This window comes from Paenibacillus agaridevorans (genome assembly GCF_003112455.1).
Taxonomy (GTDB): domain Bacteria; phylum Bacillota; class Bacilli; order Paenibacillales; family Paenibacillaceae; genus Pristimantibacillus; species Pristimantibacillus agaridevorans.
In genome coordinates, this window is record NZ_BDQX01000016.1 from 1 (window position 1) to 46,493 (window position 46,493).

Annotated in this window: 34 protein-coding genes; 16 read left to right on the top strand and 18 right to left on the bottom strand. The window is 54.5% G+C overall.

Going from position 1 to position 46,493, the window contains the following annotated elements:
• Window positions 1-168 precede the first annotated feature (168 nt).
• The 6 genes from PAT3040_RS00810 (at window position 169) to PAT3040_RS00835 (ending at window position 10,072) form a co-directional block, all read left to right on the top strand.
• Window positions 169-1,806: an extracellular solute-binding protein gene (locus PAT3040_RS00810; RefSeq protein ID WP_181376368.1), complete on the top strand. Its 1,638-nt coding sequence runs from the start codon at window positions 169-171 to the stop codon at window positions 1,804-1,806.
• A 96-nt stretch (window positions 1,807-1,902) separates the two neighbouring features.
• Window positions 1,903-2,838, top strand: coding sequence for an ABC transporter permease (locus PAT3040_RS00815; RefSeq protein WP_108991138.1), 936 nt, complete (start codon window positions 1,903-1,905; stop codon window positions 2,836-2,838).
• 12 nt (window positions 2,839-2,850) lie between these two features.
• Window positions 2,851-3,747: a carbohydrate ABC transporter permease gene (locus tag PAT3040_RS00820; protein ID WP_108991139.1), complete on the top strand. Its 897-nt coding sequence runs from the start codon at window positions 2,851-2,853 to the stop codon at window positions 3,745-3,747.
• A gap of 41 nt (window positions 3,748-3,788) precedes the next feature.
• Window positions 3,789-5,714 carry a CehA/McbA family metallohydrolase gene (locus PAT3040_RS00825; protein WP_181376369.1) on the top strand — a complete coding sequence of 642 codons (1,926 nt, stop codon included), beginning with the start codon at window positions 3,789-3,791 and terminating at the stop codon, window positions 5,712-5,714.
• A 69-nt stretch (window positions 5,715-5,783) separates the two neighbouring features.
• Window positions 5,784-9,440 carry a phosphodiester glycosidase family protein gene (locus PAT3040_RS00830; protein WP_181376370.1) on the top strand — a complete coding sequence of 1,219 codons (3,657 nt, stop codon included), beginning with the start codon at window positions 5,784-5,786 and terminating at the stop codon, window positions 9,438-9,440.
• Window positions 9,441-9,535: 95 nt separating this feature from the next.
• Window positions 9,536-10,072: an MgtC/SapB family protein gene (locus tag PAT3040_RS00835; RefSeq protein ID WP_258234772.1), complete on the top strand. Its 537-nt coding sequence runs from the start codon at window positions 9,536-9,538 to the stop codon at window positions 10,070-10,072.
• Between the two features lie 404 nt (window positions 10,073-10,476).
• Here the strand turns inward: PAT3040_RS00835 and PAT3040_RS00845 are convergent, their stop codons facing one another.
• From PAT3040_RS00845 to PAT3040_RS00870, 6 genes are all read right to left on the bottom strand, one after another.
• Window positions 10,477-12,237, bottom strand: coding sequence for a glycoside hydrolase family 2 protein (locus PAT3040_RS00845; protein ID WP_108991143.1), 1,761 nt, complete (start codon window positions 12,235-12,237; stop codon window positions 10,477-10,479).
• 46 nt (window positions 12,238-12,283) lie between these two features.
• Window positions 12,284-14,815: a glycoside hydrolase family 43 protein gene (locus PAT3040_RS00850; protein ID WP_108991144.1), complete on the bottom strand. Its 2,532-nt coding sequence runs from the start codon at window positions 14,813-14,815 to the stop codon at window positions 12,284-12,286.
• A gap of 3 nt (window positions 14,816-14,818) precedes the next feature.
• Window positions 14,819-15,658, bottom strand: a complete 840-nt coding sequence (locus PAT3040_RS00855; protein ID WP_108991145.1) for a carbohydrate ABC transporter permease — start codon at window positions 15,656-15,658, stop codon at window positions 14,819-14,821.
• A gap of 13 nt (window positions 15,659-15,671) precedes the next feature.
• The gene (locus tag PAT3040_RS00860; protein ID WP_108991166.1) at window positions 15,672-16,529 is read right to left on the bottom strand and encodes a carbohydrate ABC transporter permease; all 858 of its coding nucleotides are present in this window, start codon (window positions 16,527-16,529) and stop codon (window positions 15,672-15,674) included.
• 165 nt (window positions 16,530-16,694) lie between these two features.
• Entirely contained in the window at window positions 16,695-18,107 is a 1,413-nt protein-coding gene (locus tag PAT3040_RS00865; RefSeq protein WP_108991146.1) for an ABC transporter substrate-binding protein, read from the bottom strand.
• Between the two features lie 278 nt (window positions 18,108-18,385).
• Complete coding sequence (locus tag PAT3040_RS00870) at window positions 18,386-19,309, bottom strand: ArsR/SmtB family transcription factor (RefSeq protein ID WP_108991147.1); 924 nt, start codon at window positions 19,307-19,309, stop codon at window positions 18,386-18,388.
• A 341-nt stretch (window positions 19,310-19,650) separates the two neighbouring features.
• Between PAT3040_RS00870 and PAT3040_RS00875 the strand changes: the two genes are divergently transcribed.
• Window positions 19,651-19,980 carry an antibiotic biosynthesis monooxygenase family protein gene (locus PAT3040_RS00875; protein ID WP_108991148.1) on the top strand — a complete coding sequence of 110 codons (330 nt, stop codon included), beginning with the start codon at window positions 19,651-19,653 and terminating at the stop codon, window positions 19,978-19,980.
• A gap of 202 nt (window positions 19,981-20,182) precedes the next feature.
• Here PAT3040_RS00875 and PAT3040_RS00880 read toward each other — a convergent pair whose 3' ends face one another.
• The 7 genes from PAT3040_RS00880 to PAT3040_RS00910 form a co-directional block, all read right to left on the bottom strand.
• Window positions 20,183-22,951, bottom strand: coding sequence for a carbohydrate-binding protein (locus PAT3040_RS00880; protein WP_108991149.1), 2,769 nt, complete (start codon window positions 22,949-22,951; stop codon window positions 20,183-20,185).
• A 57-nt stretch (window positions 22,952-23,008) separates the two neighbouring features.
• Window positions 23,009-25,354 (bottom strand): hypothetical protein, encoded by a 2,346-nt coding sequence (locus tag PAT3040_RS00885; protein ID WP_108991150.1) that lies wholly within the window; start codon window positions 25,352-25,354, stop codon window positions 23,009-23,011.
• A 14-nt stretch (window positions 25,355-25,368) separates the two neighbouring features.
• On the bottom strand, window positions 25,369-26,202 hold the full coding sequence (locus tag PAT3040_RS00890; RefSeq protein ID WP_108991151.1) for a carbohydrate ABC transporter permease: 834 nt from the start codon (window positions 26,200-26,202) through the stop codon (window positions 25,369-25,371).
• Window positions 26,203-26,215: 13 nt separating this feature from the next.
• Window positions 26,216-27,130, bottom strand: coding sequence for a carbohydrate ABC transporter permease (locus tag PAT3040_RS00895; RefSeq protein ID WP_108991152.1), 915 nt, complete (start codon window positions 27,128-27,130; stop codon window positions 26,216-26,218).
• 78 nt (window positions 27,131-27,208) lie between these two features.
• Complete coding sequence (locus PAT3040_RS00900; protein WP_108991153.1) at window positions 27,209-28,576, bottom strand: extracellular solute-binding protein; 1,368 nt, start codon at window positions 28,574-28,576, stop codon at window positions 27,209-27,211.
• 149 nt (window positions 28,577-28,725) lie between these two features.
• Window positions 28,726-30,585, bottom strand: coding sequence for a response regulator transcription factor (locus tag PAT3040_RS00905; RefSeq protein ID WP_108991154.1), 1,860 nt, complete (start codon window positions 30,583-30,585; stop codon window positions 28,726-28,728).
• Window positions 30,578-32,413, bottom strand: coding sequence for a sensor histidine kinase (locus PAT3040_RS00910; protein WP_108991155.1), 1,836 nt, complete (start codon window positions 32,411-32,413; stop codon window positions 30,578-30,580). Before PAT3040_RS00910 ends, PAT3040_RS00905 begins: the two co-directional genes overlap by 8 nt.
• Before the next feature lie 264 nt (window positions 32,414-32,677).
• On the opposite strand from PAT3040_RS00910, the gene PAT3040_RS00915 reads away from it, so the two are divergent.
• The 4 genes from PAT3040_RS00915 to mnmH all read left to right on the top strand — a co-directional run bounded on the left by PAT3040_RS00915 (window position 32,678) and on the right by mnmH (window position 36,002).
• Complete coding sequence (locus PAT3040_RS00915) at window positions 32,678-33,352, top strand: uracil-DNA glycosylase (RefSeq protein ID WP_087567434.1); 675 nt, start codon at window positions 32,678-32,680, stop codon at window positions 33,350-33,352.
• Between the two features lie 78 nt (window positions 33,353-33,430).
• A complete protein-coding gene (locus PAT3040_RS00920; RefSeq protein ID WP_108991156.1) occupies window positions 33,431-33,808 on the top strand; it encodes a hypothetical protein in 378 nt (125 codons plus the stop codon).
• Between the two features lie 79 nt (window positions 33,809-33,887).
• Window positions 33,888-34,934 (top strand): selenide, water dikinase SelD, encoded by a 1,047-nt coding sequence (gene selD / locus PAT3040_RS00925; RefSeq protein WP_108991157.1) that lies wholly within the window; start codon window positions 33,888-33,890, stop codon window positions 34,932-34,934.
• 33 nt (window positions 34,935-34,967) lie between these two features.
• Window positions 34,968-36,002, top strand: a complete 1,035-nt coding sequence (mnmH, locus tag PAT3040_RS00930) for a tRNA 2-selenouridine(34) synthase MnmH (RefSeq protein ID WP_108991158.1) — start codon at window positions 34,968-34,970, stop codon at window positions 36,000-36,002.
• On the opposite strand, the gene PAT3040_RS36670 is transcribed toward mnmH, so the two are convergent.
• Window positions 35,983-36,126, bottom strand: coding sequence for a hypothetical protein (locus PAT3040_RS36670; RefSeq protein WP_181376371.1), 144 nt, complete (start codon window positions 36,124-36,126; stop codon window positions 35,983-35,985). The two genes, mnmH and PAT3040_RS36670, sit on opposite strands and share 20 nt — an antisense overlap.
• 411 nt (window positions 36,127-36,537) lie before the next feature.
• Between PAT3040_RS36670 and PAT3040_RS37890 the strand changes: the two genes are divergently transcribed.
• The 5 genes from PAT3040_RS37890 to PAT3040_RS00950 all read left to right on the top strand — a co-directional run bounded on the left by PAT3040_RS37890 (window position 36,538) and on the right by PAT3040_RS00950 (window position 40,588).
• Complete coding sequence (locus tag PAT3040_RS37890; protein WP_219930219.1) at window positions 36,538-36,618, top strand: putative holin-like toxin; 81 nt, start codon at window positions 36,538-36,540, stop codon at window positions 36,616-36,618.
• A gap of 327 nt (window positions 36,619-36,945) precedes the next feature.
• Window positions 36,946-37,614 carry a PspA/IM30 family protein gene (locus PAT3040_RS00935; protein ID WP_108991159.1) on the top strand — a complete coding sequence of 223 codons (669 nt, stop codon included), beginning with the start codon at window positions 36,946-36,948 and terminating at the stop codon, window positions 37,612-37,614.
• Window positions 37,615-37,704: 90 nt separating this feature from the next.
• Window positions 37,705-38,736, top strand: a complete 1,032-nt coding sequence (locus PAT3040_RS00940; protein WP_108991167.1) for a TFIIB-type zinc ribbon-containing protein — start codon at window positions 37,705-37,707, stop codon at window positions 38,734-38,736.
• A 56-nt stretch (window positions 38,737-38,792) separates the two neighbouring features.
• Window positions 38,793-39,542 carry a TPM domain-containing protein gene (locus PAT3040_RS00945; RefSeq protein ID WP_258234773.1) on the top strand — a complete coding sequence of 250 codons (750 nt, stop codon included), beginning with the start codon at window positions 38,793-38,795 and terminating at the stop codon, window positions 39,540-39,542.
• 20 nt (window positions 39,543-39,562) lie between these two features.
• Entirely contained in the window at window positions 39,563-40,588 is a 1,026-nt protein-coding gene (locus PAT3040_RS00950; RefSeq protein WP_108991160.1) for an SPFH domain-containing protein, read from the top strand.
• Window positions 40,589-40,751: 163 nt separating this feature from the next.
• Here PAT3040_RS00950 and PAT3040_RS00955 read toward each other — a convergent pair whose 3' ends face one another.
• The 4 genes from PAT3040_RS00955 to PAT3040_RS00970 form a co-directional block, all read right to left on the bottom strand.
• On the bottom strand, window positions 40,752-41,975 hold the full coding sequence (locus tag PAT3040_RS00955; RefSeq protein ID WP_108991161.1) for an MFS transporter: 1,224 nt from the start codon (window positions 41,973-41,975) through the stop codon (window positions 40,752-40,754).
• An 81-nt stretch (window positions 41,976-42,056) separates the two neighbouring features.
• A complete protein-coding gene (locus PAT3040_RS00960) occupies window positions 42,057-44,333 on the bottom strand; it encodes an ATP-binding cassette domain-containing protein (protein ID WP_108991162.1) in 2,277 nt (758 codons plus the stop codon).
• Window positions 44,334-44,406: 73 nt separating this feature from the next.
• Entirely contained in the window at window positions 44,407-44,991 is a 585-nt protein-coding gene (locus PAT3040_RS00965) for a dihydrofolate reductase family protein (RefSeq protein WP_373863916.1), read from the bottom strand.
• A gap of 33 nt (window positions 44,992-45,024) precedes the next feature.
• Entirely contained in the window at window positions 45,025-46,227 is a 1,203-nt protein-coding gene (locus PAT3040_RS00970; protein ID WP_108991164.1) for a patatin-like phospholipase family protein, read from the bottom strand.
• Between the last annotated feature and the right edge of the window lie 266 nt (window positions 46,228-46,493).

Here is a 46,493-nt window from a genome sequence, read left to right on the forward strand (position 1 = left end):
CGGCGCGGCCTGGTCCGCGCCGCCTCACTCCCGGCGATGGTGCGATCATCTTAGTTCAGCCGACATTATGCGTCATAACGGCGAGTCATAGGCACATGTATTGTTTTCTCAATATTCGGAATTTTCTGTAAAAAACGCGGAATGAAACGAAACGGGAGGAATTTTTTCATGAGAAAAGCAATATCGGTTATTTTGACGTGCGTGATTGCGACATCTATGCTGGCCGCTTGCAGCGGCAACAACAATACAAAGCCGGAAGGAACGAACGGCCCGTCGACCCCTGCGGATACAAGCAAACCTGCCTTGCTTAACGATACGGGCTTCCCGATCGTGAACGAGCCGGTGACGATGTCCGCGATGGTCATGCTTAGTCCCGCGCAGCCGCCCGATTGGAATGAGATTCGGGTGTGGCAGGAATACGAGAAAATGACGGGCATTCGCATGGAGTGGGATGGTTACACAAGCGCAGACATGACGGAGAAACGTAATCTTGCTCTTGCGAGCAACGAGTTGCCGGATGTGTTTTTCCGTACCCGGATGCCGGACAGCGATGTAGACAAGTACGGGGCCGACGGTTCGTTAATGAAGCTGAACGATTTGATCGACCAATACGCGCCGAATTTCAAAGCGGTTATGGAGAAGTATCCGGATGTTCGCAAAGGTCTGGAGACGGCCGACGGAAGCATCTATGCCATGCCGAGCTTAACGGACTCGCCTAGTATCGAGATTACGCGGAAGCTGTTCCTCAACCAGAGCTGGCTGGAGAAGGCGGGCAAGAGCATGCCGAAGACGACGGACGAGCTGTACGAGACGCTTAAGGCGTTCCGCGACGGCGACATGAACGACAACGGACAGGCGGACGAGGTTCCGCTTACGGCGGATTCGCTGGACGAGCTGACGCAGGTGCTGCGCGGAGCTTTCGGTCTGGGCAATCGCGGCACGGGCAATGGCAACTGGGATGTCGATCCGGAGACGGGCAAGCTGAGGTTTTTCCCGATTAGCGACGCGTACAAGCAATTGCTGACCTATATGAACAAGTTGTACACCGAGAAGCTGATCGATCAGGAAATCTTTACGAATACGGGCGCGAAAGTGCTGGCCATGAACGAACAAAACCAGCTCGGCTCCTTCTCCTTCGGCAATGTCATCGGCAGAGCCAATACGAACGCCGACGATTATGCCGGATTGGACCAAGCTTTGGTCGGGCCGGCAGGCGAGCAGCTTTATACGAGCGCTCGCGGCCACTTCGGCTCCAAGGGGGCGTTTATGATCTCCAGCTCGAACAAACATCCAGAGGCGGCCATGCGTTGGATCGACTATTTCTATAGTGAGGAAGGCATCCGCATGTTGTACCTGGGCATCGAAGGCGAATCGTACGGAAAAAACGCGGAGGGGCAATACGACTTCTTGCCGGAAATCGTAAGCAATATTCCCGAAGGCTCGTCGTTTGACCAGGTGGTATCCAAATATGTGCCGTATGCGGGCGGATCGCTCCCGACGCTCATTCTGGAGGATTACTTCAAAGGCGGCGAAACGCAGCCTTCCGCGAAAGCGGCGGCAGAGAAGCTGAGTCCTTATCTGCCTGACGAGCTGTGGGCGCCATTTGGCTTCACCGCGGAGGAGGCGGACGAGAAGCAGGCGCTGGAAACGGATATTTATGCCATGGTCAGTCAGCGGACGGCGGAATTCGTGCAAGGAAAAACGTCGCTGGACGAGTTCGACAAATACGTCGAGCAGATTAAACGGATGGGTCTTGAGCGGTTGCAAGAGATTTACGGGGCGGCTTACGAGCGTTACACCAAGTAGTCATGATGCGGGCGGCAGCGAGGAATAGGGCCTGACAACCCCTCCATCCTCCGCTGCCGATAACGGCAAGGACTAGCGATAAGAAGGAGTGCTGTTATGACATCCGGTGCAAGGAGCAGAGAATCCAGATTGCTTATTCCCCGCTCGGTTCGCCGTAATTGGGATCTGTATTTGCTTATTTTTCCCGTCGTGCTGTATTTTGTTCTGCTGAAATATTTGCCGATGTACGGGATCCAGCTCGCCTTTAAGGATTTCAGCGCGGTAAAGGGCTTCTGGGACAGCAGTTGGGTTGGCTTCAAACATTTCGATCGGTTTTTTAATAACTACCAGTTCTGGACTTTGATCCGCAATACGCTGGGCATCAGCTTTTATCAAATCCTCGTTGCTTTTCCGCTCCCTATCATTTTTGCTTTGCTGATCAACGAGGTGCAAAGCCAGCGTTTCAGGAAAAGCGTGCAGTCCATCACCTTTATGCCGCATTTTCTGTCGACGGTCGTCCTTGTAGGCATCGTCATGGCGTTCTTGTCGCCATCGACGGGGCTGGTCAACAATATCATCGTCCGGCTGGGCGGCGATCCGATTTATTTTATGACGGAACCGTCGCTGTTCAAGAGCATCTATGTGTTCTCGGATGTGTGGCAAAATATGGGCTTCGCCTCGGTGTTATATGTTGCGGTTTTGGCGGGAGTGGACAAAAGCCTGTACGAAGCGGCCATGATAGACGGCGCGACCAAGCTGCAAAGACTGTTGCATATCGCCATCCCCGCGCTCATTCCGACGGCCATCATTATGTTGATTTTCCAATTCGGATCGATCATGGATATCGGGTTCGAGAAAATCTATTTAATGCAAAACGATCTAAACCGATCGGCTTCGAGCGTCATTTCCACTTATGTGTACGAGATCGGCCTGCTGGGCTCGCAATTCAGTTTCTCGACGGCAGTGGGACTGTTTAACTCGTTGATCAATTTTATTCTTATTATCGCCGTTAACCAAATCGCGAAGCGCGTAAGCGGCACGAGCCTATGGTAGAGGAGGGGGAGCATGAATCATCTCGGGCACAAGTCGGCCGGCGACCGTATCTATGACATCGTCATCTATACGATATTGACGCTAATTATGTTAGGTACGTTGTATCCCCTGATCTATATTGTCAGCGCTTCGCTGAGCAATCCCTGGGCCATCGTCAAGGGCGAGCTTTGGCTGCTGCCGAAGGACATCTCGCTGGATGCGTACCGCAAAGTTTTTCAAAATCCGGATATTTGGACGGGCTATCGCAATTCCATCCTCTATCTCGTCGTTGGCACAACGATTAATGTCGTCATGACGACGATGGGCGCCTACGCATTGTCGCGAAGGGATTTGGTAGGGCGACACGTGCTTGTTCTCCTGTTTACATTCACGCTGCTGTTCAATGGCGGCCTCATTCCGACGTTCCTGATCTATAAGAACGTGCTGGGCTTGTACAACAATCTTTGGGTCATGGTCATTCCGAGCGCGGTCAGCGTCTGGAACCTGATCGTGATGCGTACTTATTTCCAAACCTCCATCCCTTATGAATTGCAGGAAGCGGCGTTTATTGACGGCTGCAGCAATATTCGAACGTTAACCCGGATCGTGCTGCCGCTGTCGATGCCGATTATCGCCGTCATGACGATGTACTATGCCGTAGCCCACTGGAATGCGTATTTTATGGCGTTAATCTACCTGAACGACGACTGGCGGATGCCGTTGCAGATGGTGATTCGCAACCTGTTGATTCAACAGGACATGGGAGGCTTGGTTGGAGGCCAAGGCGAGAGCCTGGTGGAACAATTGCTGCTGACGGAGGGCGTCAAATATGCAGTCATTGTCGTATCGAGTTTGCCCATGCTGCTGTTGTACCCGCTGGTGCAGAAGCATTTCGTGAAGGGCGTCATGATGGGCGCGATCAAAGGATAAGGAAGACGGACACAATTACTAACCGAATGGGTGATAGAACGATGACAATAGAGCATTCGCGATCAAATGGAACGACAGAGTTCGTTCTGCTTAGCCAGGGCAAGAAGGCAATCGCCGAGTTCGAGATCGATGGCTGCAAGGCAGGAATGGCGGTAGATGGGCGCGAGGAAACCTGTTGGAAAGGTGGACCCTATTACAAATGGTGGAAGCTCGATCTGGAGAAAGTGCTGCCGTTATCGCGAATTCGAATCAGTGCTTACGCGGGGGACGAACGGTACGTTCATTATTTCGTGGAAGCCAGCCAGGACGGCTTGAACTGGACGGAGATTGCCAGCAAAAAAGACGATGCCGTTGCCACGTTGGATGGCGTATGGCATGAGACAAGCGCGGCCGCCCGATACATTCGGGTGACGGTCACCTATTGTTCGACGGACGAAGCGGCGCTGCTGCGACATGTCGAGGTGTACGGCTCCGATGATCCGTTGGAGATGGAGGCGCCGCCTCGAAAGGCTTCGTTGTTGTTTCCTGCAACGGAGTGGGACGAGGGGGAGGGCTTCGGGCTGCGGGAAGACGACGAGTTGGAGCCGGGACGCCGCGCGGTTGTGGCGGCAAGCGATCAAGCCGGCGCGTACCTCCTGTACCGGGACGTTGATTTCACCGCGCAGGGCGTCAGCCAGCTGAGAGGCGAGTTTGGCTTCGCTAACCCGGACAAGTCGCTCAAGGCGAACCTGGAGGTGAGATTGGGCGGACCGGAGGGTGTCGTAATTGGCGAGCTGGTGCTGTTTAAGCAGTGGAAACGGTGGTCGATTCTGGCCGGGGAGCTGTTCTCTTCGGACAACCAACCGCTTAATGGCGTTCACGATGTTTGCCTGATCCTGAAGTCGATCGATCCGGGTCAGACGTTGCTGATCCATTGGCTGGCGCTTGCGCAGGCGACGGCGTTTCCGGCGCCTCGTCCAAGGCCTGCCGATTTGCCTGCGCCTAATGGCGAATATCGCGTCTACTTCGGCAATTTGCACAGCCACACTGGCTTCTCGGACGGCATCGGCGTGCCGGAGTATGCGTATGATTACGCGCGTTATACGGCAGAGCTGGATTTTCTGGCGATTACGGAGCACAGCAACCTATATGATCATTATCTGGACTGGGACAAGAGCCGGAAGTGGCGGGAGATCCAGGAGATTGCCGAGGCGAAAACCGAGGAAGATGCGTTCCTCGCGCTGTACGGAGCGGAGACAACCTGGTACAACCAGTTCGGCCATATGAACACGTATAATATGGACTTCTTTATTAACGCTTACGAAACCAAGTTCAACGATATTCCGACCTACTACGAGTTGGTCAAACGTTATCCCGATTCCATCCAGCAATGGAACCATCCCTGGTCATGCGGCAACCGCCATCTGGACGGTTTCGCGCCCTATGATCCGGAGCTGGACAAGGTTATGCATATGCTGGAGATCAACACGATCGAATCCAAGGAACTGGGCGGCCTCTACTACTACGTCAAAGCTCTGGATTTGGGCTGGCACATCGCCCCGGTTGGCAGTCAGGACAACCACCATGGGCAATGGGGCACCGAAAATACGCTTCGCACAGGCGTGCTGGTCGATCGGTTGACGGAGGAGCATTTCTTCGATGCGGTGCGTCGGCAACGCGTGTACTTCACATCGGCGTTGTTCCTCCAGGTATGGTTTCGGGTAAACGGAGCCATTATGGGCTCGCGCATCTCGGAAACAGAGATGCTCTCCTTTGACATCGTGGCATCGTACCGCCGGGAGACGGGACAACGCATCGTCCGCGCGGAGATTATCGGCGAGCAGGGCATTGTGCTGCACAGCGTCGAGTGCAAGGAGCCGGAGCTCAGGCTGCAGCTTGAGCTGCCATCGGGTCAACGTTATTATTTCGTCAAGGTGTACCAGGAGGACGGCGAGTTCGCAGCGACGGCGCCGATCTGGGTGGAGTAGGACGCAAGGTTGTCGTCTGCGGGTATCTTCGATAGAAGAATGTGAATGAGTGAAGGAGAGGGATTGGGAATGAGAATGAGGCGATTGCGTCAAACGATGTTTCTGCTCTTATCGTTTATCTTGTTTATGGCATTACTGCAGCCCGTACCGCAGAGGGCACATGCGGAATCTTTGTCGCCGTCGGCGATTGCCCTGGCCAGCGCGGCGGATCTGGAACAGTTAAGGACGAACCTGGGAGGCAATTACAAGCTGTCGGCTGACATCGCGCTAAGCGGAACGTTCCAGCCAATTCCGGTTTTCAGCGGCACGCTGGACGGGAATGGCCATATCATTAGCGGCTTGACCGTGGCGGGGAGCGCGTCGCAGCCGAGGGCGGCTTTTATCGTTGACAATTACGGTTTGATCGAAAAAATCGGGTTCGCGGACGTAGAAGTGACAAGCCTCGATACCAACTCGTCCTATTGGGCGGCGGGCGTCGCGGCGCGCAATCTGGGCACGATCAGCGAAGCTTTCGTGACCGGCGAGGTGTCGGGCGGCTACCGGAGCGCTGCGATTGCGGTCTCCAATACGGGGACGATCCGTCACGTCTATGCGGACGCGGCCGTCAGCGCCAAAGTAGAGAGCGGCGGCCTCGTAGCGGTATCGGAGGCCGGTTCCCGGCTGGAAGGCTCTTATGTCGTGCCGAACGTGCAGTCAGCCGACAATAACACCGGCGGTATAACGGCTTATGCCTATACGGGAGCCGTCATTCGCGATAATGCGGTGCTGTCGGGCACGATCATCAGCGGGGGGAGCAATATCGGCCGGATCGTCGGAAGGCTCAACGGGACGCCGACGCTTGCGAACAACATAGCCTCGGTGGAAGCGCTGGTGCAGGGAGCGGCGGCTTCCGGCGGTACGGCGAACAATAAGCATGGACAAAATGCGACGGATGCCGCACTTGGCGATCCCTCGTTATACGAGAGCGCGTTAGGCTGGGATTTCGGCAAGCTGTGGAGAATGAGCGCGGTTCTGGATCGTCCCGTCTTGCTGAATGTGTCGGAGCAGCAATCGATAGAACTGTCTACCGCGGCGGATCTGGAGCAGCTCCGCACGAATCCAGGTTTGGACTACGTGTTGACGGCAGATATCGCGCTAAGCGGAACGTTCCAGCCGATTCCGTCATTCAGCGGCACGTTGGACGGGAACGGCCATGTCATCAGCGGTCTGACCGTGGCGGGCAGCGCTTCTCAGCCGAAAGCGGCGTTCATCGTCGACAACTACGGCGTCATTGAACGAATTGGATTAACGAACGTAGCATCAACGAGCCTCGACGCGAACTCCACGTATTGGGCTTCCGGCATTGCGGCTCGCAATCTGGGCACGATCCGCGAGGCATTTGTGACAGGAGCAGTGTCTGGCGGTTACCGCGGAGCGGCCATCGCGGTATCGAACTCGGGCACGATCAGACATGTCTACGCGGACGCGTCGGTCAGCGCGAGGGTGGAGAGCGGCGGCTTGGTCGCCGTGTCGGAGGCCGGATCGCGGCTGGAGAGTTCCTATGTCGTACCGGATGTGGAGTCGGCGGAGAGCAATACCGGCGGCATAACCGCTTACGCGCATACCGGAGCGATCATCCGGGACAACGCTGTGCTCGCGGGTACGATCGAGAACGGCGGCAGCAATATCGGTCGAATCGTCGGCCGCCTTAACGGCACGCCGACGCTCGCTAATAACATCGCTTCAGCGGGCGCGCTGGTGCAAGGATCGGCCGTGTCCGGCGGTACGGCAAACAATGCACAAGGCTTGAATGCGACGGATGTATCGCTGGGCGATCCGTGGATCTACGAAGAAACGCTGGGTTGGAATTTCAGTACAATATGGCGGTGGAGCGCGGCGCTGGACCGTCCCGTTTTGCGGAACGTGCCGGAGCAACAGGCGATACAGCTCGCGACTGCAGCCGATTTGGAGCAGCTTCGCACGAATCCGGGCCAAGACTATGTGCTGGCGGCGGACATTGTGCTGAGCGGAACGTTCCAACCGATTTCGTCCTTCAGCGGCACGTTGGACGGGAACGGCCACGTCATCAGCGGTTTGACCGTGACAGGCAGCGTTTCGCAGCCGAAAGCGGCATTCGTCGTCGACAATCATGGCGTTATCGAACGGATTGGGTTTGCGGATGTAGACGTCACAAGTCTGGACACCGACTCTTCGTATTGGGCGGCAGGCATCGCGGCGCGCAATCTGGGTACGATTCGCGAAGCTTTCGTGACCGGCGAGGTGTCCGGGGGTTACCGCAGCGCGGCTATCGCGGTCTCCAACACGGGGACGATCCGTCATGTCTATGCCGATGCTTCGGTCAGCGCCAGGGTAGAGAGCGGCGGTCTGGTCGCGGTATCGGAGTCCGGCTCGCGCCTGGAAGGCTCTTATGTCGTGCCGGATGTGTCGTCCGCGGAAAATAACACCGGCGGCGTCACGGCTTATGCCTATACCGGAGCCGTTATTCGAGGAAACGCGGTATTGGCCGGCACGATTAATAACACCGGCGGTAACATCGGCCGAATTGCAGGCAGAATAAATGGAACGCCGACGCTTGCGAACAATATCGCTTCGGTCAATGCGCTTGTGCAGGGAGCAGCCGCAGCCGGCGGTACGGCGAGCAACGGCCAAGGAGCGGACGCAACGGATCAATCGCTTGTCTCGCAAGCTGCCTATGAAAGTACCCTGGGTTGGAATTTCGGCCACATTTGGGTGTTGGACAAGGAAGAGGGCAGACCCCTTCTACAATCGGCGCCTCATGCCGGTCAGGCGTACCGGCCAATCGTCCTGAGCGTGCTTCGCGACGAATCGATCACGGTATCCGCCGGCGTCGTTCATCGACAGATGGACTTCATCGACCGGTACGGCCAACTGCAGAAGGCTAATATCATCGACGTCGATCTGACAAGACCGGATGTTTCCATTATTGTCGGGGTCAAGGATAACATGATCCCGCCTACGGATGCGAACGGCAACTATGTCCGAATCGAGGATAGCGAGGGCCATGATACGATCAAGGCTACGGTGGCGGCACAAGCCGCAACCACGCTGATTAGCGGCAAGAAGGTGGTCGCAGGCGTAAATGGCGAGTTCTATACGGAACAAGGTCCGGAAGGACACATGATCAAGGACGGCTCGTCCGTCATTAACGGCGTGCGGATATCGGGCGTCGATGGCAAAAACTATCCGCTCCACGGCTTCTTCGGCATCAAGGACGACGGAACGCCTGTCATTGGCACCTACGACGAGGATTGGGCGGACGTAAAAGATGAACTGTATCAAGCTTCGGGCGGCCAATACTGGATGGTGAAGGACGGGGAGGTTCAGGACTTCCGCGGACAAGTCATCGCCAGTCCGTCTCATCCGGATTACGACGAGCAAACCTACTATCGCCACAACGCCAGGCATCCCCGCACGGCGGTCGGCATCCGGAGCGACGGCAGCGTCTTCTTCGTGGTAGTGGACGGCAGAGGAGCGGACGGCTCGACCGGATTTTATATCGAAGAGCTGGGTCGCTATATGAAGGAGCTCGGCGCTTATCAAGCCTTGAACATGGACGGCGGCGGGTCTTCTACCTCGGTCACGATCAACGGCAGCGGAGGTTACGACATCAATAATACTCCGATTAACAAAGTCGACGGCATTAATACGCCCGGCGTGCCGCGTGAAGTGTTCTCCGGATTGCTCGTCGTCGTGGACGAGCCCTGAAATCCTGAATGCTAAGGTACTGTACCTTGGATCCCCGCTGCGAAGCGGGGATTGCTTCTTTTTGGGTAAGCGTAGAACAGAGAGGAGGAGAGCAGATGAACGATATTCTGGCAGGCGTTATGGATGATTTGGCCCGTCATATGGAGCATTATTATGAAGCGTATATTCGTATCGTGCTCAGCGCGCTTGTCGGCCTGGCCATTGGCTGGGACCGGGAGGCCAAGAGCAAGCCGGCCGGGTTAAAAACCTATATGTACGTATGCGTAGCCTGCACATTGATTACTCTGATTTCCATTAATAGCGTAGGCAGGCTAAGCGGTCAATATCCGAATACGATGATGGATCCGATGAGGCTGGCCGCGCAGATTGTGGCGGGGCTCGGTTTTCTCGGGGCAGGAGTTATCTTGAAGGACGGCTTGAAGGTAAAGGGACTCACGTCGGCGGCTATGATTCTGTTCGTCGGGGGAGCGGGGATTGGTTTGGGGGCAGGTTTCTACAGCTTTGTGCTGTTTGCCGTGCTGACGAGCATGACGGTTGCGCGAATTGCCAATTACGTCGAACGTCAACGGTTTCGGAAAGAACATCGAATCGATTCGGCGGCCGACTCGGCAACGATAGTCGAGCAGGGCTGACGATAAAGTGATGAAGGCTGCGCCCACGGCGAAAGGGTTAGCAGCCTCTTCCACACTCGCAGCCAGGTTCGAATCTGTATCGATTGTGACCTAGACCAGCCCCGCCATGGCTGCGTGCCCGCGACGAGTCGATTCGATAAAACCGCTCAAGTTGAAACAAACCGGCGACCGGTATCCGGGATTGGAACAAGCGACGGTGGATGTTATTCTCCGTACCGATACATTGGACCAGTCGCGGATTATCGGCTTCGACCATTTTTCCATAGCGCGTACCAGAGAGCTTGATCCCGATATTGAGTTGGGAATGATCTGCAATGGATCATACACCGCGGAAATAAACGACGAGACTGCCCTTATCGGACAGCCCCGTCGTTTATTTGTTTACCGCAATAGAATGTAATGCGTTAACCCAAGTTCACTTCCCGAATCGTCTCGATCGGGATCTTCGGCTCGCGGCGGTCGTTCATGACGCCGTTGACCTCCTGCTGGACGTCGGTGATTTGGGTGTAGCAGTAGCCGACGATATAGTCGGTTTCCCTGATGGCCTCGTGAATGCCGCGGAAGCGGGCAATGTAGCCCTCCATCGTCGACTCCTGGTTGCCGTAGCCCCAGCCGGTGCCCGTCTGAAGAGCGATGCCGCCGAATTCGCTGATGATGATCGGCTGTCCCCCGTATTTGTAGCCATCCGCATAAGCGTACCTCGAATTGTTGAAGGAAATCTCGTTGCTCGTAATGTCATCCTTGTTCGCGTACCGCTTTACGAACTCTTCCTTCGTTTCCACATAGTCATGCAGCGTTAGAATATCGGATACCGTGTGCTCCCAGCCGTCGTTGGAGATGACGGGACGATGGGGGTCGAACGCCTTCGTCAGATGGTAGATCGCTTCGGTCAGCTTCTGCTGCCGGACATCCTTGGCGATGTTCGGCACGCCCCACGATTCGTTGAACGGCACCCAGGTAATGATGGAAGGATGGTTATACTGCTGCCGGACGACTTCCATCCATTCCGTCGTAAATTTCTGGATCGTGTTGTCGTTGAACTCGAACGGCGCCGCCATCTCGGACCAGACGAGCAGTCCTTTCACATCGCACCAGTAGAGGAAACGCGCGTCCTCCACCTTCATATGCTTGCGCACGCCGTTGTAGCCCATGGCGAGCATCCGGTCTATGTCCTCGATAAGGGCTTCCTCGGAAGGAGGGGAGAGATGGCTGTCCGGCCAATAACCTTGATCCAGCACCAGGCGCTGATAGATCGGGATGTTATTCAGCAGCACCTTGCTCTTCTCGATGGAGATCTTCCGCATGCCGAAGTAGGCATAGACATGATCAAGCTTCTCGTCGCCACGATAAAGGATGAATTCCACATCGTACAGGTTGGGGTGATTCGGCGACCAAAGGCGGGACTTCCAAGGGCCGTTCGCCTCGTGCACGAGATCCACGTCGAGCTGCAGCCATGGGCGATCGATCGTCAGGCTGACCTGCTTCACTTGCCGCCCCTTCAGACTGATAACCGTCTCCAGACGGATATCGCCGGCTGAGAGGTCGCCCTTGACTTGGTAAGCGAGGCTGACCGAACGGGTATCGATGTCGGGTGTTATTTTGACGGAATCGACGTGGACGGAATTGACGCATTCCAGCCAGACGGATTGCCAGATGCCCGTCGTCTGCACGTAGAAACATTCGAAGTTGTTCTCGACCCACCGCTGCTTGCCGCGCGGCTGGGTGGCATCCAGGCTGTCCTCCGCTTTTACCGTCAAATGATTGGCCTCTCCAATGTTGATATAAGGCGTAATGTCGAACGAGAAGGCCGCATAGCCGCCTTGATGCGAGCCGACAAAGATGCCGTTGACCCACACCTTGGCGATGTAGTCCACCGCCTGGAAGTGAAGCAGTACTTGCTTGCCGGCCATGTCCGGCGAGATGTCGAGCTGCCGATGGTACCAGACATGGGGGTGATGACTCTCGTCGCCGATGCCGCTTGCTTTGGTTTCGTAGGTAAACGGAACCGTAATTTTGCGATCACCCGTGAAGTTGATGTGCCAGCCGTTTCTCTCCCCGATGTTGCCGTCATCGAAGCCGCAATCCCATTCGCCGTTCAGATTGATCCAGTTCTCCCTTACGAATCCGGGGCGCGGGTAATCTTTGATGTACATTTTGGTCGTCATGTCTGTTAGGTCTCCTATTCCCTTAAAACTCTATTTAATTAAAATGTTAGTCCAGCGGGTAGACGTTTACGTTCGAAAATACCCAGCCTGTCGAGCCCGTCCGGAGGCCGATCCGCCCTCTCAGGAAAGCGTTGGGGTCGGTCCAAGAGAGCAACGGTTCGTCGTTTTCTCCGGCGTATGCCGCGATGACATTGCCTTCAAGCTTGACGGTAATGCGTTCCGGATTGCCGGGTGTCAGTTCAAGTTGGCCAGAGTCGAGCTCTTCGTTGATTTCATAGCTGATACGTCTGAGGATGACTCTTCCGTTGCGGAAAGCCAGCTCGTAGCCCATAAAGGAATCCGCCACCTGGTCGCGGAAATCGGATTCGTTGCTCGTCCGCAGCAGCACCGCGGCTTCTCCAAGCGTATCTTCGGTTAGCGTCAGGTCGATTTCGACCTTATAATCGGTCCAGCGAGGATCGCCGGCGAACAGCTTGCTGTCGCGCGCCTCCGACATGACCCGGAACTGCCCGTCCTCCTCGATCCAGGTTCCGAACTGATCTCCTTCGTCGTAGGAGATGGCCGTCTCTGCCGACACGGCCGTCGTTTCCAGGCTTTCGATGTAGCGCAGGGTGACTTTGCCTCTGGCAGGAGAGAGGGTCAGCCACTGCGGTCCGCTCTCCAATTGGAGCGTGCCGAGCGGCACTTTGGTCCAGTCCTCGTCTTCGGCGAACCAGCGTTCCTCCACCTTAAATGCGCGGCTCCCGCCCGTCGAGGAGAGTTTGAGCTCTGCTCCGACGGAATCCCGCGATACCATGGCGGAGAACAGGTAGGAGCCGCTCTCCTTAACCGTGATAGGGAAGGAAAGTGGCGAGCCCTTCCCGAGCTTCACCGCGAGACTGCCGTCAGGCGTGGAGTAGCCGCCGAGCGCGGACTCGCTCGCATCGCCTTCCGCCGCGCCGTTCGAGCCTGTTGCATCGCCGTTTGCCGCTTTTCCGCCCGCCAGCGCAGTCGTCTTGCCGCCGCTCGAACCTGTTGCGCCGCCGTCAGCCCCTACGCCATGCGCCGCTTCCAACACGCCCGGCACATGCTTTACGACGGCCTGGTCGCTGCTGCCTCCCGCGTCGTTGGAGAACGCCGTGTAGTGCAGCTCCGGCTCCATGCCGGATGTCCAGGCGTAGCCGATCTTGCCTGGCGCGCCGCGCAGCTCCTTGTTGTCGATCAGCAGCAGGCCGTCCCAATAGACGCGGGTGCCGTCGCCGTCCGCTTCGATCCGGATCGCGTGAAGCTTGGCGAGATCCATGCCTTCCGGCAGCGGAGCGTTCTCTAGAGCGGTCGCCTTGCCGTCCGCAACTTCCTTCAGCGCCAGTTGCCGGGCGCCCGGCATGAGCTCGACGGCACGATAACGCCCCGCGTCTTCGTAAGAGAATACTGCCGAGAAGCGGGCATCCTCGGACAGTCCACCCGAAGGGGCGACGACGGCATTAAATTCCGCGGTGAAGCGGCCCGACGCGGCTTCGCGCGCTACCCACGCCTCCGCAGTCCCGTCGATCTCGACTTGCTCCCAGCGACTCTCGTCAAGAGAAGCTCCGTCCCCAAGCGCGTCATGAAAGACCGGCAAAGCCGGCGCTTGCATCGGGACGTCGTACGTGGGACCGTTGACCGACATTTTGTCGCCGTTGAACAGGAGCCGGTCCATATTGAACATCCGGACGGGAGGACCCTCAGCGGAACGGCCGATCAGATTGTGATAGACGATATAATACGAATCCATGTCGGGTCCCATAACGGTAGCGCTATGGCCGAGCCCGTTAAAGTCATCTTCGGTGGAGATGATAATGGGATTGTTCTCCGGAATCGTGTAGATGCCGAGCGGCGAATCCCGTTTCACTCCGTAGTTGACCCGATATCCCTTGCTAAATACGTGATTGCCCGTGTAGGTCATGAAGTAACGCCCGCCGCGCTTAATGATCGACGAACCTTCCGTCCAATGGCCAAGCGACGTGTTAAGTTTTTCGCCGGCAGATTCTACCGTTAGCGGGTCAGTCATCGCATGAGCCACGATGCCGCCGGTCTCGGCGCGGGTGAAGTACCACTTGGCATCGTCGTCGATGAAGACGGAGCCGTCGATCGTCAGCCCGAAGTTGTCTGTACGTACCTCAAATGGCCCGGTCGGCGAATCGCTTTGCAGCACATAATGGCCTTTGCCGGCAGGCGATGTATACATATAAAAGGAACCGTTCCAATAGACGACCTCGGGCGCATAGGCGCCTTCCGTCAGCGGATCCTCGGTCACCAGCCCTTCGTAGGTCCAGTCGACGAGATTGTCGGAGCTCCATGCCTTTATCCCGACTCGCCAATCCTTGGTACTGCAATACAAATAATATTTGCCGTTATGGCGCAGCACGTAAGGATCGCCGATGCCGTAATCCTCCCATTCGTCTTCGAGCTTCATGGGATTGCTGTATGTGTGTTCCATTGCAGGCGCCTCCCGTACGATATCCTCATCCTTATGTCCAAGCAGTTCGTATGCTGCCGCGCAGGCGATAATGAACACGGCTCCTGCAACCAGCAGTATCTTTTTTTTCTTCGTAGCCATGGTCTACCCCTTAATCCCGCTAATCGCCATGGATTCGATAAAGTATCGCTGCGCCATAAAAAAGACGATGACGACCGGGATCAGCGCGATAATGGATGCCGCCATGAGCGCCGGATAATTGGAGGTCGATATATAGGACGATTGCATGCTGGCGATGAGGACCTGAATCGTCTGTTTCTCCGGCGTGTGCAGGTAGATAAGCGGACCCAGAAAGTCATTCCAGATGCCCATGAAGCCCAGCGCCGCCTGAGCGGCAATCGCCGGCTTCGCGATCGGAATCGCGACCGTCAAAAACGTGCGGAAGTAGCTGGCTCCGTCGATCTTGGCCGCATCGATCAATTCACTCGGGATGGAGCCCTGCATGAACTGACGAAAGAAGAAGATCGTTACGATATTGCCGAACAATCCCGGCACGATGAGTGGAAGGAGGGTGTCGACCCAGCCGACCTCGGAGAAGCCGATGTACTGCGGGATCATGACGACGGAATACGGGATCATCATGGTGCCGAGCAGAGCAAGAAAGAGGCCCTCCTTAAACGGGAAGTCGAATTTCGAGAAGGCGTAGGCCGCCATCGTCGATATAAAAATGCCGATCGTCAGCACCGTTACGACGATGATCGTACTGTTTAGGAAGCCAAACAGGAGCGGCGCTTTCGCCCATACGTCCTGGTAGTTGCTCCATGTGGCCGGATCCGGAATCCATTTTGGCGGAATATCGAACACGTTTTTTTGCGACTTGAGAGAGGTGGATATCGTCCAGGCCAACGGTCCAAGCATGATGACGGAACCGGCCAGGAGCAAAATATAAATGAACAAGTTCGTCAGACGACGTTTCAGCGCCATGTCGCGGTCCCTCCTAATCCTGATAGACCCAACGCTTGGAGAAGCGGAATTGGATCAGTGTAACGATAAAGATAATAATGCCGAGCACCCAGGCAACCGAGCTCGCGTACCCCATATTGAAGTATCGGAACGCTTCCTGGAAAATGTAGAAGACGATCGTAGCCCCGCTATACTCGGGACCGCCGTCGACGGCCATAATGTACATCTGGCTAAACGACTGGAAGGTGCCGATGACGCCCATGACAACCACGAAGAAGTGGATAGGCGATAGCAGCGGAAGCGTAATATGCTTGAATTGGTGCCAGCGGGTCGCCCCGTCCACCTCGGCCGCTTCGTAATAAGTGGAGGAGATTGCCTGCAGGCCGGCCAGATAAAGAACCATCGTGCCGCCTACGCCGCTCCACAATCCCATCAGGATAAACGAAGGTTTTACCCAGTTGGGATCGCCCAGCCAGTTCGGTCCTTGCACACCAAAGATTTTCCAAATAAATTCGTTAATAATGCCGTAATCGTAATTCAGCATCCATTGCCAGAGCAGAGAAAGCGCCATTATTGGCGAAATGACCGGAATGTAATAGATGGTGCGGAATATCGAGATGCCCTTGAGAGAACGGTTCATCATAACGGCCAGCGTTAAAGCGCAGATCATGCCGAGCGGAATGCCGACAAGCAGCACAAGCGTGTTAAACAGCGATTTGTAAAATTTTTCGTCATCCAGCATCTTCGAGAAATTGTCGAGACCGATAAATTCGGCGGGAGTCAGCATGTCCCAAGACATAAAGCTCAGGCCGAACGAGGTGAGCAGCGGAGCGAGCCCAAAGATCAAAAATCCGAGTACGGGCGGCGTTACGAACAAGAGCGACCACATCATATCCTTGCGGCGATGCCCCGATAATTGATTCCACTTCAAATGATATTCCTCCCTGGCAGCAAGCGAGAGGGCAAAGGCGCTGCCGTGCCGACACTCCGCCTTTACCCTCTACTACCGCATTAACTTGCAATAAGCTCTGTGAATGAAGCGAGAAGCTTCAATGGATCACTTGTTGCCTTCGTCAAACAACTTCTGCAGCTTCGGCTGCTCTTCCTTGAGGAACTGAGCCGCTGTCACTTTGCCCGTCCATACTTGGCTGGCGTCCTGCCAGAACGTATCGAGCCACTTGACGTCCTTGGAGCCTGTCTCGATGGTCGGGACGCCGTAATCCTCGATGATGTCGAGGAAAACTTGGCGCGTTTGCGGCGCTTTGTCCATCGCCAGGAATTCGCCCTTTGCCATGTCGATCAGGTTAGGAACCGCTTGGCCTAACGTGTAGTTCTCGCGCTGCGAATCGGCGTCGAGGCTGAGGTAAGCCGCGAGTTCGAAGGAGGCTTCCGGGAATTTCGTATCCTTGGATACGACGAAGCCCAGCGATCCCAGCCAGGTTGCCGTCTTGCCCGTTTTCGGGCTGGCCGGCCATGCCGCGATGTCCCACTCAAACGGCAGATCCCAGAAGCCAGGCTGATCCCAAGGTCCCATTGGGAACATGCCGATCTTGCCGGCGACGAAACGTGCATAGCCATTTTGTGCCTTCTCGTCATCCGGCGAAGGGCTTACCTTGTGAACGAGGCTCAGATCTGCTACGAATTGCATCGCTTCGGCGAACTCTGGCGTATCGATCGTAATCGTGCCCGTGGTGTAGTCGACCCAGTCGCCGCCATTCGCCCATACGGCGGATTCCAGCGAGAAGCCGGCTACTCCGAACGTATCGATCTTGCCGCGCTCATTGGCAACCGTCAGCTTCTTGGCCGCTTCGAGCATATCGTCCCAAGTGTATTCGCCGGCTGTGGCGCTTGGATGAGGGAGTCCCGCTTGATCGAACAGCGTCTTGTTGTACGCAAATGCCCATGGCCCTACGTCCTTAGGGAAGCCATAGAGATCGCCGCCGCCTACCAACTTGCCGTCGAAGCGATATCGGTCGAGCGCTTCCTTCCAGACGTTGCCCGGATCGACCGCATTGGTGGCTGCGAGCAGGGGCTCCAGGTTAAGAAGGACATCGCTGCTGACCAGCTTATTGAATTTGGCGCCGCCGGCGTAGAAGACGTCAGGCGTCTTTTTTGCCGCAATTAAGGTCTCGAGCTTCTGATAGTATTCGCCTGGAGGTACGACTGTGTATTTCACTTTTCTGTCGGGATACTTTTTCATGTAGGAGTCGATCAACTTCTGGAAGACGGCTTTCTCGCTGTCTCCGCCCCAGCCCATAAATTCGATATCGGAGCCATCGGCGGGATTCTCTTGTTTCTGCCCATCGTTACCCTTGTCCGTGTTGCCGGTCTGTGCGTTGTTGGCCTTGTTTGTCGGCTCGCTGCTGGCGCCGCCGCCATTGCCGTTCGAGCTGCAGCCGCTAAGCACAAGCGACATGCCCAGAGCGAGCGCGAGCGACATTTTCCCCCAATTGCTTTTGTTTCTCAACATTGCGAAAAACCCCCTTAATTGAGTGTTATAAAATCGAAACAAACGTTGTACAAGTCGGCTTTCAGTAGAAACGCATACGCGATCAACGCGGCTATTTCCGAACGATATTGAAAACCTGTTTTGTTACAGATAATTTGTTTCTAAGCAGAATATAAACTCTTCATCATAATTTGTCAACGCTTTCTTACAAAAATATTGTAAGTTAAAAGTAAAAAAAATCAGATTCCCTTTTGTGTTACAGGAAATCTGAAATAAAGTGGACGTTCTATCGAAATCGGCTATTCGAATTGTTGTCTCATAATAATACCTTGCGGGTAATCGCCGAAGCTCTTGCCAAACAAGTTAATGCCGCCTTGATGCTGGGCATCGGGTTTAATGCCAATGCGGAACGATACGTATGGCTTCTCATGCAGCTTAAGGTCGGATAGGGTAACGGATGAGGTTTTTTCGTTGTCGACGGCGCCCCGGTTCGTGTCGATGGACCAAGTCTTGAGCAAGCCGTGCTGAGTACTGCTGTCCGCCCACCAAGGCGGATTAAGCTTTCCGCGATGATCGCCGAAGTCTCCGGGAGAAATCCAGGAGCCGATCTCGACGTCGTTGACCCACACCGTGATTTCGGAAGGCCAGTCGTTATTGTAATTCGGCGCCTCCGAGCACAGCTCGAGCGCGAATTCCAGCGACTTCATGACGCTGCCCGCAGGAATTTTGTTCGGGAACCGGTATTCGATCCAACCCTTGCGGAACCAGATGATCTCGGCCGATCGGCTGTCGGGATGATAGAAGTTCTCCGGTTCGTCCTCTATGGTGAGATTTCGTTCCGCGCTTGCCATGCCGCATGTGGGCTGAATGTCGAAGTTGATGAAATGGCCGATCGGCATCTCGACTTCTACCAGCTTGTTGGAATTTTGATAAAACGCGATGGGATTCAATATCATGCGTACATCGTCGTAATTCCGGCTGCATACCTTCATGGATCCTCGCGAGGCGGGCAATAGCTCCGTCAGGATGAGCTGGGCTTCCTCCAGCACGCGGACGTTGCTGGCCGCGGTGGAGACCGGGATTTGGAGCGCTTCCGCGATCTCCACCACGTTAAGCTTCGGTTTCTCCAGCAGGAGCTTAATGATATCGATACGGGTAAGCGTGCTTAACGCATGCGCTACCTTGGTTAGCCGTTCGGGATCGTTAATGGTTAATTCCAGCATGGGGGCACCGCCTTATGTATTTTTTCAATAGTATACAATCAAAACGGCTTATTTGTACAGTTTTTATGGAATGAAACAGAAGTTTTCATTCGTTGTTTACACTTTGTAATAAATTATATACTAGATCGGTTATATACTGCCCTCGGCGCATTTGCTATTCTGGGCGCGGCAAATATTTTATGACCTATACAGGCAATCACGTATGGAGCACGGCTTATCGTGTCGACTATCCAGCGGCAAAGTACAGTCGGCCAATTGTCATGCGAGTAGACGTGTATTCTTTGTCCGGTAAAATCTGATACACTAGCGATACAATGACGATCAAAGGAGAGTGCTTGCGAATGACGATCGCTCGAACGCCTGAACCGCCGTATTACGCCGTGATTTTCACCTCGCGGATGTCGGATGGGGACAACATGGGATATGGAGCCATGGGGAACAAGATGGTAGAACTAGCATCGCAGCAGACAGGGTTCCTCGGCGTGGAAAGCGTTCGCGGAGGCGACGGCTTTGGAATCACTGTCTCTTATTGGACTACGCTGGAGGCGATTGAAGCCTGGAAAAATCATTCTCTGCACCAAGTCGCCCAGGACAAGGGAAAGGCGGAGTGGTACCAACAGTTCGGTTTGCGAGTAGCGAAGGTGGAGCGGGACAACTTTATGGGGATGTAGATATTCTGGTATTCCATAATAACAGTAATGGGAGCACGTTTCTTGAACATTTGAAGACAAAAACAGGAACCTCAATAAACGGGGATCCTGTTTTTAAGTTACTCCTCTAATGGAAATATATTCAACTGGTGATCATATGATTAGCACGCCACAACCGCAACAATACGACAGCTGCTTCTGCTATTGTCGTGATTCCGTCAGGTCATTTCGTCAGTTTGAACCAGTCTACGACCAAGTCGGCGTTCGCATTCGTCTGATCGAGCACGATACGAAGGTTGTGCATGCCTCGGGACAGCTTCACCCAGCGACTGACCGTCACAAACGTATGGTTGCTTCCCGTATCCGGCACGCTCACCGTGTACGAGTCTCCGTCGGCTTCGAACCGGAACTGATGCGCTTCGTTAGCGGCGACGCGGAATTCGGCGAGGTAGTGGCCCGTGTACGGAATATACACATTGTCATATTTCGTATAATCTTTCTCCGTGTCGAAGGAGACGGCTTTTGTTGATCCGGATGACGGGTAGTTCGCTACCGTGACGCCGGTCTCGGGTCCGTTCCATTGATCCTCGAGATCGAGATTCCACTGCATGCTGTAATGCTCCGCTTCAATTTGTTTGACGAACGCGTCCTGATAGGAGAACCTCATCCAGTTCCAGATGACCTTGGACGCGGCGTCAGTCCAGACGATTCGGAGGGTGTGAGTGCCGGCCGGCAAGTAGACTACTTGGTCGGAATTCATCATGTTGTTGACGCCGCCGGTATCGGCCAGACTCAGTTCGGCCGTGGCGTCGACACCGTTAACCTGCAGTTTGTACTTTTGAACCGGCGAGCCTGAGAGCGTCGAGTAACGCATTTCGAACAAGTAATTGCCAGCCTTCGGAACGGTAACATTCGTATACTCCAGCCAGTCGCCTGTATCGAGGACCGAGACACCAGGGGTGCCATCGTTGTCCGTGAACTCAGTCGCATTCAGCCATACGCCGCTTGAACTGCTGGGGGTCTCTGCTTGCAGCTTGAATTCGTCCGCATGGTTCAGCGTGAATCGCATCCAGCTTAGGAAAAACCAACGGTCGGTCGCACCTCGCACGACTTTGAGCGTATGACGACCGGCCGTCAAATACACTTGCCTTTCTACCGTTCTGAATTTCAGATAACCACCAGAATTTGGTGTCTTGATTGTGCCGGTGGCGTTAACGCCGTCGACCTCTAGATGGAAGGAGTTGGCCTCCTCTGACGATACACGGAATTCCACCGTATACATTCCGGTCTGCGGAACGTCTATGTTGTCGTATTCGGTCCAGTAGCCGTTGTTCTGCATATACAGCGAGTCATGATCGCCTTCCGGTGAGTAATAGGCGCCGTATGCTCCACTCGCGGCCGTATAATCCTCGGCTTCAACTCTGAACTGGCTTGAGAGCGCAGGTGGCGTATACGTATCCGCGATAGTGTCAACGTTGATGGAGCCGAGCTTGTACCGCTTGCCGCTCTCATTGTTTATCGGCAGCTTGATGGCTGCATTGCCCGAAGCGTCTACCATCGCTACGTACAGATCATAGGTGCCAGTCGCGAGCTCGGAAGGAAGGTTGAAGTTCGATTGCCGCTCATGGAATTCGCCCTTGAACCAACGGGTCTGATCGAAACCGGTATCCGTTGCGCTCCACACGGTTAGATTCGTGGTCGGATTGACAAAGTATACCTTCAGTGGATATTGGCGAGGCAGAAAGCCTACGCCGTTGTTCGTCCACGTTTGGGTCAGCTCCAAGCTGCCGCCGGGAGCCACCTTGTCGTTGTATTGCGCCTTTGCAAGGAAAAAACGATAGCCGGAATAGCGCCCAAGCTGATAGAACCATTCTCCATATGCCGTCTTCATGTTGTCCCACTTTTCGAAGCCGGTATTGTTGACGCCTTGAAGATTGCTCCGGTAGTCTTCCAGTGCGTTCTGCACAACTTTGCGCGGATTGTTGAGCATGATGACGCTGTCCCAGTTAGCGCCTTCGGATACCTGGATGTGGTCACGTCTCGTCTTGCGGTTGTTCCAGGAGGCCTGCCCCCATGTCGAATAGTCCATCCAATTACCGGAACTGTTCACTGTGTCCGAGCGGAAGCCCCAGCCCGGATTGGTCGCGGCATAGTCGAATGCAAATGCCGTATATCGTTTGGCCTGCGTGTCCGCAGCCGGATCGGCGGGATCGACGGAAGCGCCTGCGTTTTGCATGGTCACCATCGTTTCCTCGAAAGCTCTTGCGTAGATATCGATAAGGGCGCGCAGCGTGTTCGTACGTGTTGTCGCATCCGGCCATGGAAAGTGCTGAGCATCGTACCAGCCTGACCATTCTCCAAACAGCGAGAAAGCTCTTAGATCGACCCATGCGATGCCTGGATTGCCGTCGTAACGCGTCGCGAACGCGTTCACAGCTTCCTCCAACTCTTCGAGATAACAAGAGTCGTAGTAGATCGGCTGCTTCGAGGAGTGCGTGCCGTCTCCGTATGGCGCATTCCGGTAGGGACAAGCGGCTGCCGACGGATCAAACAGCCACTCCGGCGGATATTTGTGCGGGAATCCAGCTTCGGTAGGGTCGGGACTTTCGGACATGAGTAATTGAATCTCGGCCGTCTTGCCTTGTTGATTGATCTTGGTCATAAACTGGTCAATCCGGCTCCAGGTCCATTGATCGTCGTTGGGCTCGAAGTCCGACCAGGCGATATGTACGCGCACGATGTCGCCATCGGCCGGGATCGTCTCGGTACCGGTTAGAAAGGCGGTAACTTCCGGATCGTCTGTGAACGTATACCCGCGTTTGTTAATGTCGAACGCAGTGCCTGTATATGGATTGCCATGAAGCACTTCGTAATTGTCGGTAAAATAGACCGTTTTGCGTGCGGCATCCGCCTGCTGCGCCGCTAACGACAATCCTCCCGCAATGGCAATGACGAAACCGGCCGTAAACAGGATCTGTTTTAATTTCATCATAAATCCCCTCCTAGCAAAGTTGGAACGGCTTATAAACGCTGGTATCAAAGCGAAGGCTTAGTTGGCCACAACAAAACCCGCCGGATTTCTGTAAGCGACGACGCAGCTGTAGGTCTCGCCGGATCCGACGTACATATAGGAGCCGTTTGGGGAGACGGCCACACAGGAAAGATAGTGGATATTGGCCCACTCCGTGTCGCGATTAACGAGATCGATGTTGTCCTTGATTACGCGAGGACGTCCAAGATCCATCAGCCCAAGTTCAGGGTGGTAATAAATGAGGTGTCCGGCATCCGCTTCCCCTCCATATATAGCGACTGCTGCATCCAGGCCGACCGCGACAAATTCCCGAAGGGGGCCGCTTGAATGCAGGCGACCGTAACTCGTAACATTGCTCAGATCGGAGGAGATTCGCAACAGCATGCCGTCGCGAGTGCCGCAGACAATGCTGCCGTCGGACAAGCGAACGCCGCCCGACAAGCCTGCGTAAAACCCCCTGCCTTTGACCGATGAGGTGCGGATCGTCAGTTTTTCCGCTTGTCTCTTCGCCAGATCGTAGCGGATTAACGTATCCCCTTCACCCGAGAACAAGAACGTTCGGTCGTCGAGCTTTACCACGGCGGCATCGGTCGGCTCTGTCAGAATGATGTCTGGCAGTCGCTCGCACGACATCGACTCTTGATGGTCGCCTGATGCTTGATCGGGGTCGCAGAGTAACAATTGACCGTTTTTGTCACCGAGCAGCAAGTGGTTACCATCCAATCGGCAATGAATTTTAACTAGATGGAGGTCGACCGGGAGGGAGAAGCTGCGCTGAACTTCCCGCCGAAGCAAATCTATGATGAGCAGCTTGCCGTCGGTGGTCAGAGCCGCAACATGCAGTTCGCCGATCGCACCAGTCTCGCCAGCCTGGGCGCCCGCTCTGCGATTGCCTCCCTCACCGAGCCCGACGCAAGAAACCGTACCGCCGCCTTGGTACAGACATGCGACATAGTCGGGGTGATCCGTCATCGGCGCCGCTTCAATCAGATTAATGCTGGACGTGCCGCTAATTCCATATAGCCGCTCGTTCGTTGCCGCTAGATAGCGGACCGGCGTCCGCTCCCAGACCATTGTCCGGTGAAGCGGCAGTACGAGGACCTCCTCTGCGTCAATATGCATGAACGTGCCCGTAGTTCCGTTCATATGCATGTCCGCTTCCCGAACCGGCTGAATGTGCGCCGCCGGCGTTTCTGGGTCCGGCGGTTTCAAAGAAGCGACGTCGACGGTTAGAATATACGGTGAATAATCGCCGCAGACGTCGACCATATGCAGCTTGCCTTTGTCGTAGATCATCTCGCAGATGTAGTGGGATTGTCGGCCGCCGGGAGAGACGAGTCCAAGATTTTCCGGTTCGCGGCCGTTCAACACATCCCAGCGGACGAGCCGCATCAGGTCGGCCTGGTGATAGCTTTCCAGTCCGTAGTACAGTACAAAGTTTTCGTCTGCCGTCAAGCCACCGATCGCGTGACGCAAATAGGGATTGCGCGGCTGCTCCGGACGCAAATGCATATAGCCGTGGCGAGTCACCTCTAGCGTCTCGGGGTCAAGCTCCAGCAGCTCGCCATCGACATTGTCGGTCAGGAACAGTGTGCCATACGGCGATTCCAAAGCAAAAATCAGCGCCCGCCGGTACTTGGTCCCATGCGGCGACTGAAAATGCACCTTCAAGTCGACCACTTTGTCCGTTACAGGATCGTATCGCCATAGCTCGCCCGTATACGTGCCGCCGTAGATTCGGCCTCGACGGTCCTTGACCAGGCGGCACGAGGCGAATTCGGTCACCTTGCCGTAATCTGTGACTTCGTTTGTCATTAAATTTAGACGATAGAAATGCCCGCGCATATAACCGAGAAAATAATAGTAACGCGGATCGTCGCCAAGGAGCCCGCCATAGATGCTCTCTCGCGGCACCGGGATGCCGCGCACCTCGACCGCGTTTGTATCCGGGTCGACGATCATCACGATTGAGCCTGGATAACCTTCCCATGGGTGCTCGTAATGCTGTTCGAACAACCAGAGTTTGTGGCTCGGCGCGGGTGATGTGTTGTGCGTCGCCATGATCAGCCGTCCGTCCGGGAGGAAGTCGAGGCTCGTATGAATTTTGCTCGGCGGCATCTGCCGACTGTCGACGATCCAGCATTTGGCGATATCCGCAACCAGCCGGATGGAGCCGTCCGTCGGGTAGAACTCGTATAGAAGTGCCGACAGCGGCAGCTCGTTCTCACCGCATACGCTGACAAAGTAACGGCCTTGCGGCGACCGCTGAAAATCCCATACCGCGTTGTGGCCGAGTTCGTTCGGCAATTGGACGAAGCGGGTAGCCCCGTCTGGCAACCCCGCCAGTAAATTGTGTTGTGTCATGACTGCCATCTCTCCTAACCTTTGATTCCGCTAGTTGCGATCCCTTGAACAAAATACTTCTGAGCACTGATGAATAAGACGATAACCGGTACGAGCGCCAGAGCGGAAGCAGCCATCTGCAGGCCGTAATCCTGAAAGCGGGAAGCCTGGAACATCGCCATACCGACGGTCAACATCTGTTTCTTCGTATCGGTAATGAAAATGTATGGATTGGTGAAGTCGTTCCACGCCCAGACGAAGCTGAACAGAATCATTGTGACGATAGCCGGCTTTGCCAACGGTAACACGATGCGGTAAAACACCTTGAGATGGCCGCAACCGTCGATGATGGCGGCTTCCGTCAATGCGTGGGGAATCGAGATGAAAAACTGCCGCAGAAGAAACACGAAATAAATATCGAATGCGGCAGGCAGCACAAGGGCCCAGACGCTGTCGGTAAGATGTAGCGTCTTGTAGATCATGTAACGCTGTACGATCGTGGCGTCGCCGGGCAGCATGAGCGCGGACAGGAATAAGATAAATAGAAAATCCCGTCCCCTGAAACGCAGTTTGGCGAAAGCATAGGCCGTGATGCAGACGATGCAGCACTTGAACGCCAGCGTCAGAATGACCATGACGAAGGAGTTTTTATACCAGAGCAGCAGATCGTATTTGTCGTCGAAGATATTTATATAATTGGTCCAGATAAACGGATCGGGAATTAGACGAAACGGATATTCGAAAATCTTGCCTAGCACTTTGAACGAGGAAGACAGCATGAAAATAAATGGGAAAACATTGGCGACAGCAAATAAAATTGACACAATATTCAGAATAATTACGCCACTGCTTTTTGTTGATTTGATCATGGAGCTCGCTCCCTTACGAATAGTTGACAAATTTCTTTTGCCCGCGCCACTGAATGATCGTAATGCACAGGATGATCGCGAACATGACAATTGCCTGGGCGGTACTGTAGCCCATCCGGTATTGCAGGAACGTCTCCTGATAGATATTGATCGACAACGTCGTCGAGGCTTGGCCCGGGCCGCCTTTGGTCAGCACCTGGATCGGGCCGAAGTTCTGGAACGCGGTAATGACCGCCGTGATTGTCAACAGGAATGTCGTTGGAGATACGAGAGGTACTGTAATGCGCCAAAACTTGCGCATCCGTCCCGCGCCGTCCATGGTTGCCGCTTCATATAGTTCTGAGGGCACGTTCTGTAAGGCGGCTAGAAACACAAGCATAAAGAAACCGATATTTTGCCAGACGACAATCAGCACGATGCTTGGAATAACGGTATGTTCTCCTATCAGCCACAGTGGCGGGTTGGAGACGCCGAGCGCTCGGAGAAGCGAATTAATAGGACCGTCCCGCACGTCGAACAGAATCGCCCAGACGACAGCGATCGCCACGAAGTTGGAGACGTAAGGCATGAAGATGGCCGTCCGAATCGTGTTGCGCATCAGCAGTCTGGCATTGATCAGCATAGCGCAGAGCAGTCCGACGGTGATGACGCCGGGTACGAACAGAGCAACGTAGTAGAAAGTGCGCCATAGCGCACCGATAAACTTATCGTCCGAGAACATGTGGATGAAATTGTCCAAGCCGATAAAATTTGCCGCTTCCAGGTTGCTGATGAAGCTTAGATCCGTCAAGCTGATCACCAGAGATGAAGCGAACGGAGCAAGCTGGAATACGAGGAAGCCGACGACAAATGGCAGGATCAATGTGTAACCAAGCATTTCCTCTTGCCGGGCCAGTGACCATCCTGTATTTTTTTTGGGTTTTCTCATCGCTAATCCCTTCTTTATATCCAACAACGAACCTTAATGAAGACAAGGAGGAGCGAATCCTCCTTGCGCTTATGCCGTTTATTGGATCGTGGACTGGTCTTCTATAATCGCTTGGTCAGCTTTCTTCTTCAGTTCGGTCATCGTCTCCTCAAGTGTCCGTTGTTTGGAGGCGTACAGCTCGCCTTCCGACGAGATGAGCGACGTGATCTTCGACATGCCAGGACCAACAATCTTCTCGCTGACGATGTCGAGCGATGGATCGAGAATAGCGGCCTTTAGCTCCTCGACTGTAATACCATCTTCCTTGAATGCGTCCGCCATTGGCTGGAACACCTGATTGATCTGCTCATCCGTAAGATCGACACGCGCAGGAACGATGCCGGGAAGCGTCCATTGATTTTCGGCCAATACCTTGACCGCTTCGTATGCCGCTTGTTTATTTTTGGATGTGGAAGCAACGGAGTAGCCGCCCATGATGCCCATAACCGCCTTGCCGCCTTCGTTGACCTGCGGCATGATCGCCACGCCCATCTTCCAGTCGCGCGGATATTGAGTGCGGTCCATTGCCGTTTGCACTGCCCAGTGGCCGACTACGAACTGACCGATCGTACCGGTCGTGAGGAACGAGTCCCAAGGCATTTTTTTTGATTTGAAATTGATCATATCCGGCTGCACCTGCAGCTCATTGCCTAGATCCGCGAAGAACTTCATTGATTCCGCAAACGCGGGATCATCGTAGTTGGATGTGCCGTCTGCCTTGTACTCCGGCACCTTCTTCTGCCTTGCTGACAGCAAGAAGTAGTTGTCCCAGTCGAGCATATAGGAGCCGTAGACGCCGGGCTCGACATTTGTAATCGCCTTGGCCGCTTCTGTGTACTTGTCCCACGTGTAGGTGGCGTTGTCGGGATAAGGCACATTCGCTTTGTCAAACAGATCTTTGTTGTACATCGTCACATGCACGTCACGGAAGGCAGGCAGCATGTAGATCTGGTCATTGTAAGTGGACATGCTGCTGCCGTATATCTTGTCCACGTCGTAGTCGTCTTCGGAGATATAAGAATCCAGAGGCTCCAGCAGCTTAGCCGTCGCGAACTTCTGGTACGTCGTCGCGTTTTGGTAGATAATGTCCATCTCGTCGCCCGCCATCAAGCTGATCGTCACCTTCTGGTTCCAATCTGTGCCTTCGCCCGGAATGATGAGCGGCTCCAGCCTGACGTTCCCCAGCTTCTGCTCAACGAGCGCCATCAAATCCTTTGTGCTTTGCCTGGACGCCATATCCGCTGAGGTCGCGTACTTGAGCACTATCGTTTCTTCGTTGCTTGCGGATGGCGAGGTGCCTTCGTTCGTTCCGGTATTGCCGTTGTTGCCGTTATTGCCGCAGCCGGCGATCAAAGCACTTGCTACAGCGACCAGTGCAACTTTGGATAAAGTACTTTTTGTAGACATATTTAGTGAACCTCCCTCTTGGTTTTCTTCATTATAGGTCGCGCCGAGGGATAGGCATATCTAGAGAGATGACAACCTCTTGGTAATTCTCCCACTTGTTTGCACCAAGGCACGATCGAAACGGCCCCGACTTGTAAAAATGGTAACTTTTATTCGGATCCGCGCGCCGCTGCGAATTTTCTGTATACGGTGGGTGGCATGTCGAAGTGGCTTTTGAATACCCGGTTAAAGTAAAAAATATCACTGTATCCGACGCTGGCAGCTATCTCGGCGATTTTGTGGTCGGTGGTCAGCAGGTAGTCCCCAGCCTTCTCCATGCGGACAGCTGTAACGTAATCTTGGAATGTCTGACCAGTTTCTTTCTTGAACAATCGGCTCAAGTAGTTTTTGTTCATCGCCACATAGCGTGCCATCTCTTCGAGTGTAATTTTGACTTGCATATTGCAACGAATATATTCTGCTATACGAAGAATTTCGTCTCTCTGCCTGTCGTCCCCCAGCAGACCCAGTGTCCGCTCGCATTCGTCTACCAGCTTGCCGCCCAACAGTTCCAGATCGACTGCCGATGTGCAATTGTGCAGCTGTGCGAGATCGAAACGCCAGGTCAACATCGCTTTATCGGACATTCGACGCAGTGCTTCCTGTAGCGAGCCGACGACAGAGACGAAATAGTTATTTAGTAGCGCCGGATCTGAGCGCCGGGAGCGGGCGAAGGCGACAAATTCCAGCCACGCTGCATCCATGGCAGTGCGATTGCGGTGATAAAGGCCGGATGTGAGCCGGCTGTTCAACTGGTTGTAGGCTTGCTCCATGTGTTCGGAGTCGAACGGGGCTTCGCCAATACGGACAACCGTGGCAGGCTCTTCATAGAAAGTAGTCAGACGGGCTGCATCGACTTGGTTCAGCGTTTCCATGAGCTGGTTGTACCCCCGGAAACACAAGCCGTATGCTAGGCGGGAATCGAGGTCTAGGTAGTCCTTCAGAGCGGTCTGAACGCGCTCCGCCAAGAATATGGCGGCTGCGTCGGAATCGATGGCGGCGGGGGAGCCCGCAGCAGCGTCGTCGGCGACAACGAAAGTGCCGGCGGTATCTCCGACATTCGCATCGACGGCAGCTTCGGCATTATTGGCCATGGTGACGCCAAGAAGCCAGCAGCCGGACGACCAGCACAGCGACTTTCCGGACTGGCGGAAGCGAATGAGCCCATCTGTTAGCTGCGTCACGACGGCGTTCAGATGGTCCCCGTCGCCGTCAAAGCGCGATTCCAGCACGCGGGCATAATCGTGAATGAGCAGAATGACCCAGAAACCGGTCGGCTGCTCGGAGTCGAAGCCAAGCTCTGATATCCGAGTCGCAAGGTAAGCTGGTTCCTGTCTACGAGCGGTCAAATCTGCGAGCAGCTTCTTGCCGGAGGAAGCTCCCTCGGCTGACAGAGCGAGCCGCGATGACTCCGGCTGCGAAGCCCTCATCGCCGAGGATTCTGCAGTCGCCGTCGAAGAGTTCGCGATCGGAAGTCCAAACGTATATGCTCTCGGTTCCCGAGGTTCTGCAGGCGTCAGCATCTCAAAGTCAGCCGTCCTCTCCAAATGCGGCCAAGCCCGATCTATCTCCCGATTCTGTTCTTGCGGCAGTTTGCCCAGCTTGGAGGCGACTTGGCGCAGCGCCTCCAGAAGCGTTTCCGTTTCGATCGTCACTTTCAGCAAGTAGTCCGCAGCGCCGTGCTTCATCGCTTCTCGGACGAGTGCGAAATCGTCGAAATTGCTCAGCACGAGACAGGCGACGCGGGGGTGGGAGACTGCCAGTTCCTTGATTAATTCGATGCCGTCGAGCTCGGGCATCTTGATGTCCGTAATGACGATATCCGGAGTCGTTCGGCTCACCAGCTCCAGCGCTTGACGTCCATTGGATGCTTCTCCTACCAGTATGAAGCCGTGCTTTTCCCAATTCAGAGCTGCCTTCAGCCCAATGCGGACGAACAACTCGTCGTCGACGATCATGATTTTAATCATCCTTCAACAGCTCCATTCCCAGTGTCGTAGGCTGCAGGGACAGAATCGGCAATTTCACCTTCGTAGAAGTGCCGCCTCCCGCAACGTTATTCATTTGCAGCGCGTAATCCGCTCCAAAGTGCAGCTTCAGGCGTTCGTTCACATTGCTAATTCCGATGCTGCTGAAGCCGTTAGAGGACGCGCTTTTGTCTCTGAGAAGCGAGGCCAGCTTCGACTCATCGCAGCCGACGCCGTTGTCCGTGATGACGATCTCGACATTGTCGTAGTGGCGGTATGCACGGATGTGAATCCTGCCTTTGTAGGAGATGTCGGCGAAGCCATGCAAAATCGAGTTTTCGACGATGGGCTGAAGAATCAGCTTCGGTATGCCGTATTGCAGCACTTCGTCCTCAATCTCGTACTCATCGACGAACAAGGCGGCAAACCGCATTTTCTGGATGGTGACGTAGTGGCGGATATTGTCCAGCTCTTCGGCGATCGGAATGATTTCGTTTTTCTGAACGATGCTGCTCCGGAGTAATTGGGCGAGCGAGGCGATCAGCTTGCTGACGTTGTACACTTTGCTGGCTTCCGCCATCCAACGGATTGAATTAAGCGTGTTGAACAGAAAATGCGGATTGATCTGGGAGTACAGCATCTGGATTTCCAGTTCGCGCTTCGCTTTCTCATCTTCGTTGACCTGCTGGACCAGATTGCCGATTTCTTCCGTCATTTTGTTGAACTTGAGCGCCAGCATTGCCAGCTCGTCCACGCCGGAAACCTCCACGCGGGAGTCGAGACGCCCCGTGGCGAACTCGTATGTAGCCCGTTTCAGCTTGCCGATCGGCTTCGAGATGCCGTTGGCTATCCAGAATGCCAACGTCAGGAAAGCGGCGATAAAACCAAGATTGACATACACGAGCCATTGTCTGACGGCTGCGATCTCCGCATACAGCAGCTTGTCAGGCACTTCGCCGACGACTGTCCAGCCGAGCCGTTCCATATGACTGACATTCGCGATAACATCGAATTTCAATGCTTCGATTGTATCTGTGGGACCCGCCTTCTGTATCTCAGCAAAATACGGGAGCACAGTCCCGATATCGGCTTTGTTCGTCGAGGAGAGAATTTCACCGCGCTCGTTGATCACGTAGCCTCTGATGCTTTCCCGAACGACGATACCGTTCAATATGTCAGAGAGGGCGCTTTCCGGAATGCCGACGATGATGTCTCCGGACTTGCCTCCACCGATGAAATCCATATAAGCACGAGTCAAAATAACGAAAGGAACGAGCTGTCCGTAAGGAAGGAAATTGATATTGTGCGTGTATTCGCCAAGCTTGATATAGTTGTCGTTGCGGACGACTCTCTCCTTGTCCAGCAAGCTGCGCATGAAACTTTGGAATTCGTCGTTCTCTTCCATTGGAATTGTCGAGAAGGAGAAACCTTCGGCGTTGAGGAGTGTAATAAAATGATTGGGATAGTTGTCGAGCGCTGATGTCTGCACGGCGAAATACTTGGAGCGCATGAGCCGGCTATTGCGGTACAGCACCTCCCGGTCGTCGTGGGACCGCTGCTTCATAATGTCCTGAATTTCGCTGTCCATCAGCAACGAGTTGGAGGCGGCGACCATGTTTTTGAACAAGAGCTCGATATTCATTTTGGCTTGAGAGATTGCCATCTCGTTGCCAATATTCATCTTGTCCTTAACCGCTTCCTGTAGGAACTGGAAGGAGATCAGACCGGAGAGTGAAATAGGCAATACGATCAGGAAGAGGAAGGATAATACGAGTTTTCTGCGAATTGAGCGGAGCAATAGCATTCTGAACAGCGTTCCGAGCTTCTTCAAATCCGGACTCCCTCCGAGTGGCTGAGTTTTTCATTACACATTCTATCATACCTGTAACCGATTACAAGATGATTTGGTTTGCTATAATTAGCTTGCGAGTGGCTCAAGAAGCAATTGATGGGGGTTCAAACTTAGTTCGAACCGAAGAGAAGAGGTCGCAGAGATTATCAACGATTACGAATGATGTATAATAGTTTTTGAGCATACCATGAGGCAGGAGAATAGAAGAAGATAACTTCGAACTAGGGGAGGATGACGCTCATTATGGCCATCTTGAAGAATGATTGGGCGGAGAAGCTGGAGGGGGAGTTCGAGCAGCCCTACTATGTGAAGCTGAGAGAATTTCTAGTTGATGAATATAGCAGGGGAGCGGTATACCCGGACAAATACGATATTTATAATTCGCTTCATTACACGTCGCTTGCCGATACGAAGGTCGTCATCCTGGGACAGGATCCCTACCATGGACCGGGCCAGGCGCACGGTCTCAGCTTCTCCGTAAAGGAAGGGATCGGCACGCCGCCGTCGCTGTTGAACATGTACAAGGAGCTGCGCGAGGATCTGGGCTGCTACATTCCCAATAACGGCTACCTGATCAAGTGGGCGCAGCAGGGCGTTCTTTTGCTAAACACGGTCATGACGGTGCGGGCGCACGAAGCCAATTCGCACAAAGGGCAGGGCTGGGAGCATTTCACGGATCGGGTGATACAGACCATCAACGAGAAGGACGAGCCCGTCGTGTTCCTTCTATGGGGCAGCCACGCCCAGAAGAAGGCGGAGTTCATCACGAACCGGCATCATCTGCAGCTTCGCTCGCCGCATCCAAGCCCGTTGTCGGCGCATCGGGGTTTCTTCGGCAGCAAGCCGTTCTCTCGGGCCAATGAATTTCTTCGCGCGAGCGGCCGCGGGGAGATCGATTGGCAGATTGAAAACATATAAGCCAATGCCTTTCGGGACCCAAACGACCGCCTAAAGTGTGAGCGTCTGCATCCAAAAAAGGAATGGGGAGGGATGACATTGCCGAGACTTGTTTGGAAGTGGACTTTATGGACGATAGCGGTTGTCATGTTGTTGCTTCTGCTCGCGGCAGGCCTTTTCCTCAATAAGGTTGGACTGGACAATGCCGGTCTCATGTATCGGCTTCGTTCTGCCGAAGGAGCAATCTTGCCCATGAACGGGGACGGAGAGTTCGTATCCAAAGCGAAGGGCCACCGAGAGCTCCTTAAGGAAAAAATGCATGAGGAAGGCTGGATCTATGCAGGCCAGGAAGGGTCCGGCTATTTTTTCGAGAAGGACGGAGAAACAACCATCGTGACGGCAACGCAAATCTGGAACAGGCATTATATCATGTATCGCGTTGTCAATCGGAAGATTGATCTGGCTACGGAGAGTTAGAATTTCCGAGCCGTATCGTTTATCATGGACTTACTTCATTAACATAACACTAACGATCCCTATAGAAAGGAACTACGCCATGAACACGGAACCGGTCAAACTGACTTCCTACTCAACCAAAGGAGGCTGCGGGTGCAAAATCGGACCCGGAGAGCTCTCCCAAGTCCTTCGCGCCTTGCCGGCCTCTATACCGAACCCAAATCTGCTAGTCGGTATCGATACGAGCGACGACGCCGGCGTTTACAAGATAAGCGACGAGTTGGCGCTTGTGCAGACGGTGGACTTCTTTACGCCGATCGTCGACGATCCGTATTCGTTCGGCCAGGTGGCCGCGGCCAATGCGATCAGCGATATATATGCCATGGGCGGCAAGCCGCTGACGGCGCTTAATATTGTCGCCTTTCCGATCAAGACGCTGGACAAATCCATTCTTGCCGAAATTCTTCGGGGAGCCGGTGACAAGACGCGGGAGGCGGGGATTACGCTCGTAGGGGGACATTCCATCGACGATGCCGAGCCAAAGTTCGGACTTGCCGTCACGGGCCTTGTACACCCGGACAAGGTGCGGACCAATGCGGGGGCGCTTCCCGGCGACAAGCTGATCCTGACCAAGCCGATCGGCGTAGGCATCCTGACGACGTCCATCAAAAAGGACAAGCTTAGTGCGGATGAGGTTCGTCGTGTAACGGAGGTCATGGCGACGCTCAACAAGACGGCCGCGGAAATTATGGAGCCTTTCGACGTGCATGCCTGCACGGACGTAACGGGTTTCGGCCTGATGGGGCATGCGCTGGAGATGGCCAAGGGCAGCGGAGTGGGAATACAGGTGAACGCTGCCGACGTCCCCGTCCTGCCGAGGGTCAGAGAGCTGGCGGAGTCGGGCTTCGTGCCCGGAGGCACGAAGAACAATTTTGCCCATGTCAAGGATTCCATCGACTTCGCGGATACCTTGGACGAGATCGGGCAATGGATCCTGTGCGATGCCGTTACCTCGGGGGGCCTGCTTATCTCCGTAGCCGGAGAACAAGCGGAGGAGCTGCTGGACAAGCTGAAGCAGGCCGGCGTGGAGGCTGCCATCATCGGCGGCGCGACGGATGAGCATCCCGGACGCATCGAGGTCAGATAAGTCAAGAAAACATAGCGCAAGGAGACGGTATCGTTGTTTCAGGATATGAGCATAGACGAGCTATTAAAGATGCGTCAGAGCAAGACGGTCGTCACTATCGACGCGCGTTCGCCATCCGAATTCGCCGAAGCGACGATTCCGGGCAGTCTCAACATTCCGCTCTTCGACGACGCGGAACGCGCGGAGGTCGGCACAACCTACAAGCAGGTCAGCGTTCAGGCGGCAATGGACCGCGGGCTGGAGCTGGTATCGGCCAAGCTGCCTGATTTCATTAAGCAGTTCCGCGAGATTCCGGGACAGAAGGTCGTATTCTGCTGGCGAGGCGGCATGCGCAGCAAGACGACGGCAACGGTTCTCTCCTTGATGGGCATACGTGTTCATAGGCTGACGGGAGGCTTCCGCGCTTACCGCAAGTGGGTCGTGGAGACGCTGGAGAATATGGAGCTGGCTGCTTCTCCGATTGTCTTGCTTGGCAATACCGGAACAGGCAAGACGGCTATTCTCCGCCAGCTCGCGGAGGAGGGATATCCCGTCCTTGACTTGGAGAAGATGGCCGGACATCGCGGTTCTATCTTCGGACATGTAGGGATGGCATCCCATAATCAGAAGACGTTCGAGTCGCTGCTTGTTGCCGACTTGCTGCAGCTGGAGCAGTCCCCATATGTCCTGATAGAAGGGGAAAGCAAGCGAATCGGCAAGGCGGTAATTCCGGATTTTATCGTGAGGAAGAAAGAGCAAGGAGAGCAGCTGTTGATTCGTCTGCCTATAGAAGAACGCGTACGTCATATCGTGGAGGATTACCGTCCGCTGGAGCATAAGCAGGAGCTGATACAAGGCTTTCAGCGGATTCGCCGCCACATTCATACGCCGGTCGCCAAGGAGATTGCGGCATGTCTGGAAGCCGATCAATACGAAGCAGCCGTCCGACTGCTTCTGGAGCATTATTATGATCCACGCTACGAGCACGCAATGAGCCAGTATAGCGGACCGACTACGATCATCGAAGCCGATACGGTTGCCGAGGCCGCGAGACTGGTCAAAGAAAGACTTACGAGCCGAGGATATTGAAGAGCGAAGAACATTCAGAAGCCGTGCAAAGTGGCTTGGCATTAACCGGATATGACATGCCGCTACTTGCCGTCGCATGAATTTCGTTTTCGGCGACCAGGATCAGCTCGCCCTTGCGTTCCATATGCTGGATTCCAATGTCTCAGGAGCGACTGGATTAGTTATGAGGGGAATGCGATCGTTACCGAGGATGATGACGGAGAACCGCGGAACGTATAGTTGTCTTTGAATACATCGCCATGAGGCTAATACATCATGGCGATGTATTTTCTATTTCCGGAATCAACACATAAATAACGCTCTTGTCCTAAAAATACTTACAAAACGGATCCGAGCGAGTATGCACTCGCATCCTCCGCGCTGCCCGTATATCCAGATAAAGAGCCGGAACGCGCAACTATAGCGGTGCTACAAACCTAAGTCCTTTGTCTCGGGGATCGATCAACATCGGTTCAACTCCCGTTTGTGCAAAGCAGGAGAAAATCAGAGTTCGCTGCTCATATATTCTTACAAATTATGCTATAATTAGACGTTGATGATCAGTTTCGGTGCGCTAATTGTAGCGCTGCTAACACTGGTTGTTGCCATCATTGCAGTATTTAATCAACAAAAATAGATCGCCCCGCTGCAAGGAATGCGATCTATCTCTGTGATTTAGATTAGGTTCCGAAGCCGACCGCCTTTGAAGCGGTCTACTGTGCTGCTGGAGTCGTGTGGTCGCACGGCTCCTTCTTTAGTTTTATTATAACTACCACTGTTTATACATGCAACATGGAAATGGTAATGAAACCATATTGGACCGGATGGCTAGACTACTGGTGATTAATACCGCGATCTAACGCCGCGAAAGAGCTTAATAAACCTTTTCGCTTCGATTTGAATCCTTTTTGCCGAAAATAAGGTACTATAAGATCAGGAAATCGTTGCAGAAGGAGGCTGGCATATGAGTATTCTATCCAGATTCAGGGATTTGATGACCAGTAATGTGAATGCGCTGCTTAAGCGTTCCGACAATGTAGAGAAGTCGCTTGACGAATATATGCGAAGCGTAAATGGCGAGCTGGGCAAGGTGAAGGCGGAGACGGCGTCGATTCTGGCTGCGGAAAGCCGGGCGAAGCGGGCGCTCGACGAATGCAAGGCGGAGATCGCCAAGCTGCAGCGATACGCGGAGAAGTCGGTTCAGTCGGGCAATGAAGCTCAGGCGATGAAGTTTCTGGAACAGAAGGCGGCGGAGGCTGGCAAGGAAGCCGAGCTGCAAGCCGCTTACCATACCGCGGCGGGCAATGCCGCGAACATGAAGGCGCTGCAGGAAAAGCTGACCGCGGATATCAACTTGCTGGAAGCGCGCCGGACGGCGATCAAAGGCAAGCTTGCGGCTGCGGAAGCGCAGCAAAAGATTAACGCCGCGGACACAGCGGGTATAGCGGGAGCGTCTATGCTCGACGAGCTGGAGGAGAGGGCGGAGCGAGCTTATGACGAGGCGATGGCGCTCGCCGAGCTTCGCAGAGATGCGGCCTACGATATAGACGCAGAATTCGCCCAATACGAGAAGGCGAAGGAAACGAAGCCGGAGGAAGAGCTGGCCGAGTTGAAGGAGAAGCTGGGGCGGTAAGGCGAATCACCCATCAGGCTGATTTTGTTAAGGGTATAAAGGTAGCCACAACAGTGCCAATCGGGAAGAGAAAGGGGTGTGATGGCACGAATGTCGGTCATTGCATATAAGTGTCCGAACTGCGGGGGCGAGATGGCGTTCGATAGCGCCTCCGGCATGCTGCTATGCCAAAGCTGCGGCAGGAAGGACGAAATCGAAAGCTATTCGGGCTCGAACAGCCACTCCGTTTTCAACGGAGACGAGGCGCACGAATACCACTGCACAAGCTGCGGCGCCGTGCTCATCACGGAGCCGGAGACGGTAGCGACGTCTTGCAGCTTCTGCGGCTCCAACGTCGTATTGGGCGATCGGCTGGCGGGAGAGCTGTCTCCCGACATCGTCATTCCGTTTGCGATTAGCAAGGAAGAGGCGCAGAAGGCGTTCAAGAAGTGGTGCAAGAACGGTCTCTTGACGCCGCCGGGCTTTATGACCGCGGATCGGATCCAGAGCATCACGGGCATGTACGTGCCTTTTTGGTTATACGATCTGCATAGCAGCATCCAGGTGCAGGCGCACGGGACCAAGGTGCGAACCTATAGAAGCGGCGACTACATGTATACGGAGACGCAGCATTATGACGTCTACCGGGACATCGTGCTGGATTATGTCAAGGTGCCGGTGGATGCCTCGGAGAAGATGAACGACGAGCTGATGGACAAGCTGGAGCCGTTCCCCTATGATCGGCTAAAGGAATTTAAGGCGCCCTATCTCTCCGGCTACGTCGCGGAGAAATACAATTACGACGACAGCGTATTGTATCCTCGCGCCAAGCATAAGATTGGCGATTATATCGAATCGTATATCAAGTCCACGATGCAGGCGTACCATGTACTGACTTACCAGAACAAAAACATCCGGACTTCCGCGCTGAAGGCGGATTACGCGCTGCTGCCCGTCTGGGTTGTACATTATGACTACAATAAACAAAGATACACCTTCGCGATGAACGGGCAGACGGGAAAGGTCGTCGGAAAGCCGCCGCTGAGCAAGGGCAAAATATTCGGCTGGTTCGCGGGCATCTTCCTCGCGGGGTTCGCGGCCATGAAAGCCATACAGCTGGCGATGGGAGGCGGAATATGGTGACAGGAAGACAATTTATCCGCCTTTCCCCGTTTGCCAGGATGGTCGCTATTATAGGGATGCTCCTCCTGTGCCTTCCGCTGGCCTCCGTGTACGCGGCCGAGGATGGGAAGCCACTAATTTACGACGAAGCGGGACTGCTTGACACCGAGCAGGAGGCCAAGCTTACGGAGATGGCAAGAACGTACGGTGCCGAAAGGGAGACCGACATCATCATCTATACCTCTCTTAACGAGTCGGGAGCCGATGTCATGAAGATGACGGAGGACTTCTACGACAACAAGGCTCCCGGCTTCGACAAGCCCCATGGCAATGCCGTCATTCTGACGATGGACATGAAGTTCAGGGAAGTTTATTTGGCGGGCTTTTACAAGGGCGAGGAGTATCTCGACGACGGCAGACTGGACCGCATCAGGAACCGGATCACGTCCGATTTGTCGGCGGGCGATTATTACGCCGCGTTTTCGGAATACATCGTAACGGCGCATCGTTACATGGGTTACAAGCCGGGCGTGGATCCCGATAATATTTTGTTCAAATGGTGGTTTCAGGTCGGCGCAGCCGGTGTTGTAGCGCTCCTGATCGTCTGGCGGATGGTGGCGAACTCGGGAGGAAAAGTCACGGTGCACAGCCGTACCTACGAGAACGTCGGATCCTCCGGGGTCATCGGCCATCGGGACCAGTATATAAGAACGACGGTCACGAAGCAGCATATTCCGAAGCCGAGCAGCGGTGGTGGAGGAGGCGGCGGCGGTGGCGGCAGATCGTCTGGCGGCCATTCGCATAGCGGAAGCAGAGGATCATTTTAAAAGGGGAAGGATGAGGCATAATGGTGTTTTTCAAAAACCAGTTCGCAAACGTAGTGGAATGGGAAGAGTTCCGCGACGACATGATATTCTGGAAGTGGAGCAACAAGGAAATCAAGAAGGGGAGCAAGCTGATCATCCGCCCCGGCCAGGACGCGATCTTCGTCCATAATGGCAGGATCGAGGGCATCTTCCAGGACGAGGGCGATTATAATATCGATTCTCAGATTATTCCGTTCCTCTCCACGCTCAAGGGCTTCAAGTTCGGCTTCAACAGCGGCATGAGGGTCGAGGTCGTGTTCGTCAACACGAAGGAATTTACGGTAAGATGGGGGACGCAGAACCCCGTCATGATTCCGACGCCGCAGTTGCCTGGCGGCATGCCGATCCGCGCCAATGGCACGTTCGTGTTCAAGGTAAAGGATTACGTGACGTTTATCGATAAAATCGCCGGCGTGCGGGAGAGCTATCTCGTTGACGACGTAAAGCTTCGCATTACCTCCGTGCTCGACAGCCTGCTCATGAAGTGGATCAGCACGGAAGGCAAGGATATGTTCAACCTCCAAGCCAATGCAGCGGAAATCTCGCGGGGCATTCGCGAGGATCTCGACATGGAGCTGCTGGATATCGGCATCACGATTTCGGGCTTCCAGGTGATGAGCTTCAACTATCCGCCGGAAATCCAGGCGATGATTACAAAAAACGCCTCGCACAGCATGATCGGGGATATGGGGCGCTACCAGCAGGCGTCGATGATCGACGCGATCTCTTCGGGCAAGCTGCAAAGCGGCGGAATGGCGGCCGATGCGGCAGGCATGATGATGGGCATGAATATAGCCAAGGAAATGATGAAGGGCATGAATGGCGACGGCGGCCAGCAAGGCGGGAACGGCAGCGGCTCCGGGCAGCAAGGGAGTTCCAACGCATCGGGGCAGCAGGGCTCCGGATCGGCTCCGTCCGGCGGGGGGAAGCCGAATTTCTGCCCGAATTGCGGCGCCAAGAACGAAGGCGCGAATTTCTGTCCGAACTGCGGTCAGAAGCTGGGCTGACGGCAGAAGAAGATTCACTGTGCGTCTAGTGGTCGATGGAGGAGCCTCCGTTGCAATCTAGCTGGCAGCGGTCGAACACTCATGACTCGCCAACCCCCAGGACAACCAACAAGCCGTCGCGACCATCGCGACGGCTTTTCCCTGGTCTTGCGGAGAACGCTCCCTATTTCGCAACTGCCGTGTCTCCCGACGATCCTACACCCGAACTGGGGCCGCGTTCCTTCGCCATCGACCAGCCGATCAAAATAAGCGATGCGACGATAATGGCGGTCGGAATCAGGAACAGCAGCGGATGATATCCTTCGATAAAGAGAGGGAGGACATAGCCAAGCAGCGTCGCCATCAAAATGATGCTTTCGTACAGGCTGGCGCCGAAACCGCTGCGGCCGAGGAACATGCGCTGCACATAACCCATCGCCACGCCGAATTTGATGGAGACGAACAGCGAATAGACGGGCTGCACGAGGAAGAAGTAGGCCAGCGGAGGCGCCGCAAGATAGACGGCGTAGCAGGCAATTGCGCACAAGCCGCCCAGCATTAAAATGCGCTTGGTGCCATAACGCGCCGCCCAGTAACCGGAAACGGTCATGAGCAGCAGCTCGAATACGGCCTGTACGCTCCAGATGTAGGAGGCGAATTCGGCGCGGCCGAACAGCTCTTTTACGACGAGCGGCAGGTATAGTCCGCGCACGGCGTCAGCGCATGCAATCATAAGAATAGCGAGAAGCATAAGGAGAGAAAAAGGTTCTCCTCCCTTCGGCGCCGAGACTTTTTTGCCCCCCGTCGGCGTTTCGGCGCCTAGCTCTTTGTGCATCAGAAGCAAGAGCATCAGGGCGGCATAACCGGCCAGATTGCCCCATAAGACCCCTTGAAACGTCGCGAGCACATACAGGTTGGCTCCGATCAGCAATCCGGCGAAGAAACCGACGCTCATCGACGAACGCAGCCAAATAAGCGCCATCTCGACCAGAGTGGGCGCCAGGCGGGCGAAGTGGTTACGCGCCAGCGCGAACAGCTGTCCCATAATGAGCCCGGAAGGAGCTGATGCCACGCACAGAAAGATAAGCGCCTGCGCGTAATTATCCGCCCGCATATACATCAGCAGCCCTATCATGCAGATGATAGCCGCGACGACGGCAATCCTCTTTTTGCTCCTCATCCGGTCGCTAAAGATGCCGACCGTTATCGTGACGATGAGGTTGAGCAAGGCGGAGATCGCGAATACCGATACGATCTGTCCTTTGGCAAGTCCGATGTTCTCGCTCAGATAGATGGCATTCATAGGCGCAAGTATGCCGAGTCCGATGCCATAGCAGAACAACGCTCCCAATAACCCGCGAGCTCCGGGTACGTCCGCGAACGTCCGCAAGTCCTTCCATATGTTCAATCGAATCGCTCCCAATCGGATCAGTGGATCATAATCTAGTTACGAGTATACCACCAACCTTCCGATCTGTATCGATCCTTATCAGGAAGACGCTCCCTGGCCGCCTTCCGACTTGCGCAAATACGCACCCGTTATCGAATGCTCGGCAGCGGCAAGCTGGACAGGAGTGCCTTCGAATACAATGCGGCCGCCTTGATGTCCGCCCTCGGGGCCCATGTCAATAATCCAATCGGCCCTCTTGATTACATCCATGTTGTGCTCGATGACCACCACCGTGTTGCCCCCATCGACCAGGCGGTTCATAATGTCCATCAGACGGGAGATATCGTACATATGCAATCCGGTTGTCGGCTCGTCCATCACATAGAGATTGCCCTCCTTATGCAGCTCGCCGGCGAGCTTGATGCGTTGGCATTCTCCGCCCGACAAGGTGCTTAAAGGCTGGCCCAGAGTCACGTACCCGAGTCCCACATCCTCCAGCGTCTGCAATTGACGGAGCAGTTCCTTCCTGCTAAAGAACTCCAAAGCTTCCCGTACCGTCATGGCGAGGATGTCGCTGATGGATTTTCCGTTCAGCTTGTATTCCAGCACTTCGTCGCTGAACCGCCTGCCCTCGCAGCTTTCGCAAATCGTCCTTATCGGCTCGAGAAAGGCCAAATCCGTGTATATCATCCCGAGACCCTGACAGTTGGAACAGGCTCCTTTGGAGTTGAAGCTGAACAACGATGCGCTCACCTTGTTGGAGGCTGCGAACAGCCGCCGGATCTCGTCCATCATTCCCGTATAAGTGGCCGGATTGGAGCGGATGGATGTGCCCACGGCCGACTGGTCGATAACAATCGCCTCCGGATGCGATGGCAGGAAGGCTCCGTTAATCAACGTGCTTTTGCCCGAGCCGGCTACGCCCGTTACCACGGTCAGCACACCGACGGGGATATCGACGGTAACATCCTTCAGATTGTGAAGCCTGGCGCTGGTTACGGTCATCCAATCCGTAGGCGTCCTTGTTGAAGTTTTCAAGGGCAGGCTTTGCTTTAAGTGACGGCCTGTCGGCGTATCCGCGCGGAGCAGGCCCGCAAAGTCTCCTTCGTAGACGATTTCTCCGCCGCGGGTTCCTGCAAGCGGTCCGACGTCGATGATGTAATCGGCGATTTCAATCACCTCGCGGTCGTGTTCGACGACGAGCACGGTATTGCCTTTGTCCCGGAGCTGACGAAGCATGCCGTTAAGACGATGGACATCTCGCGGATGCAGCCCCACGCTCGGCTCGTCGAAAATGTAGATCATGCCGGTGAGACTGCTGCTGAGATGACGGACCATCTTGATGCGCTGCGACTCTCCGCCCGACAAAGTGGCGGTCTGCCGGTCCAGACTCAGATAGTCCAGTCCGATGGAGACCAGATGGTTCAGCCGGGTCAAAATCCCGCCAATCATCGGACCTGCAACGGGATCCCGAATGGCTTCAATCATACGGATCAGCTCGCCGATCTCCATCGCCGCGCACTCCGCAATGTTGTATCCGTTAATCCGGCAGCCCAAGGCCGCTTGATTAAGCCGGCTTCCCCCGCAAAGGTTACACTCGCTATAGGATAAAAAACGTTCAACCGTTTCGCGTTTGGCATCCGATATCTCGCTGATGTCCCGCTTTACATACAGGCGGGTGAGCTTGGGCAGCAGCCCCTCGTAATTCGATTCGATATCGCCGCCTATCGAGCGGTATACGATTTTGCTTTCTTTGCCGTTTAGGAGAGCGTCCCATTCTGCCGGCGTATAGTCGGCAAGCCGCTTGTCGTTGTCGAACAAGCCGGAATGGGTGTACGTATTCAAGTACCAGCTTCCCACTTTAAAGACGGGGAAGAGGATGGCGCCATCATTAAGCGATTTGGACTTGTCGAGCAGCTTGTCCACGCTAAACTGCACCACCTGTCCGACTCCGGAGCATTCCGGGCACATGCCGGCCGGTTCGTTAAACGAGAAGACATGAGAAGAGCCGACTAAAGGTTTGCCGATTCTGGAGAAAAGCAACCGGAGCATGGCATAAATATCCGTGATTGTGCCGACCGTCGAACGGGAGTTGCCGCCGAGTCTTTTTTGATCGATGACAACCGCCGTAGACAAGTTCTCGATGAGATCGGTATCCGGCTGACTAATCCGGGGCAGCCGATTGCGGACGAATGCGGAAAACGTCTCGTTAAGCTGCCGCTGAGCTTCTGCGCTGATAGTGTCGAAAACAAGGGAGGATTTGCCCGACCCTGAGACGCCGGTGAAGATCGTGATTTTTTGCTTCGGGATGCGGACATTTACGTTTTTCAGGTTATTCTCGCGCGCTCCTTCAATTACGATATCATAGCCGTTCATAGACATCACCTCGGATTTCTATTTTCCAAGCTATCACAGTTTAACTGAAGTACCATGACAACATATGTCATGATTAAGCAAGCGAATGGTAAATTAGTTGTACAACGCCTGAGGAGAACGTTTTTGTATGAACCATTTTTAAATTCAACCGTTGTTGTATATCCGCAAACAGCGGTTTACCTTCTCCCAAAACAACAGGGTGAACGGATAATCTAAATTCATCGACAAGTCCTAAATGGATAAAAGTCGTAATCAAACTTGCTCCGCCATATAACCAGATGTCTTTACCCGGCTCATTCTTTAATTTAGCCACTTCTTCAAGAATACCGTCATTGATGAAAATGACTTGATCATCGGTACTCCCTTTCGTCCTGGAAAACACGTATTTTTTTTTGCTATGAACCAATTCCCAAAATTCTTTTTCAGAATCCGAATGTTCGATTTCCGGAGTATATTGTCCCCATAAATCATAGCTTTTTCTTCCATATAAAATGGTGTCGACTTGATCTAAAAAATGAGTAAACTCCATCTCGGCGTCCATAATGCACCAGTCGATTTCACCATTTTTCCCTTCAATAAAACCATCTAAAGTAACCGCCAAATCTAAAATGATTTTTCGTTTCATGAGCTGTAACTCCTTTCGTTGACCTACCCCCATTATAGATCCTCAAATACGTCACCTTATGTCATATTAAGCTTCTGGCCCTTCGGGCAGCCGAACGGCCTCCAGTATACGCTGCGCGGCCATGCAGAGCTCCACTTGACGGAACCCGAGACCGCGGGTGTTCCGTAGCGGACCGCTTATGGCGGTACGAATCCAGTCCGCGAAGGAGTAAACGGCGTATTTGTGCACGTCCTTTGCTGTCGCTAAAGTCTCTGCCAGAGCGATGATAAAGGCCAGAGACGACGCGTCCGCAGGCAACCGCATGCTGCCGGACAACCTGGGCACGATACTTTTGCTCCACAATTCCCGAGGCGGAAGTCCGCCAACGCCGAGCATGCGGCCGACACCCAACACTTTGGCTTCGGGGAGCGAGTCGAGCATCTCCTTGCACATCTCTTCGGTTAGTCCGCCGATGTCGATGCAATACGTTTTCCCTTGTAATCCTCTAAGCTGCCGAATGGCGTCGTAGTAGCCCATGTTCAAGCTGCGTCGTATCGACTCGGGGTTAAAGCTCATCATGCCGCCGAGCGGCTCGGAAGGCGAGATGGTCGTAACCGTCATGCCGGGATACCGGGCTTTGCGAGTAATCCCGAGTCCAAGCGTCCTGATCGCGACGACTTGTTTGTAGCCTTTAAGAGCCAGCATATTAATCGGACAGTTATCATACAGCCCCCCGTCGATAAAAGCCTCGTTGTCGATGACGGTTGTTTGAAAGCCGGGAAAGGAAGCGCTGGCCATCAAATAATTCGCCAACTGTCCTTGCGGTATATCTTCCTTGTACAGCTCGCGCGGGGCACGGCCCGTCAAGGATACCGTTACCAGCCCGAAGTCGGCAGGGGATTCTCTCAGCCGGCTTTCATCGACAACGGATGCGATCAATTGCCGCATCTTCCTCGTATCCATGCCTCTGCTCGCGATGAGCTTCCGGGTTCTCGAGGCCAAGTGGCGCAAGGCGCTTGTGTCGAGCCTGCGCCGCATCAGCAGATGGTATTCCTCATCGGTAATATCGAAAATCGCGCGGGCATCCAGCCGCTCCCACAAACGATAGCCGTTCTCGAAGTCGCCTTGCGCGATGACCGCTCCGTTAAGCGCGCCGATCGAGGTGCCGACTACCGCGTCGAACGTGTGGCCCGCCTCCAAGTACGCTTTCGCCACTCCCATATGATAAGCGCCTTTGGCGCCGCCGCCTTCAAGCGCCAGCCCCAGCCCCGGCTTTGCAGCTTCCGCCATGATGGCAATCCTCCCGTCTGTCTCGTTGCTCCGTTATGTATCCGCTTATAAAGATATGTATGCCGAACCTTGCAGACATTTCCATTATACCTCCGGCAATCATGCCATGCATATGCCAGGAAGGTATATTCGGCCTGCATAACGTCAGACAATATGTTCGAGTTCAAAAAGTTCGGTTTTCAGCACCGAGAAGATGGAATGCAAGTAGAAACTGAGGAGCGGAGCGTAGTGGAAGCTACGTGAGCACCGGAAGTTTCGCTTGCGTT

What these genes read in the sequence shown, in the direction of transcription:
- PAT3040_RS00810 (WP_181376368.1), top strand. Translation starts at nt 169, where the DNA reads ATGAGAAAAGCAATATCGGTTATTTTGACGTGCGTGATTGCGACATCT.
- PAT3040_RS00815 (WP_108991138.1), top strand. Translation starts at nt 1,903, where the DNA reads ATGACATCCGGTGCAAGGAGCAGAGAATCCAGATTGCTTATTCCCCGC.
- PAT3040_RS00820 (WP_108991139.1), top strand. Translation starts at nt 2,851, where the DNA reads ATGAATCATCTCGGGCACAAGTCGGCCGGCGACCGTATCTATGACATC.
- PAT3040_RS00825 (WP_181376369.1), top strand. Translation starts at nt 3,789, where the DNA reads ATGACAATAGAGCATTCGCGATCAAATGGAACGACAGAGTTCGTTCTG.
- PAT3040_RS00830 (WP_181376370.1), top strand. Translation starts at nt 5,784, where the DNA reads ATGAGAATGAGGCGATTGCGTCAAACGATGTTTCTGCTCTTATCGTTT.
- PAT3040_RS00835 (WP_258234772.1), top strand. Translation starts at nt 9,536, where the DNA reads ATGAACGATATTCTGGCAGGCGTTATGGATGATTTGGCCCGTCATATG.
- PAT3040_RS00845 (WP_108991143.1), bottom strand. Translation starts at nt 12,237, where the DNA reads ATGACGACCAAAATGTACATCAAAGATTACCCGCGCCCCGGATTCGTA.
- PAT3040_RS00850 (WP_108991144.1), bottom strand. Translation starts at nt 14,815, where the DNA reads ATGGCTACGAAGAAAAAAAAGATACTGCTGGTTGCAGGAGCCGTGTTC.
- PAT3040_RS00855 (WP_108991145.1), bottom strand. Translation starts at nt 15,658, where the DNA reads ATGGCGCTGAAACGTCGTCTGACGAACTTGTTCATTTATATTTTGCTC.
- PAT3040_RS00860 (WP_108991166.1), bottom strand. Translation starts at nt 16,529, where the DNA reads ATGATGTGGTCGCTCTTGTTCGTAACGCCGCCCGTACTCGGATTTTTG.
- PAT3040_RS00865 (WP_108991146.1), bottom strand. Translation starts at nt 18,107, where the DNA reads ATGTTGAGAAACAAAAGCAATTGGGGGAAAATGTCGCTCGCGCTCGCT.
- PAT3040_RS00870 (WP_108991147.1), bottom strand. Translation starts at nt 19,309, where the DNA reads ATGCTGGAATTAACCATTAACGATCCCGAACGGCTAACCAAGGTAGCG.
- PAT3040_RS00875 (WP_108991148.1), top strand. Translation starts at nt 19,651, where the DNA reads ATGACGATCGCTCGAACGCCTGAACCGCCGTATTACGCCGTGATTTTC.
- PAT3040_RS00880 (WP_108991149.1), bottom strand. Translation starts at nt 22,951, where the DNA reads ATGATGAAATTAAAACAGATCCTGTTTACGGCCGGTTTCGTCATTGCC.
- PAT3040_RS00885 (WP_108991150.1), bottom strand. Translation starts at nt 25,354, where the DNA reads ATGACACAACACAATTTACTGGCGGGGTTGCCAGACGGGGCTACCCGC.
- PAT3040_RS00890 (WP_108991151.1), bottom strand. Translation starts at nt 26,202, where the DNA reads ATGATCAAATCAACAAAAAGCAGTGGCGTAATTATTCTGAATATTGTG.
- PAT3040_RS00895 (WP_108991152.1), bottom strand. Translation starts at nt 27,130, where the DNA reads ATGAGAAAACCCAAAAAAAATACAGGATGGTCACTGGCCCGGCAAGAG.
- PAT3040_RS00900 (WP_108991153.1), bottom strand. Translation starts at nt 28,576, where the DNA reads ATGTCTACAAAAAGTACTTTATCCAAAGTTGCACTGGTCGCTGTAGCA.
- PAT3040_RS00905 (WP_108991154.1), bottom strand. Translation starts at nt 30,585, where the DNA reads ATGATTAAAATCATGATCGTCGACGACGAGTTGTTCGTCCGCATTGGG.
- PAT3040_RS00915 (WP_087567434.1), top strand. Translation starts at nt 32,678, where the DNA reads ATGGCCATCTTGAAGAATGATTGGGCGGAGAAGCTGGAGGGGGAGTTC.
- selD (WP_108991157.1), top strand. Translation starts at nt 33,888, where the DNA reads ATGAACACGGAACCGGTCAAACTGACTTCCTACTCAACCAAAGGAGGC.
- PAT3040_RS36670 (WP_181376371.1), bottom strand. Translation starts at nt 36,126, where the DNA reads ATGGAACGCAAGGGCGAGCTGATCCTGGTCGCCGAAAACGAAATTCAT.
- PAT3040_RS37890 (WP_219930219.1), top strand. Translation starts at nt 36,538, where the DNA reads ATGATCAGTTTCGGTGCGCTAATTGTAGCGCTGCTAACACTGGTTGTT.
- PAT3040_RS00935 (WP_108991159.1), top strand. Translation starts at nt 36,946, where the DNA reads ATGAGTATTCTATCCAGATTCAGGGATTTGATGACCAGTAATGTGAAT.
- PAT3040_RS00940 (WP_108991167.1), top strand. Translation starts at nt 37,705, where the DNA reads ATGTCGGTCATTGCATATAAGTGTCCGAACTGCGGGGGCGAGATGGCG.
- PAT3040_RS00945 (WP_258234773.1), top strand. Translation starts at nt 38,793, where the DNA reads ATGCTCCTCCTGTGCCTTCCGCTGGCCTCCGTGTACGCGGCCGAGGAT.
- PAT3040_RS00950 (WP_108991160.1), top strand. Translation starts at nt 39,563, where the DNA reads ATGGTGTTTTTCAAAAACCAGTTCGCAAACGTAGTGGAATGGGAAGAG.
- PAT3040_RS00960 (WP_108991162.1), bottom strand. Translation starts at nt 44,333, where the DNA reads ATGAACGGCTATGATATCGTAATTGAAGGAGCGCGCGAGAATAACCTG.
- PAT3040_RS00965 (WP_373863916.1), bottom strand. Translation starts at nt 44,991, where the DNA reads ATGGGGGTAGGTCAACGAAAGGAGTTACAGCTCATGAAACGAAAAATC.
- PAT3040_RS00970 (WP_108991164.1), bottom strand. Translation starts at nt 46,227, where the DNA reads ATGGCGGAAGCTGCAAAGCCGGGGCTGGGGCTGGCGCTTGAAGGCGGC.